The organism is Thiocapsa marina 5811, assembly GCF_000223985.1.
Taxonomy (GTDB): Bacteria; Pseudomonadota; Gammaproteobacteria; order Chromatiales; family Chromatiaceae; genus Thiocapsa; species Thiocapsa marina.
In genome coordinates this window covers 114,057-171,727 of sequence record NZ_AFWV01000007.1, presented here as the reverse complement: position 1 = coordinate 171,727, position 57,671 = coordinate 114,057, and the positions used below count along the sequence as shown (strand labels likewise).

Here is a 57,671-nt window from a genome sequence, read left to right as displayed (position 1 = left end):
GGGGATCGAGATCAAGGAGCGGCGTTGAAGTGCGTCAGGCGGGGCATGTCCAGGTCGGCACCTGCAACATAGGTCCGGCGTACCTACAGAGCTTGGCACTGACGCACTTCAAGTATTTAATTTTTATTATTTTAAACCGCGTCGCGCCAATCGCTCCGTGGAGCGACGAGACCGCAAGCCCCCACTCCACAAAAACGAAAACTCCGGACGCGGTTTAATCAATGAAGATTATTATTCTCGGGGCCGGGCAAGTCGGAACCTCGGTGGCGGCCAATCTGGTCAGCGAGGCCAACGACATTACGGTCGTCGACCACAATCCTGAGTTGCTCAGGGAGCTGCAGGACCGCTTCGATCTGCGCACCATCCTGGGCCACGGCGCCCACCCGGACGTGCTGCGCCGCGCGGGCGCGGAAGACGCCGACATGATCATCGCGGTCACCAACAGCGACGAGACCAATATGGTGGCCTGTCAAGTCGCCTACACGCTGTTTCACACCCCGACCAAGATCGCCCGGGTGCGGGCACAGAGCTTTCTCGATCAACCCAAGCTGTTCGGAACCGATGCCCTGCCGATCGATTACCCGATCAGTCCGGAGGCATTGGTCACGGAATACATCCTGCGCCTGGTCGAAAACCCCGGGACCCTGCAGGTGCTCGACTTCGCGGGAGGACGCATCCGTCTGGTCGCGGTCAAGGCGTATTACGGCGGGCCTTTAGTCGGTCACGAGCTTCGCACCCTGCATGAGCACATGCCCAAGGTCGATGCCAGGGTCGCGGCGATCTACCGTCATGATCGGGCGATCGAGCCGCAGGGCGATACGGTCATCGAGGCCGACGACGAGATCTTCTTCGTCGCCGCCCCCGGACACATCCGCTCGGTCATGAGCGAGCTGCGCCGACTGGATCGTCCCTACAAGCGCCTGATCATCGCCGGCGGCGGCAATATCGGTACGCGGCTCGCCGGGGCGCTGGAGGTCAACTATCGGGTCAAGGTCATCGAACGCGATCTGAAACGCTGCAAACGCATTGCCGAGAGTCTCGAAAAGACCATCGTGCTGCACGGCGACGCGGCGGATCGCGAGCTGCTCCTGGAAGAGAACATCGAGAACACCGACGTCTTCTGCGCCGTCACCGACGACGACGAAGCGAATATCCTCTCGGCAATGCTCGCGAAGCGGCTCGGCGCCCGCAAGGTCATGGCCCTGATCAACCGCCCCTCCTATGTCGAGCTGGTGCAATCCGGGGCCATCGACATCGCCATCTCGCCGCAGCAGGCGACGATCGGAAGCCTGCTCAAGCATATCCGGCGCGGCGACGTCGTCGTCGTGCATTCTCTGCGGCGCGGCGCGGCGGAGGCGATCGAGGCCATCGCCCACGGCGACGAGACCTCGAGCAAGGTCATCGGGCGCAGCATCGAGAACATCAAACTCCCGCGGGGCACCAGTATCGGCGCCATCGTCCGCGGCGACGAGGTGCTCATGGCGCACCACGACACCGTGATCGCACCGGAGGACCACGTCATCCTCTTCCTTCAGGACAAGGCGCGCATCCCGGAGGTCGAGCGTCTGTTCCAGGTCGGGGTCACCTTTCTCTGAGGCGATGCCGATGGCTTGCCGCCCCGGCAAACTTCGGCACGCACATCCGTTTGCAGCGTCATCGCGTGGCGGCCGATCGCCGCGGCAGCTCGACCCGCGGCGAGGACAGGGTCTCCGAGTCCGAGCCTCGGGTTGCCGATTCGCATTGGCCGACCGGTTCCGGGTCCGGAGAATAGGCGGCCATGAACATCCTCATCCGTATTCTCGCCCTCGCGGCGATCGCGATCCTCGTCGCCTTTGCGGCCTTTCATCAATCCGACTCGACCCCGAAAGCGGAGGGTTCGGCCTTGCTCGACCTTGCCGAGCAAGGGGATCTCTCCGCCTTGAACGCCCTCTTGAAGCCGTCGACGACGGTCGATGTCCGCGACAGCTGCGACTGGACACCGCTCATGAAGGCCGCGCTGTACGGGCACATCGATGTCGTCGAGCGGCTCCTCGAGGCCGGTGCCGAGATCGATGCCCAAGACAAGGGCGGTTACACGGCCATGATGCTCGCGGCCTCGAACAATTATGCACCGATCGTGGATCTGCTCTTGCGCAACGGCGCCATGATCGATCATCAAGAGCAGACCGAAGGCTGGACGGCCTTGATCTGGAGCGCCGGCAAGGGTCATGACGAGACGGTCGAGGTCCTGCTGCGCCACGGCGCCGATCGTACATTAAAGGACTTCGCGGGGCGCTCGGCGGCGGACCACGCACGCGAGGCCGGTCACCCGCCCGTCGTCGCGCGTCTCTCGGCAGAGCAAGGGTAGCCTCCGGAAAGCGGTCGAGTCGCCTGCGGACACATCGGCGGCATCCACGCTTGTGTCGGCGAGGAACGGGCCATAGTTCACGAGGACGCGCCCGAACGGGCGATCCGAACCGGAGCCCAGATGAACCGAAAAACCCGCATCGAGGACACCCTGAAGAACACCTTCGAGCCGATGCATCTCGAGGTCGTGGACGAAAGCCACATGCACTCGGTGCCGCCCGGTGCCGAATCCCACTTCAAGATCCTGGTGGTCAGCGAGGTCTTCGCGGAGAAGACCTTGGTCGCGCGGCATCGTCTCCTGAATCGCGCCCTGAGCAGCGAGCTCGAGGGCGGACTCCACGCCATCGCCCTGCACACCTGGACGCCGGAAGAATGGTTCGCCAAAGGCGGGGCGGCCCCGGCGTCACCGCCCTGTCAGGGCGGATCGAAGGCGGCGTCGAATTAAACCGCGTCCCCGCTAAATGCCATAGCTGCATCAAACGGCGAGCTTACGCGTAAGCGAGCATCTCGCGCTGGACGCGGTCTAGGCTCGGCGGTTGATCGGATCCGCGAAATACTCACGCGTCATCCGAAAGACGATCGGGCTGAGCAAGAGCAATGCGACCAGATTGGGAATCGCCATCAGGGCATTGAGTGTATCGGCAACCAGCCAGATGAAATCGAGCTCGAGCGTCGCCCCGACCGGAATGACCGCGACCCAAACCAGCCGGAAGGGAACGATCGCACGAATCCCGAACAGGTATTCCATACAGCGTTCACCGTAGACGCTCCACCCCAAAATGGTCGTGAAGGCAAAGAGGGCGAGCCCGAAGGTGACGATATAACCGCCGACCGACGGCAACCCGGCGCTGAATGCCGCGGACGACAGTCCCGCCCCCGTCTCTCCGCTCGTCCAAACCCCCGTGACCATGATGACCAACCCGGTAATGGTGCAGATAATGATGGTGTCGATGAAGGTGCCGAGCATGGCGACCGTGCCTTGCTGGATCGGATCGTTGCTCTGCGCCGCTGCATGCGCGATCGGAGCGCTGCCCAGGCCCGCCTCGTTGGAGAAGATGCCCCGCGCCACGCCCATCTGGATGCCCATCATCAGCGTGGCGCCCGCGAACCCGCCCGCCGCGGCCGTCGGCGAGAAGGCATGCAGCACGATCTGGTAGACGGCTTGCGGAATCTGCTCGATGTTGAAGGCCAACACCACGAGACCGCCGATGACATAAGCGATTGCCATGAAGGGAACCAGCTTGCCGGCGACCCGGGCGATCCAACGAATACCGCCGATCAGGACCAGGCCGACCACCACGGCCATCGCAATCCCCGACCAGAGCTCCGGGATTGCGAAGCTCCCGCTGAGTGCGTGCGATACCGAATTGGCCTGGACCATGTTGCCGATCCCGAATCCGGCAAGCCCCCCGAAGATCGCGAAGGCGGTGCCGAGCCAGAGCCAGCGGCGACCCAGCCCGTTCTTGATGTAATACATGGGGCCGCCGACATAGTTGCCCTTCTCGTCCACCTCGCGGTATTTCACTGCCAAGACGCCCTCGGCATACTTGGTGGCCATGCCGACGAGCGCCGTGCACCACATCCAAAACAGGGCACCGGGGCCGCCGATCGCAATCGCCGTGGCCACACCCGCGATGTTGCCCGTTCCGACCGTGGCCGCGAGCGACGTCATCAATGCATTGAAGGGCGTGATATTGCCTTCGCCTTGAGAATGCCGTCCGGCCCACAATCTCTTGAAGCCGTATCCGAGCTTGAGGATCGGCATCAAGCGCAGGCCGACCATCAGGAAGAGCCCGGTTCCCAGGATGAGAACCAGCATGGGCGGGCCCCACACGAGCCCGTTGATCGTACCGACCCAATCCGCGATCACCTCCACCTGAAACCTCCTCTACAGTCAGTTGCGAGCCCGCCGGAGCCGCCGGACAACCGACGGTTCGACGGGAGTCGAATCCGGAAACCCGATGCAACTATACACGTCAACCGGATGGATTCGCTCGAGAATATCGGCGTCTGCGATCGCTACACGGGTGCTGTCTCACGCGCTGCGCGCGCCCGCGGCTCGGAACCCGGACGAGCGATGACCGGCGATCCCGCCGAGCAGCGCTCGACACCTGGATCGGGCGGCGGACAATGGGCCCGTCCGGGAAGGATGCCGAGCGCCGAACGGCTTTGCCCTACCCGCTCGATCACCGTATGCTTGACCGTTTACCGAGTTTGATTTCCCTGCACACGTCGATCGCCTTCAGTCCGGACGGTTTGCCGCCGTCGCGAATGCCTGAATGGCGAGGAGCCGCCTCGGGCGGCGGCGCAAGCATGGTTCCCCAACAGTGTTGAACCCGCCGATTCGGCGACCCGAGCCTCATGAAACTTCTCGTCGACTTCTTTCCCATCCTGCTCTTTTTTGCCGCCTACAAGCTCGAGGGCATCTATGTCGCGACCGGGGTCGCGATCGCCGCCTCCGCGGTGCTGGTGGGCTGGTCGTGGATCCGTCGGCGGCAGGTCGAGACCATGCCGCTGATCACGCTCGGACTGCTCGTGCTGTTCGGCGGGCTGACGCTCGCCCTGCGGGATCCGATCTTCGTCATGTGGAAACCGACGATCGTGAACTGGCTGTTCGCGGCCGTCTTTCTGGGCAGCCAATTCATCGGAGAGCGGCCCTTGATCGAGCGGATGATGGGCAAGGCCATCGAGATCCCTCCAGCCGTCTGGCTACGCCTGAACATGCTGTGGATCGGATTCTTCTTCGTGACCGGACTCGTCAATCTCTTCGTCGTCTATGTCGGCAGCGGATTCTTCGGCGCCCGGGAAGCCTTGATCCTTGCCTCGGGTCTTCAGGATATCGACCTCTCGACCTGCGCCGAGCGCTTCGGCGGAGACCTTCTCGCGCTCTGCGACAACGCCCATGCGCGCGAAGACGTTTGGGTCAATTTCAAGCTCTTCGGTATGATGGGCATGACGATCGTGTTCGTGATCGCTCAGGCCATTTATCTGTCCCGACACATGAAGGACGAACCCTCGACCCTGGAGGCCGACTGACGTGCTTTACGCCATCATCGCCGTCGATAAAGCGGACAGTCTCGGGGCGCGTCTCGGTGCAAGACCGGCCCACCTCGCGCGCTTGGAGGCGTTGCAGAACGAAGGGCGTCTGGTCCTCGCAGGGCCTCACCCCGCGATCGACAGCCCGGACCCCGGCACGGCCGGCTTTTCCGGTTCGCTCATCGTGGCGGAATTCCCGAGTCTGTCCGCGGCCAAGCAATGGGCCGACGCGGACCCCTATCTGGACGCCGGAGTCTACCGAGAGGTGCAGGTCAAGCCCTTTAAACGGGTCTTTCCAACCTGAGGGCCGAGCGCTTCCATCGTCGCAAAACCACGGACGACTCCCGTTGGAGCGCCCCGTCCCCTTGTACGCCCCGGAATCCCGGATGCCACTGAATCTGACACACGGAAATCATCACCATGAAAACAAGTCGCTTTACGCTCATGCTCTGCGCCCTGATGGCCGCCGGGACAGTCCTCGCCGAGGATGCCAAAGAGCCGGAAACCGGTGAGGACGTCATCATCGCAACGGTGAACGGGACCCCGTACGACCTGGACCTGTTTCGACTCTTCTTCATGGAGCGCCTGCAACAGAATCAGGGAGAGAATTCCCCGGCCCTGCAAGAGCAGGCCTTCAACGAGTTCATGAGTCTGGTCGTCGCCTCGCAGGAGGCCACGCGACGCAAGCTCGAGGAGGATCCCGAGGTGTCCGTCGCCATCGATCTGCAGCGGATGAAGATCCTCTCCAACGCCGCCCTGGCCGCGATGGCCGAGGAGATCGAGCCGACCGAAGAGGATCTGAAGAAGGCCTACGAGGATGTAAAGAAGAACGCCACCCGGACGGAGTACAAGGCGCGCCACATCCTCGTGAAGGACGAGGAAGAAGCCAAAAAGGTCATCGAGGAGCTCGAGGGCGGCGCCGACTTCGGCGATCTCGCGCGCGAGCACTCGCTCGGACCGACCGGCAAGAACGGTGGCGAGCTTGACTGGTTCGACGCCAACCAGATGGTTGCGCCCTTCTCCGAGGCGGTCGCCGGGATGGAGGTCGGCAGCTTCACCAAGTCACCGGTTCAAACCCAGTTCGGATGGCATGTGATCGAGCTGCAGGACTCCCGCAAGGCCGAGCCCCCGAGCTTCGAAGATGCCGAGCCGCAGCTCGCCCTCTTGATCAAGCGCCAAACGATCGCCGAGAAGCTCGCCGAGATGCGCGACGGCGCCATGGTCGAGCTCAACGAAGATGTCGTGAAGCTCAAGCCGACCGACGAGGCCGCGGCGGAAGGGTCCGAGTAACGCATTGCCGGCCCGGCGAACGGGCCGGATCGTCCTTAGACTGAAGACGCATAAGGGGGGTTAAGGGGCGACTGAAGTCGGCCCTACACTCCCCGACAGCCCCTACGCGCCCCTGCGCAGTCTCCAACGCCCCTCGCTCCGCCGCCGGAGCACATACCGCCTCCCCGCCTCGACGAATCGGCAGATTCCTCGGATGCGACCGGAATCACGGTTCGCCGTCCCCCGCAGCGTTGCATCCTGCGATTTTTGTATTAGAATTTGCTTATGTTATGAATGATGGAGAGATCCGATGATCTCCTGCACCACGTTGCGCTCTACCGTCGTCGTGTCCGCCGGGCTACTCCTCTCCGGCGTCCTGCTGCTGGTGATCGCGGAGACCGCCGGGCTGCCGGTGCCGACCGCCCACCTCGCACTGCTCGCGGTCCTCGGCGGTGCCGTGACGCTGGGCCTCGGCTTTGCGCTCGCGGTTTCACCCTGGTCACGGCACCATTTCGACAACTGCGAGCACTGATTCGACACCTGCGAGCACCGACGGAGTTGTCTCACCGACTCAGTGCTCACCCATCAGCCGCTCGGCCGTTCCCGGCTCCAGAGCGAATTCCTCCTCGATCATTCGATTCCAGGCATCGCGCTTGAAGGTGCTCTCGTCCGGTACCTTGCGGTGAACCAGGTTGTAGTGGCAGTCGATACAGGACTTACCGTCCGTCTCCTCGCGATGGATCGCCGCGGTATCGGCGCGCTTGCCTTGGATCGCCTCCAACGTATGACAACGCTTGCAGGTGGCCGAGTCGCGCGCTCGAAACCATCTGCGTGCGGCGAAGGCGGCCTCGGGTAGATGCAGGGCGTTGATCACCGGATCATCGTAGTCCGGCCCGAACAGCTGTTTGAAGAGATCCTTGGATCCGACCGCATGGTCCCAGGTCGCCGCGAAGACGCCTTCGGAGACATGGCAGTCACCGCAGGAGGCGCGCACCCCAGAGGCCGAGTTGTAGTGGACCGTCTGTCGAAAGTCTTGATCGGCATAGGTCATCGAGTGGCAGGTCGTACAGAACGCATCGCTGCTCGTGTAGTGGTCGAACTCGATCAGAAAGGCCATAAAGAGCACCCCGCCGACACCGCCGACCACCAGCGCGATCAGGACATGGCGGGTGATGAACAAAGGTGCGCGCAACCCGCCCATCACTCGACCTCCTGCGGGGGAAAGCCGAGAATGGCGCTCATCTGGCCGGGCTGATCCAGCCACTCATGCTGCCCGTTTGCACGCAGCACGGCGTCGACCACCTCGTCCGCGTGCCCGCCGGCCGCGGCGCGCGCCTCGGGCAGAAAACGCGCGTAGAAATTGCGGCCGACCAGATACATGCCCTCCCACCAGGCATGATTCGGACTCATCATGGAGGCGCCGTGACGACCGCGCGCGCCTTCGTCGTGCCACAGCTCCCAGTAGGTGAACTCGATCGGCTCGTCGAACGCGGTCGGGGTGAGGAGGCCGCGTTCGTAGAGCCCGGCCATGATCGCGCGGGCCGGCTCGCCGAACTTGGTGTTGTAGAGCTCGACGACGGCGTCGAACTGGCGCATGAAACCCTCGGTGAAGCCTTTCCCGTGGCACTCGACACAGACCAGGGTCATGGCTTGGCGGCGCCGCTCGGGTGTGGCGACCGCCTTGACGACCCCGACCGTACCGTCCGCACGGGCCATCTCGGTGCCGCGGCGCGGCGCGGCCTCGTCCCCGGGCAGCTCCATCTTGGCACCGTCTTCGAAGATGACGAGAAACTGGCGCTTGGACACCGGCGTGTTGAGGCTCCAGACGTTGCGTAGACCGACGTCGTGTGTCGAGGGCAGCTTCCCGGCGGCACCCATGTGGCAGCTCACGCAGGTCGGCGCGGCCGTGTAGTCGCGCCCGGCAACCCACTCGGCGGCATCCAGATTCATCTCCTCGCGATGGGCCGCATAGACCATCCCGTGTTTGGACGCCTCGAAGATCTCCTTGTCCGGCGAATCGGGGCCGGAGTGACAGCGCACGCACGCCTCGGGCTCGCGCGCCTGCGCCTTCGAGAAGCGGTGCCGACCGTGACAGGAGGAGCATGACCCCTTGGATCCGTCCGGATTGATCCGACCGATGCCCGAATTGGGCCAGGTCGCCGGATCCAGCGTGCCGTCTCCGCGCACCTTCACCCTGGAGCCGTGGCACTGATCGCAGGAGGCGGCCTGCATGGCGGAGCCGCCGACGTTTTGGGCCAGCGCCGGAAGGCGGTCTTCGATGATCGAGTAGGCCTCGGCATGGACCGAGCCCTGCTGCTCTTCGAATTCCTTCGTGTGACAGCGCCCGCAATCCTTCGGCGAGACGATCGTTGCAATCACCTGACCCTCGTGCTCGATGGCGTCCGCGTCCTCGCGTTCGGCCCGATGGCAATCCATGCAGTTCACGCCCGCAGCGGCATGAGCGCTGTCGCGCCATTGCTGCGCGAGACCGCTCGACGACTTGGTGTGACAACTGACACAGGCATCGCCTGCTTCGTGTCCCCACTGGCTCGCGTCGAGCTTCACCTTTTCGGCAGCGGCCGGAAAGGCAAGCACGAAAATCGAAAGGAAAAGCACACGACGGAATGAAGCGGAGAGCAAAACAGGTGGCATCGCGACGACCTCTTGACCTGCTGAAAGAGGAAAGCAGGCCGAATTATAGAGCGCAAATCGGACGCAAATCTAATTCAGTAGTTTATGCTTATTTTATTACTTACCTTTCTGTCTCCACGCGAGTGGCATTTCATTGATCGGGCGCACTTTAATGATGCGCTCGAATGACGAACAATCCTCGGCGGTTGGACAACCATTCGGATCAAACCGTCCGTATCACAATAGATGAGGAGCGACATCATCATGCGACGCTTGTTTGCGGGACTTTCGATTCCACTCGGTCTAGCACTCGGTCTCGCCGGCATCGCCGGCCCGGCTGCGGCTGGCGACGAGGCATCCGAACCGATGCATCTCATTTCCGCCGAGGTCTGCCAAACCTGCCACGAGGAGATCTATCGGCAGTGGAAAGGCTCCATGCACGCCAACAGCACCGCCTTGAAGGATCCGATCCACGGCGCCTTCTACGGGATGGAGGTCGGCGACCCCACGGCCGAAGGACAGATACACAAGAAATCCGGCACCTACCCGGTCTGTCTGCAATGTCATGCCCCGAACGCCGCGCGCGACAAGACCACCAAGCTCGATGCGAACGTCGCCTACAGCGAAGGCGTGAACTGCGTCGCCTGCCATACGCTGAAGAGTTACAAGGGGATTCAGGGCGAGGACGGGAAACTGCGTCTCGGGCTGAAGGCGTACGAGGTCTCGGACCAGCTCCAAGGTCCCGCGGCCTTCCCGCGCGGCGTACAGAAACTTGCCGCGGCCGGTGACGACCTGTTCGGCGGAGCGGTCGACGATGCGGAGGACTCGCAGAAACCGAACCCGCATCTCGGCGAGCCGGTCGAGATGGACGGTATCGAAATCCCTGCGCTCCCCATGGATGCCAGTCCCGTCCTGATGAAGACCTCGGACGCCTGCATGGGCTGCCATGACCGGCGCAACAACCCGAACAACGTCGCCTTGTGCGCAACCGGCGACGAGTTCATCGCCAGCGGCAGCAAGGCCGCATGCCAATCCTGCCACATGCCGATCTCGGGCGGGCTCGTCGATCACTCCATGGGCGGTGGACACGACCACGGCATGCTCAAACGCTCGGTCGTCTTCGACGTACAAAGCGCTCTCGACGGCGATGTGCTCAAGACGAAGGTCCTGTTGCAGAACTCGCAACCCCATTCCGTACCGACCGGAGCACCCTTCCGCAACATGTACTTCAAGCTGACCGCCTACAACGATCAGGGCGAGGTGGTCTGGCAGAACGCCGAGGGCCATCCATCCAAGGACGATCCGAAGGCGTATCTGTACTACGGCCTCGCGGACGACAAAGGGATGCCCGCGCCCCCGCCGACAGCCACGCAGCCCGGCGAGGACACGCGGCTGAAGGCGCACGAAACGCGCGAGATTGCCTACGAGATCCCCTCGGAAGGTGTCGTGCTCGTGCGCGGCGAGCTGTACTACAACCTCATGTGGCCGTCGTTGGTTGAAAAATTCAGCCAGCTCCCGACCGAGTTGACGGATCCGGTCCTCGTTGCCGAGGTCGAGCAGTCCATCGTGGCACCCTAAACCACGCCCGGCGCGGCATGTGATGTATTCGGATGGGGTCGGCCCCGGCAGACTCGATGATTGTTGTAGCTGGCGCGGTTTAAGGTGCTAAAAAACAACCTCTTAAATCGCGCGCGCTCCAACGGCCGCGAGGTCCGCCGAGGCCGATCCCAGCCAAAAAGAACGCATACCGCGAGGGGCGCGGTTCAATAGCGGAACAGCGAGAAGACGGGACGGCCGTTGAGCGGTTGGATCGGTCGGGCGTTGGCACCGGTGGCCCTTGCGATGAGCTGGATCTGCTCGGCGCTCACCTCGAGCGGCTCGCGAAAGACAAACCAGAGTACCGGCTCGGTACAGGGCGGTGCGACAAGCGAGCCGGTATACCTGTAGTAGCTGCGATCGACGGGCAGCAGGAAGAGCGGATTGATCCCCACCTGACGTTGTCGTACACGCTCGCCCGGTTGTGTCGGAAGATACTCCAGGATCCGATTGAGAATCCGATTCTCGCGCTCGCCGGCCCGCAACGGCACGGCGACGATGGCATAGCCACCCTGCCCGTCACGATGCAGCATGTGAATCTCGGCCTCCGCGGCGACCCCCTGGAAGGCATGGAGGCCCGGAACGTGGAAGCTGAACTCGACGAGATCGTAGGCCTGCCCCCTGACCACGAGCGCGCTGCCGGGGGGCGAGATCAAACGGACCCCGCGCCCGGTGTTCTCGGCCTCGAGCAGCTGCGAGCGATAGCGAAAGAGTAAGGGCGTATAGGTCACGCGCTGGGTCTCGACGATATTGATCGGCGATTGCAGCTCGCCCCGTGCACAAGACTCGAAGGCCCCGCCGAGATCGCCCCATTGATCCGGACCCGCCACGCCCGAGTAAGACCACTCGGGTTCCCGCGGCGTCGCAGGATCCCGCGCAATCGCATCTCGGCACAGACCGGCCGCCGCCAGACAGAGGGTCAGACGCAGATAACGGCGCCGTCGGGCAGCACCCTGGTGGATCAGGCGGGAATCTATCATCAAGTCACTCCGTGCGCTTTTTGATGCCTGCAATCGGTACGACCCGGGCATCCGGTGGCTCGTCGACATAGTAGGGGCGCTCCCCTCCGCGACCTTGCGCGTCCGCCAGCTCCTTCTCGCGTGCTGCGATCAACCCCAAGCACTGACGCACGTCCTCGATGGTCGGCTCCGACAGGGGGTGACGCATCCCGGGCGGCGGGGTCACGTCTCGAATGATCGCTGACAGGGTCTTGCGCATCGCGATCAAGACCTGTTGTTCTTTGCTCAATTCATGCATTGCAGGATCCGTAAGGTCTGGGGAGTCGGTGCGCTCACGGCAAGCAGGCGACCGCGTTCGACGCGGCTCTGAAGACCGCTTGCTCTTGTCCGACTCGTCGATATGGGGACGACGCCGGAAGAATCCGGCACCGCGCGGATCAGGGGCGATCGAGCAACGCCGTCAGCATCGCCTCGTCGAGGATCGCAACACCGAGTGATTGCGCCTTCTCGAGCTTCGAGCCCGCTGCCTCGCCCGCGATCAAATAGTCCGTCTTCTTCGAGACGTTGTTCGTCACCTTCGCACCGGCGTCCTGCAACCGGGCTGCGATCTCCTCGCGCGGTCGGCTCAGTGTGCCTGTGATCACGATCGTCTTGCCCGCGAGCGGCAGCGCTTCCGCGGTCCGTGCGGGAGCAGGCACATCCGACCAGTGGATCCCCGCCGCGAGCAGCCGCTCGATCGCCTCCCGATTGTGCGCCTGAGCGAAGAAGCCCGCAATCTCCGCGGCCACCACCGGGCCGACGCCTTCCACCAGGCGAGCGCTGTTGAGATAGAGGTCTTCGAACTCGGCCCCGCGAAGCGCCGCAAGGTCCTCGAAGCGCCCCGCCAACGCCTGAGCTCGCGCAGCCGTCAGACCGGGCAGCTTCAGTCCCGCCAGCCAGTCCGCAAGATCGCCCTGTGACTCGATCTGCGGATGCTCGACCAGGAAGCGATGCAACGCGGTCGCCGTCTCCTGCCCGACCCCTTTTACTCCGCGTTCACGGACAAAATCCGACTCGCGGGCGCACTCCAGCTCGGCGATCCCGCCGAAGCGAGCGGCCAACGCCTGCGCAGTCGTCTCGCCGACGTCCGGAATCCCGAGTGCGAAGATAAAGCGCGCGAAACGCGTGGACTTGCTGCGCTCGAGGGCCTCGATCAGGTTGGCCGCGGATCTCTCGCCCATCCGGTCCAGGCCGGCGAGCTGCTCCGCGGTCAGCCGATACAGGTCGGCCGGCTCGCGCACCAAACCCGAATCGACAAGCTGCTCGACGAGCTTCTCGCCGAGACCCTCGATATCCATGGCACGTCGCGAGGCGAAATGCCGGATCGCCTGCTTGCGCTGCGCCGGACAATAGAGACCGCCGGTACAGCGCGCCACCACCTCGCCCGGCGGCCGGAGCACGTCGGAACCGCACACCGGACAGTGCACCGGCATCTCGACCGGCACCGCATCGGCAGGTCGGCGTTCGACCAAGACACTCACGACCTCGGGGATCACGTCGCCGGCACGTCGGATGACGACGGTATCGCCGACCCGAACGTCCTTGCGGGTCACCTCGTCCATGTTGTGCAGCGTGGCGTTGGCGACCGTGACGCCGCCCACCTGCACGGGCCGCAACCGGGCGACCGGGGTCACGGCGCCCGTGCGCCCGACCTGAAATTCGACCGACTCGACGACCGTCAGGGCCTCCTGCGCGGGGAACTTGCGCGCGATCGCCCACTTCGGATGCCGGGCGGTCGCGCCCAGCCGCGCCTGATCGGCGATGCGGTCGACCTTGAAGACCACGCCGTCGATCTCGTAGGGCAACGTATCGCGCCGGCGACCCAGATCCTCGAAATAGGCCCGACAGCCGTCGGGCCCCTCGACGGGTCGCAGTTCCCGGGAAATGGGGATCCCCCAACCGGCAAGGCGCTGCAGCATGGCGTATTGACTCTCGTCGGGGTCGGTCGAGATCTCGCCCCAGCCGTAGCAGCAGAAACGTAGGGGCCGCGTGGCGGTCACGCGCGGGTCGAGCTGGCGCAGACTCCCGGCCGCGGCATTGCGCGGATTGGCAAAGACCCGCTCGCCGCGCTCCGCTGCGTCCTTGTTGAGCCGCTCGAACCCCTCGCGAGACATATAGACCTCCCCGCGCACCTCGAGCACGGCGGGCCAGGCCTCGCCGACGAGACGCAGCGGGACGCTCTTCACGGTCCGCACGTTCGCGGTGACATCCTCGCCGGTGGAGCCGTCGCCGCGGGTCGCGGCCTGAACGAGCAGCCCCTCTTCGTAGCGGATGCTCATCGCCAGCCCGTCGAGCTTGGGCTCGGCGGTGTAGATGACGGGATCGCCTCCCGGCAGGGCCGCGGCGACCCGGCGGTCGAACTCGATCAGCTCCTCGTCGCTCATGGCATTGGCGAGCGAGATCATCGGCAGGCGGTGCCGGACCTGGGCGAAGGCGGAAAGCGGCTCGGCGCCGACGCGTTGCGTCGGCGAATCCGGCGTCATCAGCTCCGGATAGCGGGTTTCGAGGGCTTGAAGCTCGGAGAACAGGCAATCGTACTCGGCGTCCGGGATCTCCGGATCGTCGAGGACGTAGTAACGGTAATTGTGGCGAGCGATCTCCGTGCGCAGCCAGGCGGCACGCTCGCGGTCGGCATCCGAGCCGATCAACGCTCCGCTGTTCTCGACCATCGGCGCTCGTTCTCGAGCACGGCCCGGCGCAGATCCTCTTCCTTGCGGACGGTCAGCGGGCGACGCGTCTCGTCAAGGACGTCGCCGTCGAGCTCGCTGGCGAGCTTACGTGCCGTGGCGATCATCTCCTCGAGGACCGTGATGTCCTCCGGGCGCCCGTCGAGCTGTGCGAACAGCATCAAACCCGGGGTCGCGAAGTCATCCATCGCGTCGAACGGAAAGGTCCCCGGCTTGACCATGTTGGCCATGCTGAAGTAGATGCGCGTGTCGTCGTCGAACTCGTCGAGGCAGTGAAAGATGTCCATCCGGCCGGGACGAAGGCCGCACGCACCGGCGGCCTCCATCAATTCCGGGCCGGCGAACGGCTCGCGGCGCGCGCCGACGCTGAGCTGGATCAACAGGGGCTCGACCTCGTCGGCCATTTCGGGCTCGAGATCGTCCTCCGCATCCGCATCCGGCTCGGATGCCCACTCGGATGTGCTCCGGGACCACTGCTCGGCACGACGCGATCCCGCAACAGCGGATGCGTCCCCGAGCGCCGGTGCCGAGGCGCGGGTCTTCTCGCCGTCGGACGCGCGATCGATGCCGAGACCAGGCTCGCGTTTGCCGGACGACAGACCGTAGGGGGCGTCGGCCTCCTCGTAGTCGTCATCGTCGTCCGCGTCGTCGGCATGACGGCTGCGCTCCCACAGGAAAAGGGCGAGGATGAGCAAGGCACCCACGACGATCAGGATAAGACGGATGATATTGGCGTCCATTCAAGCGTTCGTGTCGGTCTGACGTTCAGGACTAGGTGGAGTATATCAATGCGCGAGCAACCTGTATCCCCGGTCGGGCGGGTTTAAGACACGCCGACGGCGCAACCCGATAGCCACGCCGCGAATCGCACCCTGATCGACGAGCAATCAGGATACGGCGGCAAGCCGCACCGCCTCGTCGACGTCCACCGAGACGAGCCGCGAGACGCCGGGCTCGTGCATGGTCACGCCGAGCAGGTGATCGGCAATCTCCATCGTGACCTTGTTGTGGCTGATGAAGACGAACTGGACCCGGTCGGACATGGAGCGCACCAGCTCGCAGAAGCGCCCGACATTGGCATCGTCGAGCGGCGCGTCGACCTCGTCGAGCATGCAGAAGGGCGCCGGGTTGAGCTCGAAGATGGCAAACACCAAGGCCACCGCCGTGAGTGCCTTCTCCCCGCCCGAGAGCAGATGGATGCTCGAATTACGCTTGCCCGGCGGGCGTGCCATGACGCTGACACCGGTCTCGAGCAGGTCCTCGTCGGTGAGATCCAAGCTCGCATGACCGCCTCCGAAGAGGCGCGGAAACAGGAGCTGAAACCCCTGATTGACCTGATCGTAAGTCTCGCGGAAACGGCTGCGTGTTTCCCGGTCGATCTTACGGATCGCCTGCTCCAGGGTCTCGAGCGAGCGGCTGATGTCCTCGTGCTGTGCGTCCAGATAGGCCTTGCGCTCGGCCTGTTGGCGGAATTCGTCCACGGCAGCCAGGTTCACCGGCCCGAGCCGCTGGAGACGCGCCGCGGTCTTGGCAAGCGCCTCCTGCCACTGCGACTCGTTCGCTGCGGGGTCCAGCGCTGCGAGCACCTCGGCCGGGGTCCGCGCGGCCCCGTCCATCTGCCCGTCCACCTGTCCGGCGATCGGCTCGGCAATCTGCTCGGCGAGGGTCTGGCGACGGACCAGGCGCTCCTGGTGCTCCAAACGCTGGCGATCCAGGTCGCCCCGACCGAGTCGCCCCTCCTGCTCCAAGCGCTGACGCGCCTGCTCCAACTCGCGCACCTCCGCATCCAGCGCCTCGAGCCTGGTGCGTGCCGCAGCCAATGCCTGCTCGACCTCGACACGGAGCACCAGCTGTTCGTCGAGCCGCGCCCGCTGCTCGGCCAAGGGCTCGACACTCTCCTCGAGCGCCTCCAACAGCTCGGAGCGGCGCTCGTGCAGCACCGCGCGGCGTTCCTGAAGGCGCACCAAGCTCTGCTGGGTGGCCGCGCGTGCGGCGCGGTTCGACTCGACGCTGACCCGCAACCCCTGCATGCGCTCGCGGCAACGGCGCTCCTCATCGCGCACTGCGGCGAGGCCGGCACGCAGCGCTTCGCGCTCGGCCAGCATCGCCTCGCGTCGCTCCGCCAGTGTTTCGACCAGCGACAGGTGCTCGTGCAGACGCTCGCGTGCCTCTTCCATCTCCTCCAAGGCATCCGCCATCTGCTCCTGCAGCTCGCCTCGCTCGGCGGCCAGCGCCTGGAGCCGATCCTGACGATGCTCGCGTTTGGCCCGAAGGGTCGCAAGCTCGGCCTTGAGCAGCGAGAGCTCGCGACCGAGCGCCGTCAGCTGTCGCCCTGCATCGGCCCGCTCCTCTCGAGCCTGCGTGCTGGCGGCGCGCGCACGCTCCTGCTCGGCGCACAGCTCGGACTCTTTGGTCTGATGGTCGGCGATCTCCACGCCGAGCGCCTTGATTGCCTCCGCCCGCGCGATCACGCCGCCCTGCGCCTGATCCGGCGGCGTGCTCAACCAATCGCGACCGACCCGCGCGCCCTCGGGCGTCACCCATTGCTCGGCCGGGCCCAATGCGTCCCGCATCGCGACGGCGTCGTCGAGCCGATCGACGGTACGGACCCCACCGAGCAGGCCGTCGAGCAACCAGGGTGCGCGGACGTGGGCCAGAATCGACCGAGCCTGCGGTCCGCCGTCCCCGTACACCGGCGCACCGGCCCGACCCTCGGCATCGCCGCGCGTCTCCAGAAGCACCAAGCCCGGAGGCGGATCGCCGCCGGCCAGCGCACGCTCGAGAGCCGGGGTGCCGATCGCGCGGACGGCATCACCGAGCAGGACCTCGACCGCACGCTGCCAGCGCGCGTCGACCTCGAGCCGATCGATCAGGCGCGAGGCATCGGCAAGTCCCGCGGCGGCAAGCCAACCGGCGCGTCCGCCGTCGGCATCCGTGTCCGCCAGCGCCTCGTCCTGCAGCGCACCGAGCGAGGCCAACCGGCCTCGAGACTGCTGCAACAGGGTGCGGACCGAATCGATCTCGGAGGCAAGCGCGCCGATCGTCTCGTCCCGCTCGGCCAGGTCGGCGCCCAGAGACTCCTGCCGCTCCTCCATCTCGGCAAGCTCGACCTCCAAGCGGGTTTCTCGCTCGACGAGCTGCAGGAATCGATCCTCCAGATCCACACCCTGCAGACGCGCCAGATCCTCGTCCAAGCGCCGCAGTCGATCGCGATCGCGATCGCCACGCTGCTCCAAGGCATTGATCCGCGCACGTTCGGCCTGCGCCTGCTCCGAAGGCCCGGCGGCCTCCCGACTGAAGTCGTCCCAGAGACGCTCCCAGTGCTTGAGCCGATCCTCGGCGAGCGTCACCCCCTCGAGCACCCCGGACAAGGCGTGCTCCGCGCGCGTCAACTCGGGCTCGTCACGGGCCAGATTCCGGTCGATCTCGGCAAGCCGTTCGCGGTCGCGCTCCAAGTGGTCCTCGGCCTCGCCGATCTCCTGATCGAGCCGCACCAGCTCGCCCTCGCGTCGCCCGCGGGCCTCGTTGGCGAATTGGATCGCCTGCTCTGCCCGCGCGATCTCCGAGCCGACGGCGTAAAAGCGGCCCTGTACCCCGTTGAAGGTCTCCGAAGCGCTCTGATAGTCGGCACGCCGCGCCTCGATATCCGCCTCGATCCGGCGCTGCTGCGCAAGGCCCGCTTCGGTCCGGGTCTCGGTCTCGGCCAGACGCTGCTCGCGGGTGCGGATCTCCGCGTCGAGCGCCTGCCAGCGCAGCGCCTTGAGCTCCAGATCCAGACGCCGCTCCTCGGCCTTGAGCTGGGTATAGCGCTCGGCGGAGGCCGCTTGGCGCTCCAGATGCTGGATCTGTTTGTTGACCTCGTCGCGCAGATCGTCCAGCCGATCGAGGTTCTCGCGGGTCTGGCGCATCCGGCTCTCGGTCTCGCGGCGACGCTCCTTGTACTTGGAGATCCCCGCAGCCTCCTCGAGGAAGAGCCGCAGATCCTCCGGGCGCGCCTCGATGATGCGCGAGATCATCCCCTGCTCGATGATGGCGTAGGAGCGCGGACCGAGCCCCGTCCCCAGGAAGAGATCCTGGATATCGCGCCGTCGACAGCGCGTCCCGTTCAGAAAGTAGGCCGACTGACCGTCGCGCGAGACCTGGCGCTTGACCGAGATCTGATTGAAGGCGGCGTAAGCACCGCCCGCACCGCCGTCGGCATTGTCGAACACCAGCTCGATGCTGGCTGTTCCGACCGGCTTGCGGCCGGTGCTGCCGTTGAAGATGACGTCCGCCATGGACTCGCCGCGCAGCATCTTCGCCGAGCTCTCGCCCATGACCCAACGCACCGCGTCGATCACGTTGGACTTGCCGCAGCCGTTGGGACCGACGACACCGACCAGATTGCCGGGAAAGAGCACCGTCGTGGGATCCACGAAGGATTTGAAGCCGGCAAGTCGGATCTTTTCAAGACGCATCCAAGAACCATACCGGAAGGAGAATCAACGGCACAAGCGGACCGAGCGTCTGGCATGGCACAGGGCTTTCGGGCTGGTAGACTTGAGGATCTCGACGCGGCGATGCGCCCGAGCGCGGAGCACGACGGGCGTCATGGCAAGCGCATCCGTCCGGCTTAAGCCGCGCAAGCTCCAGCGGTCATCAAGCCTGCTTGGGCCGATCCCATCCAAGAACTTCACATACCGCGCTGGGCGCGGCTTAATCCACGGTGATCGACATCATGACACCTCCCCGACAGCTTCCCTCGGTCCTCGCGCCCCGGCCTCGTTTTACCCGGGACGCCCTTTTTTGGATTCCTTTGCTTTGCCTCGCGACGCCTTTAACCGCCGCGGAGAACGCGTTCGTGAACGACCCCGAGCCCCCCGTACCCTCGAGCGTCCAGGCGGGCACGCCCTGGAAGGAGGCGGACACCAGGCTCCCGCCTTGGCCCCAGGACGCGGATCTGGTCGAGCTGGCCCCGGATGGACCGGATAGCGCCTTGCGGTATTTCATCGACACCCGCAACCTGCAGGTCGGCTCGGACGATGTGGTGCGTTTCACGCTCGTGGCGGAGGGCCGCAACGGGACCCGCAACCTTTCGGTGGAGGGCATCCGCTGCACGCCGAAGGGTGCGTACAAGACCTATGCCTACGGGGCCGGCGAACGGTTCGTTCCGATCGCGTCGGAAGACTGGTTGCCGATCCCCGCCCACGGCGGGGATCGCTGGCGGCACGACCTGTGGAGCTTTCATTTCTGTATCCCGCAGGCCTTCGCACCGCGCCCGAAGATCGATATGGTCCGCTCGCTCGAGGGCCGGATCTCACCGCGCCAGAACATGGGTTTTCTGCCGGACTGACCGGGGTGGGCGCGTCCGTGTGCCCACCCCGACCCGATCGACTGGAAACTCCGCCGTGCAGCCCGCATGATCTCGTGCGCGGCAAGGCCGTGCATGCGCCGAGACGCCGGGAATCCCGGCGTCTTCGCGCGAGCGGCCGCCGAGCGCAAGCCTACGACCACTTTGACCCGCGAACCCGATCAGGCCATACCCATGACCAACCCCTTGCTCGAGACCACCGGCCTCCCGGCTTTCTCCCGGATCCGTCCCGAACACGTCGAGCCCGCCATCGATGTCTGTCTCGCCGACTGCCGCGCCGAGATCGAGCGCCTGACCCGCGAGGTCTCGGTGCCGACCTGGGAGAGCTTCGTGGAGCCGCTGGACGAGATCGACGACCGCTTGAGTCGCGCCTGGTCGCCGGTCGGACATCTCAACGGCGTGCTCAACAGCGATGCGCTGCGCGCCGCCTACAACGCCTGCCTGCCTAAGCTCAGCGATTACGGGACCGAGGTCGGGCAGAACGAGGACCTCTTCCGCGGCTACCAGGCGGTGGCCGCGCAAGAGCATCTCAACCCGGCACAGCGCAAGCTGCTCGAGAACGCGCTGCGCGACTTCCATCTCTCGGGTGTCGATCTTCCGGCCGAAAAGAAGGCCCGCTACAGAGCCATCAGTCAGGAGCTCTCGCAGCTCACCACCAAATATTCGGAGAACGTGCTCGACGCCACCAACGCCTGGAGCACGCTGATCGAGGACGAGACGCAGCTTGCGGGTCTGCCCGAATCCGCGCTCGGGCTGGCGCGCCAGAACGCCGCGCAGCGCGGCCAGACCGGCTGGCTCTTCACGCTCGACCTGCCCTCCTACATGCCGGTCATGACCTACGCGGACAATCGCGAGCTGCGCTTCGAGCTCTACCAGGCCTACGGTACACGCGCCTCCGATCAAGGGCCGCATGCCGGACAGTGGGACAACGGCGAGATCATGGAGCGCATCCTCGCGCTGCGTCACGAGCTGGCCGGGCTGCTCGGCTTCGCGAACTATGCCGAGCGCTCGCTCGCGACCAAGATGGCACGCTCGCCGGAGGACGTGCTGGCCTTCCTGAACGACTTGGCCGACCGCTCCGTCACTCAGGCGCGCAAAGAACTTGCCGAGCTCGAAGCTTTCGCGCGCGAGCAGCACGGCGTGGAGACACTGGAGCCGTGGGACGTCGGTTACTACGCCGAGAAGCTGCGCCTGCACCGGTATCAAATCAGCCAGGAAGAGCTGCGGCCCTACTTCCCGATCTCGCGGGTTCTGTCGGGTCTGTTCGGCGTCGTCGAGCGCCTCTTCGGGGTCAAGATCCGGGAGGCCGAATCCTTCGACACCTATCACCCGGACGTGCGCTTCTTCGAGATCCGCGACGGTGTATCCGGGGCGCTGCGCGGTCAGTTCTATCTCGACCCCTTCGCGCGCCAGAACAAGCGCGGCGGGGCCTGGATGGATGTCTGTACCAACAGGATGCACACCAGTCGCTGCGACCAGCTCCCGGTCGCCTACCTGGTGTGCAACTTCACCCCGCCGGTCGGCGACAAGCCCTCGCTGCTGACCCACAACGAGGTCGAGACGCTCTTCCACGAGTTCGGCCACGGCCTGCACCACATGCTGACCAAGGTCGACTATCCGGGGGTTGCCGGCATCAACGGTGTGCCCTGGGACGCGGTCGAGCTGCCCAGCCAATTCATGGAGAACTGGTGCTGGGAGCGCGAATCGCTCGATCTCTTCGCCGCCCATTGGGAGACGGGCGCATCCATTCCGCAGGATCTCTACGCGCGCATGACTGCGGCGAAGAACTTCCAGTCGGCCATGCAGATGGTGCGGCAACTGGAGTTCGCGCTGTTTGATTTCCGCCTGCATCTGGAATACGACCCGGCGCGCGGCGGGCGCGTCTACGAGATCATCGAAGAGGTGCGTGACCGGGTTGCCGTGATTCGCCCGCCCGCCTTCAACCGCTTCGCCCACGCCTTCTCGCACATCTTCGCGGGCGGCTACGCCGCGGGCTATTACAGCTACAAGTGGGCCGAGGTCCTGTCGGCGGATGCCTTCTCGTTATTCGAAGAGAAAGGCGTCTTCGACGCGGACACGGGCCGGTCCTTCCGCGAGAACATCCTGGAGAAGGGTGGATCGGAAGACGCCATGATCCTCTATGTGCGGTTCCGGGGGCGCGAGCCGAATACGGACGCGCTGTTGCGGCATTCCGGTATCGCGGCTTAAACCGCGCTCGGAGCGTGAACGCCGATGTCGGGGCGTGTCGTCATGCCGAGGCCCCCATTACCAATGGCGCAGGGCGGTTTAAGTATGGACTTTCAGCGGGCCCTGCAGGCCGGGTATCCGGGCCCGTAGGGTGGACGAGCTTTATCGAAGTCCACCGAGACTGCGCCGGCGTTGGTGGACTGCGCTGCGCTTGTCCACCCTACGGCGCTTGTCCACCCTACGGCGTTTGCCCGCCCTGCGGATCCGATCGGCGACGTGGCCGGGCATCGATGCCCCGGGTTACGGGTGACGACGGCCCCATTCGAAAAATAAGGCGAACCCCATGAAAAAAATGTCTTTTTTATCCCGGATACGGGATAAAAAATGAAGTATCGAGACCTGCGTGATTTTATCGATCAGCTCGAGCAGCGCGGCGAGCTGAAACGTATCCGGGTGGAGGTCGATCCTTATCTCGAGGTGACCGAGATCTGTGACCGGACGCTTCGGGCCGGTGGACCTGCCCTGCTGTTCGAACGACCGAAGGGGTCGAAAATTCCCCTGCTGGGCAACCTGTTCGGAACGACCCGACGGGTCGCGCTCGGCATGGGTGAAGAATCGGTCGAGGCGCTGCGCGAGGTCGGCAAGCTGCTGGCCTTTCTCAAGGAACCGGATCCGCCGAAGGGGATGAAGGAGGCGTGGCAATCGCTGCCGATCTTCAAGAAGGTGCTGGACATGGCCCCGAAGGTTCGGCGCAATGCACCCTGTCAGGAGATCGAATTCAGCGGGGATCAAGTCGATCTGGCGCGTCTGCCGATACAGCATTGCTGGCCGGGCGATGCCGCGCGCCTGATCACCTGGGGCCTGGTCATCACCAAGGGGCCGGAGAAGGCGCGCCACAACCTCGGCATCTATCGGATGCAGGTGCTCGGCCGCAACCGGGTCATCATGCGCTGGCTCGCCCACCGTGGCGGCGCCCTCGACTTCCGTGACTGGAAACGCGCCCACCCCGGCAAGCCATTCCCGGTGACGGTCGCGCTCGGCGCCGACCCGGCAACCATCCTGGGCGCGGTCACGCCGGTTCCGGATACCCTGTCCGAATATGCCTTCGCAGGACTGTTGCGCGGCAGCCGCACCGAGCTGGCCGACTGCAAGGAGTCCGATCTGCAAGTCCCGGCCAGTGCCGAAATCGTCCTCGAGGGCCATATTCACCCGGACGACATGGCGCCTGAAGGGCCTTTCGGCGATCACACCGGCTACTACAACGAGGTCGGCGAGTTTCCGGTCTTTACCATCGAGCGCATCACCCAGCGCCGAGAACCGATCTATCACAGCACCTACACGGGGCGTCCGCCCGACGAGCCGGCGATCCTGGGGGTGGCCCTGAACGAGGTCTTCGTCCCCATCCTGCAAAAGCAGTTTCCCGAGATCCAGGACTTCTATCTGCCGCCCGAGGGCTGCTCGTATCGCCTGGCGGTCGTCAGCATCAAGAAGCAATATCCGGGGCACGCCAAGCGGGTCATGATGGGCGTCTGGTCCTTCCTGCGCCAGTTCATGTACACCAAGTTCGTGATTGTCGTGGACGACGACGTCTGTACGCGCGACTGGACCGATGTGATCTGGGCGATGACGACCCGCATGGATCCGGCGCGCGACACGGTGATGATCGAGAACACGCCGATCGACTATCTCGATTTCGCCTCGCCGGTCTCGGGACTGGGGTCGAAGATCGGTTTCGATGCGACGAACAAGTGGCCGGGCGAGACGACGCGCGAGTGGGGTAGCCCCATCGTAATGGACGAGGCGGTGCGAGAACGGGTCGATGCGATTTGGGAAAGCCTCGGAGTCATGGGGCCCGGGGGCGCAACCACCGACCGAGAGGCGGGTAAGGGACGTCGTGGGTAGGAATCGACGCCGGCGGCGCAGCGCGCCCCGACGGCGATAGGTTACAGCAGAACAGTCGAGCGACGGGCTCAGTAGCGACCCCCGCCTCCGCGTGGACGTTCGGCACGCGGACGTGCCTCGTTGACGGTGAGCTTGCGCCCTTTGAAGTCGGTTTCGTTCAGCGCCTTGATGGCCGCGTCCGCCTCCGAGTTATTGGGCATATCGACGAATCCGAAGCCTTTGGACTGACCGGAAAACTTATCCTTGATCACCTCCGCGGCCGCAAGCTCGCCGTACTGTCCGAAGACGTCCCGAAGGTCGTCGTCGGTCACGCTATAGGTCAGGTTTCCTACGTAGATCCTCATCGCTGTCTCTCATGCTGGTGTGCGTTGGTCGAGCCAAGACTGCCGAGTTGCCAACACACAAGCCGACTCGACAGCGGGTAACGCAAACCCGAACCCGCGCGGATCACCACGGCACGGGAGAGGGGATCTATGCAGTGAGCCCGGATCCGGCACGGCAAGCAGCCCGGCGAACACCCGAGCCGGGCCCGAGGAGACGACGCCGCTACCGTCGTGCGTGGGGCCAAGCTCCTACGCCTTCTGACTGCTCCAGGTCGTGCACCGAAAACCCGTACGCGCCACAGTTGATTCCTGATGAAAGCTAGTGGATCGTGTGCGAAGCGTCAACTCCGTTTGCTTGACGAAATCGTGACGATCCGTTGCGCGGGAACCCGATGCCCGGTGATGACCCACCGGGAAAGCCGGCCTGGCCAATCGTCGCGGCAAACCCCGGAACAGCAAGCCGATTGCTGCGGATGCGCGCCGATCCAGGCGACGAACCCAGCACGGATCGCTTGATGCCCCCGATCACCCTTCGGGGTTGCCCGTATCGGGGCGTTGAACCATCCGGTTCTCAGCCGGCTGCACACGCACGGTGAAGCCGGCGGAACGCCGACCGAACCGACGAACGGCTCGGTCGATCGGGTCTTCGGATCAATTGTTGCTGAAACTTCCGCGCTGATGCTCGTCGACCAGCACCCCGCCCAAGGCGCCTACGCCGGCACCGATGAGCGCGCCGCGACCGGCGTTGCCGCTGAAGGATCCGATGGCCGCTCCTGTGGCTGCGCCCATACCGGTCCCCGTCGCGACACGGGAGGTGGTTGTGCTGCCGCATCCGGCGAGCAGAACAACACAGGCGAACGCGGCCGTAACTGTGGTGATTTTCATCGTTGGACTCTCCGAAACTGCGGGGGCATCGAGCCGACGGCCGACGCCCGATCGATTGAAGACCTACTTCTTACCCTTGCAAGGATACTTGGCTGCAAGCGCGCGGACCACGCCCTTCACGGGCTGCTCGCCCATCAACTCGGCGTTCCCGGAATTGGCCTTCGCCCAGGCAACGAACGCCTCGCGGGCATCTGCGATCGTGGCGCCTTGGGGATAACAGATCAAGCGCTTCAACCCGTTGCGGGCCGTCACACCGTCGTGATACTGGACGGTTGCCTCGAGGAAGGCACGGCACGCCAAAGAAGCACTCGCATACCCGTCGGCATCCGCTGCAACCGAGCAGATCTGATACAGGTCCTCGGTCGACTCGTAGTTGAAGTCCGCCTCCTGCAAGGCGCTGGCGGGGGATGCGAAGACTGCGGTTGCAAGCAGGGCGGCGAGCATTGCGGGCACTTGTCGATTTGAACGCGTCATCGATGGCTCCTTATGGATTGTCGGGTCGGATCGTGCCGGGGCTCGAGATCGAACCGAGCACCGGATAGCCGAGCGGGCGGCACGAACGAAGATCGTCCGAGCGACTCGCCCGACCGGGATGCACCGCCGCCAGGGCGGCGTGCGATGCAGGGCCAAATCATAGCCGCCAAAGGCGTTTGAGGATACGCACACGCCGATCGCTCAGAAGAGCCCTCTCAGCCCCTCGGCCAGCGACGGGTAGCGGAAGACCAGGCCCAATTCGTCGCGGAGTCGATCGTTGCGCAGGCGACGCGACTCGCTCAAATAGGAGAGCATGCCCTCGGAGAGACGATCGGCGGCCTCCTCGAGGCTGATCAAGGGCGGGCTCGGCAGGCCGGTCGCCGCAGCAACATCGAGAAAGTAGTCCGTCATGGTGCTCGGGTGACCGTCGCAGGCGTTGTAGAGCCCACCCGACGGCGCCCGCTCCATCGCCGCGATACAGGCCGTGACCAGATCGTCGACATGGATCCGGTTGGTGTAGGGCGCATCCTGAGGCCTCACCATGGGCGTACCCGCCCGGATCCGCTCCAGCGGCAATCGGTCGGGGCCGTAGATCCCGGCCACGCGCAGGATGACCAGATCCCGGCCGCTCGCCGCGCTCCAGCTACGCAGCGTCTCCTCGGCATCCAGGCGACGTTGCGAGCGCGCGGCAACAGGTGCGACAGGATGCGTCTCGTCGATCCAGGCGCCCGCGCAGTCACCGTAGACGCCCGTCGTGCTGATATAGACGACACGACGCGGATGCCCGTAGCGCTCGAAGACCTCGACGAGATGCCGGGTATGGGGATCTTGAACCCCGCTCCCCGGCGGCGGCGCGAAATGAAAGACCCGCGCCTCGGCAAGACCGAGATCACCGAGATCCTCGGCCGCGAGATCGCAGCGTCTGCCCTTGATGCCGAGCTGCTCCAACCGAGCAACCCCGGCCTCGGATCGCACGATGCCGGTGACGGCCTCGCCCTGCTCCCGATAGTGGCGCGCGAGCCGGGTGCCCACATATCCGCACCCGACGACGATCTGCTCGTTCATCATCCGACCTGCCTCCTATTTGCGAAAGCGGGGTGAAATACCCGAAGATCTTTGGATCGCGTCCGAGGTGCGGATCCGTGTCGGACCTGGCACCGCGGAATCGAAAACACCCGACACACCGGGATAGACGCGATTCAAATCATTGAAAATTTTATTATTAAACCGCGTCTCCACTGCGGCCGCAGTTGTAGATGAGGCCCAGCAAACCCAAAACCATCGCCTAATCACTCCGGACGCGGTTTAATGACGAGATGAGCTTCAAGATTCGAACCCTCCCCGCGGAGCATCGCTTCGATGTCGAGCCGGGCGAAAACATCCTCGCCGCCGCGATGCGCCAAGGCGTCGGTCTGCCTTACGGATGTCGCGACGGCAAGTGCGGATCCTGCGCGGTCCACCTGCTCGAGGGAAGGGTCGACTACCCGAGCGGGCAGACCGAAGCGCTCGAAGGCCAGCCCGCGGACAGCTGCCTGACCTGCCAGGCCGTGCCGACCTCGGATCTGCTGTTGCGCGTGCGCGAGGTCCCCTCGGTCGCGCACATCGAAGTCCGCACGCTACCGTGCCGCGTCTCGCGCAAGGAGCGTCTCAATCACGACGTCATGCGCCTCTTCCTGAAGCTGCCGGAGAACCAACGGCTGCGATTCCTCGCCGGCCAGTATCTGGACTTCATCCTCCGGGACGGCCGCAGGCGCGCCTTCTCCATCGCCAACGCGCCCCACGACGATGCCGAGATCGAGCTGCATGTCCGTCATGTTCCGGGCGGCGAGTTCACCGCCTATGTCTTCGACAGCATGCCCGAGAAGAGCATCCTTCGCATCCAGGGACCGATGGGAACATTCGTCCTTCGCGAGGACTCGGATCGCCCGATCATCATGATGGGTGGAGGAACCGGGTTCGCGCCGCTGAAAGGGATGATCGAGCATGCGATCCATATCGGGCTCGACCGCCCGATCGCGCTCTACTGGGGGGTGCGCACGCAGCGCGACCTCTACCTGACCGATCTGCCGGCAACCTGGGCACGGCAGCTGCCCGGGTTCCGTTTCGTCCCCGTGCTCTCGGAGCCGGACCCACACTGGCAGGGACGCACCGGATTCGTTCACATGGCCGTCCTCGAGGATCACCCGGACCCGAGCGGGTTCGATCTCTACATGAGCGGACCGCCCGTCATGGTCGAGGCCGGACGTGTCGCCTTCGAGGACGCGGGACTGGACCGAGACCGCATGTTTTCAGACGCTTTCGAGTACGCCGCCGACACCAAGGCAACCAAGTCGAACGATGGCGGGGGGATCTGAGCAGGACGAGCCGAGCTTGTCCTGCGGCCCCGAGCGGGGCACACTTCCGCGCCCGATGGACCTTTTCGCGATCTCGGAGCTACCGTTTATGCGTTCTTTCCGGCTTGCCGTCGCGATCGGCCTTGCCGCCCTTCTGACGCTCGGCTGTGCGCCGGGCCCCCTGAGTACGACCTGGATCGCGCCCGGCACACCCCCGACCCCGTATCGCGACCTGATCGTCTTCGGCATCTCGACCAACCCGGTCGTACGTCGCGCCTACGAGGACAATTTCGTCGAGGTGCTCAAAGGCGCCGGCGTCCAAGCACGCGCGGCCCATACCCTGCTGTCCGACCGCGACGTCGGCCGCTCGCGAGCGGTGCAGGAGGCGGTGGGACGCTCCGGAGCCGACGGCGTCATCGTCACCTACCTCGCCGGCGAGAACCCGGATGCCGCATCGAGCGGCGGACGCACCCATGTCGTTCCGAGTCTTTACGGGCGCCTTTACCCGTATTATGGTCACATCTTGAGCGAGGTCACCGCGCCGGGGTATTACGCCGATTACCGCGCTCTTCGGCTGGAGACCAATCTCTACGACGCGGGACGCGCAACCCTGGTCTGGTCCGGTCGCTCCGACCCCCTGGATCCGAGCTCCGAGCAGACCATGATCAGCGAGGTCATCGCCGCCATGATCGGAAAACTCAAGGCCGACGGTTTTCTGCCGACGTCCTAGCGCCGCGCCGTCCGCCCCGACCAAGCACGCCCGTCGTCACGGGATGCGAGGCCCGGAGCAAGGCGGTCCGTACCGCGACGGAACCGCCGATATCGAACGGATCGGTTGCGTCGACAGGATGCCGCTCGCACCAATGGCTGGGAGGCCCGGCTGTGTTGTCCTCGAGAACGCCTCGTCAATCACTCGCACCGCACGGCTGCGCCGCCTGGATGCTGGTCATGATCCTTGCTGCCGCCGACACGGCCGGCGCCCGATCGACGTCTGAATCCCCGGACGCCCCGCTCGGCGATCTGCTGAGTCTCCTCGACCAGGAAACCGAGCTGGCGACCCGCAGCGGAATGAACGCGGACTTTGTCCCCGGCATGGCGACGATCCTGTCCGGATCCGACATGCTCGCCCGCGGGGCGCGCACCGTCTGGGAGGCGCTCTCGCTGGTTCCCGGCATCAGCCAGGGGCTCGAGATGACGGGCGAGCGTCAGGTCCTCAGCCGCGGGGTCGGTTTCGGCTATGCCTCGGGGAACATCAAGTTCCTGCTCGACGGCGTGTCGATGAACTCGACACTCTTCGCCACCGCAAACCCGGTCCTGAACATCCCCATCGAGCAGATCGAGCGCATCGAGGTCATCCGCGGACCCGGCTCCTCGGTGCACGGCGAGTATGCCTTTGCCGGCGTGGTGAACATCATCACCCGGCGAGATGACCGGACCCTTTATGCCCGGGCCGACGAGCGCGCCGCTGCAGGCGCAGGCGGCATCTGGCACTGGAGCGACCCGCAACGCGATCTGACCGGATCGATCAATCTGACCGGCCTTTCCGGCAACGGCGGCGTACCCGTCTCCGAGGATGCCCTTTTCGCGATCGGCGAGGCCGAGCTCTCCAACGCACCCGGCCCGTCGAACGAGGCGAGCCGCTATCTCGGGGCCTTTGCCGATCTGCGCTGGCGCAACACCTTCGTAGCGATCAAGATCCTGGACGACGACTACGGCGATCATTTCGGCATCAATCACTTCCTGCCGCCATCGGACGACCGGCTCGTCTCCGGGCAGCGCTATCTCTCGGCTCAGATCGGCCAAGACCTGGTGCTGTCGGATGCGCTGGATGCCCGCATCCGATTTGAATCGCTGCAGTACGAGCGCACACGCGATGGGCTATACGTCTTCCCGCCGAGCTATTTCGACGCGCAGCCGGTCTATATGGATCAGGACTACCGCGAGACGCGCTACCTCGGGGCCGCGGATCTGCACTGGCGCGGTTGGGACCGGCAGCTCATCCTGCTGGGCGTGGAGGCAAGTCAGGTGCAGGTCGACCGTGCGAGCTGGAGCTGGGCCAACCTGCCGTTCGAGGTTCCGCAGAGCTGGCTGGATACGGAGCTCGACCGACACATCCTCAGCCTGATCGCCCAGGACGAGATCCGCGCGAGCGAGCGCGTCACGGTCACCGCCGCCCTGCGCCTGGACGACTACAGCGACCTCGGCGCCTTCCTGACCCCGCGCCTGGCCGCCGTCTGGCGTATCGACGAGGCCAACATCCTCAAGCTCCAATACGCCCAAGCGTTTCGACCGCCGACCTTCTACGAGCGCGAGTATCCGGGCAGAGAGTCCATCTCCTCCGGTGAGATCGCCACCTACGAGCTTGGCTATATCCTCAAGCAATCCCGTTGGGAAGGGCGCCTGATCCTGTTTCAGTCCGACCTCGCCGACCCGATCGTCTTCGGGGACGACGACGACGGGTTCATCAACAGCGGCGATGCGCGTCTGCGCGGTATCGAGCTGGAATACGCCGTGCGCCTGGGATCCCGCGTGAAGGTCGACGCGAATCTTTCCTACGTGGATGCGGTCTCGCTCGACACCGACCGACCGCTGCCCGGCGGCACCGACACCCTGGCCAATCTGGCCGTCCTTTGGCGCCCTCTCGATGCCTGGACCGCGGCCTTGCAGCTACGCTACGTCGGGGATCGAAGTCGCCCGGAATCCGATCCGCGCGATTCGGTCTCGGGGTACGCCATGGCGGACCTCACTCTGAGCTATCAGCAACCGGGACCGGGCTTTTTCGCACATCTCGGGGTCAAGAATCTGACCGACGAGGCCGTGCACTATCCCGATCTGCCCACCGGTTTCGGCGGTGTCGACCTGCCCTACCCGGAAGGCTATCCGCGTCCCGGGCGGCGCTGGTGGCTGTCCGTCGGCTACCGCTTCTGACGGGCACCGAGACCTCATGCCGCCGATCGAAGGGATCAGCCGCCGGTGCCTCCTCGCGACGCTGGCGCTGTGTCTCGGGCTCGTCGCGACAGGCGCCCGGGCGCAGACCCTGTGGCAGGAGGAAGAGCAGCGGTTTCGTGTCGGACTCAAGCTCTTCCCGGCCGTTCTCGGCGCCGTCGAGGACCTCGAAGAGAAGCGCGGGACCGGCGGAAAGCTGGAGATCCGTGTCGCCTACGAAGGGTCCGACAGGGTCGCTCGCGAGGCCGCCTCGGCGCTTCGCGGCATCGGGCGGATCCGCGAGATTCCCTTGAATGTGCAGATAATGAGCGCGGAGGCATTGGACGCGGACGATTCGATGCTTGCCGGGATCTTCGTCGCCAGCGTGGACATCGGGGGCAAGCGGCTTCGCCTCTGGTCGGAGCGTCATCGCGCCCTGGTCTTCTCGCCCTTCGCGGGCGACGTGGAGGCCGGCGCCGTGGCGGGAATCCACGTTGCCGATCGAATCTTGCCCTTCGTCAATCTGTCCCGGGCGAAACGCGCCGAGCTGCGGTTCAAGCCATTTTTCCTCAAGGTGGCACGCCGCTATGAGTAGCCCGACATGAACGAGAGGGCCTTCGCCACCCGCCGTCGCTTTTCGCTGACCCTCGAGCGCAACCTCGCGTTGATCTTCGCCCTGCTCGGGATCCTGCTCACGACCCTGATCGCGCTGCACTGGGTCATCGCCATCGAGCCGACCCTGCGCGCCGACGCCGAGAGCCGCTCGCGCGCGTTCGCCCAAGCCCAGACCAGCGGGATCGAGACGCTTCTGCGCGACGGACAGCCACCCGAGCAGCTCGCCGAAGCGATCCGAACCCAGCTCGACGGCGTTCTGCTCCTGAAGGATCAGTCGACCGGCAGTCCGTTCATCCGGCGCATCGCACTGACGCTGGACGAGGATCTCCTCGACCTTCCCGCCGAGAGTCTGGCGATCACCCGCGGGGCAAGCGAGTGCGCGGACTGCTTCATCACGCAGATCCCACTCTACGATCCGGACGATCATTTGCTGGTCGGGATCGTCACCTTCTATTCCAGTCCTCAGTTCCTGAACGATCTGATCGACAGCGTACGCGGCAAGCTCGTGTGGGTCGGCGGCGCCATGCTCCTGGTCATCGGTCTTGCTTGGTTCGGGGCGAGCCGAGTCCTGCACAGGCTCGGCGAGAGCGAGTCCAACCTGCGCACCCTGTTCGAGGCGGCCCCCTTCCCCATGATCCTGGCCGAGCGTGGTCTGAGCGAGGTGACTCAAGCCAACCAAGCGGCCAAGTCGTATCTCGCCTTGGAGCCCGACAACACCGGGCGGCTGAACAGCTCGGCCTGGCAGGCACTAGCCGCCGATGGGCTCCCCGACGGGATCGGCGAGCAACGCGAAACCCGGATCCTGACCCGTGACCGCAGTCGACGTTGGGCCGTCGTTTCGGCGATACCGATTCGTTTTTCAGGCGTCTGGGCTCGCCTCGTCTCCTTGGTCGACATCTCCGAGCTGAAGGCGATCCAGGACGACCTGCGGCTGGCCTCCTTGACCGACGGGCTGACCGGGGCCTACAACCGACGCTATCTCCTTCAGAAGCTCGGCGAGGAGATCGATCGCGCCAAACGCTACGGCGACGAGCTCTCGGTCATCCTGCTCGACCTGGATTCCTTCAAGGCGATCAACGATACCTTCGGGCATCGCGTGGGCGACGAGGTCCTGATCAAGGTCGCCGCGACATTGCGAACATGCACGCGCGACATCGATATCAGCGGCCGTTACGGGGGCGAAGAGTTTCTCGTCATCCTGCCGCACACCTGCGCCGCCTCGGCGATGGATGTCGCCGAGCGCATCCGCAGCGCCGTAAAGGCGCAGACCTGGACCCAGCAGGGGCTTCGTGTCACGGTCAGCGGCGGCGTATGCGAATATGCGGGGATGGATGTCGACGACCTTGTCGAGATCGCGGATCAACGGCTCTATCAAGCCAAAGAAGGAGGCAGGGATCGTGTGGTGGGTCCAACCTGATCGGCAGAACACGGAGCGGCGGGCGATGGTGCCCACGCCGGCTCGTCGCGCGGACTCGGCGATCGCCTTCCAGACGCCGCGCCGCCCCATGACCTGCCCCGGACCGACACCCTCTTGACCCGCAGGATGCTCCGTCAAGCGATCGCCGCCCCGGACCCGGGGTCGCCTCGCCTGTTGATACGCGCGGCGATCGCCTTGGCCGTCCTGGTGCTGATCGGCGGGTCACTCGGAGCCTGGTGGTCCGTCGGGCTGGCGGATCGCGAGATGAAGGACAGCCTGCTGTTGGACACGCGGCTGTTGGCACAATCGCTCAACGTCGAGCGGGTTGCGGCCCTGACGGGCGGCCCGGCAGACCTGGAGAAGCCGGAATACGAGCGACTCAAGAGCCAGCTTGCCATCGTGGCGAAGACCGATCCGCGCTACCGCTTCGTCTATCTGATGGGGCGTCGCGCGGACGGGCAGTTGTTCATCTTCGTCGACAACGAGCCACCCGACTCCGATGACTACTCGCCGCCCGGCGATCCCTACGACGAGGCATCGGAGGGCGAGCGGCGTGTCTTCGCCACCGGCGACGAGCATGTGGAAGGACCGCTCGTCGACCGTTGGGGAACCTGGGTCTCGGCCCAGGTCCCGATCTTCGAGCCGAGCAAGGCCGTTGGAGGCAGTGCACTTCCGGCCGAGGCCCGCGCCCTGGTGCAGAACGCCGCGGCCTATGCGGAGCAGCATGGCCGAGAGGCTCTGCTGGAGGCCTTGCGCGAGCCGAACGGCCCCTTCCATCGAGGCGACCTCTACGCCTTCGCCTACGATCTGGACATGACCTTCCTGGCCCACCCGGCGAAGCCCGATCTGGTGGGGAAAAATTTGATCGACAGGCCGGACCGTGTCGGCGGCACTCTGTTCCGCAGGGAGATTCAACGCATCGCCCTGTCGCAGGGCAGTGGTTGGGTAGCCTATGAATACGAGAACCCGATCAACGACCGGGTCGAACCCAAGACCACCTTCGTGCAGCGCGTCGGCGACATGATCGTCTGCGCCGGCGCCTATCGCGTCCAAGGGGGCGTCGTCGCCGTACTCGGTATCGACGTGGAGGCGGTCACCTGGAAGGTCGCACTCGCGAAGACCGCCGTGCCGACACTCGTCCTGACGGGCGTGCTGCTCCTGATCATTCTCGCGGGCACGGCCTTGCTGGTCAGACGCACCCGCCTCGAGCCGCATGCCGCCCAACGGTGGCGCCATCTCGAGCCGATGCTGGTCATGGCCGCGGGCCTCGCCTTAACCCTCTTTGCCGCTTGGATGGCCCATCAGCGCGAGGGTCATGCCCGCGATTGGTCATTCGCCCAATTGGCGAGCGCGCGCACCGAGGCAATCGCCGAAACCCTCCAAAACCTGCGCGATACCGAGCTTCAGGGTTTGGCGAGCTTCGTGGAAAGCTCGGCGGAGATCACCGCAGCGGACTTCGAGCGCTACACGACCTATCTGACCCGCAATCCGGCCGTGCGCGCATGGGGTTGGGCGCCGAGGGTCGACGCAACGGACCTGGATGACTTCGGCGCACGGGCCAAGGCAGCCGGCATCGAGGACGCGCAGATTTGGCAGGAGGACGCACGGACCGGGCGGGTGCCGGCGGCGGCGCGGGAGAGTCACTATCCGGTCCTCTTCGCGGCGCCGTCCACGCGGGCCAACTTACAGGCATTGGGCTTCGACCTTGCATCGGATCCACAACGCCGTGCGGCCATCGATGCGGCGACGCTCGGCGACCTGCCCACCGCGACGGGTCCCATCACCTTCGTGCTGGAACCGGGGAGTCCGAAGGGTATCCGCGTCGTCCAACCGGTCCGGGGCGATTCGCGCGATGTACGCGGCGTCGTCGCCGCCGCGCTGCGCATGGATACCCTTCTGCTGGGCGACGGGCCGGACAAGGCCACGCGCTTGCAGGTCGCTTATCTGCACCCTTCGGGGCACTTCGAGCCGCTCGCATCGAATTGGAATCCGAACGGCGAGCAGCCCGGCGGGCCGTCTCTGACCCGCCTCCTTCCGATCTTCGGCAAGGTCTTTGCCGTGACCGCCTCCGCGGGTCCGGAGTTCCTGAGCCGGCATCCCGCGCGGGCAGGATGGATCACGGCGCTCACGGGGTTTGCCTTGACCGTCGCGTGCGTGCTCGTGGCGACCCTGCTGGCGCGTCGCCACGCAGGATTGGTCGGTCTGGTCAACGCCCGAACCGAGGAGCTCAACCGGTTCTTCACGACGGGACTCGATATGTTCTGCATCGTGAACGCCGAGGGCGTGTTCTTGCGCGTAAACCCGGAGTGGGAGCGTACCCTCGGCTATCCGCCCGAGGAATTGGAAGGGCAAGCGTTCATTGATTTCGTGCATCCGCAGGATCGGGAGGCGACGCGCGAGGCGACCCGGCGCCTCGACGCGCACGGTGCGATCCTGGATTTCGAGAATCGCTATCGGTGTCGCGACGGCAGCTATCGGTGGATCGAGTGGCGCTCCTTCCCCAGCGGGGAGCTGATCTATGCCGCTGCACGCGACGTGACCGAACGCAAGCGTGCGCAGGCCGAGACCGCACGACGGCTGGAGCTCGAAAGCGCCGCCGCCGCGATTTCCGCGCGTTTCGCGAGGGCACGCCCGGACAACTTCGACGCCATTCTCGATCAGGCACTCCAAAAGCTCGGCGAGCTCCTCGAGGTCGAGAGGGCCTACCTGTTCCGTGTCTCGGAGGACGGCTCGCGGATGACCAATACCCATGAATGGTGCGCCCCCGGCACACCGTCTCGGATGGAACGCTCGCAAGACCAGCCGGTCGACCAGTTGCCTTGGTGGAAGGCTCGGATGGCAACCGGAGAGCCGCTCCTGATCCCCGGCGTAGCCGCCCTCCCGGACGATGCGGGCGCCGAAAAGGCGGAGTTTCTTACCCGAGGCATCGGGTCGCTCCTCTGCCTGCCGATGGTCGCCAGCGGCGGCACGCTCGGCGGCTTCGTCGGCTTCGACGCCCTGCACCCCCGGCATGCGTGGGCAAAAAGCGACATCGGCTTATTGCAGCTTCTCGTGCAGGTGATCGGCAGCACCATCAAGCGACTGGACACCTTCGCCCATCTTCAGGACAGCGAAAAGGCGCTGCAGAGAGAGACCCGCCTGCAGGGTCTCTTGATGGAGATCTCCTCGACCTACATCAGCCTGCCGCTGGACCGGGTCGATTCGGTGATCGAGACCTCGCTGGGGCATCTTGGGGACTTCGTCGGTGCGGATCGGGCCTACATCTTCGACTACGTTTTCGAGCGGCAGATCGTCACCAATACACACGAGTGGTGTGGTTCCGGGATCGAGCCTCAGATCGATACCCTGCAGGCCGTTCCGATGGAGATGATCCCGGATTGGATCGCAACCCATCGAGAAGGAGGCACCGTCTACGTCCCCGATGTGCTCTCGCTCGCGCCCGAGAGCAGCGTCAGACAGGTGCTCGAGCCTCAAGGGATAAAGAGCGCGATCGCCGTGCCGATGATCGACGGACCGCGCTGCCGAGGGTTCGTCGGTTTCGATTCGGTGCGCAGGCATCATCGTTATTCCGATACCGAGCAGCGGCTGCTGACGGTGTTTGCACAGATGCTCGTCAACGTTCAGAAACGACGCGAAACGGAGGACTCGCTGCGACTCAGTCGCGAGCAAGCGGAGGCCGCCAGCCGGTCCAAGAGCGAGTTCCTGGCCAATATGAGTCACGAGATCCGCACGCCGATGAACGCCGTGATCGGGCTGAGCCAGATCCTGTTGGGAACCGATCTGAACGACGAGCAGCGCGACTATCTAGGCAAGATTCACGGCTCATCGCGCCTGCTGCTCGGGATCATCAACGACATCCTGGATTATTCCAAGATCGAGGCGGGCAAGCTGGACCTGGAGTCGCGTCCGTTTCGAATGGACGAGCTCCTCGACCAAATGGCGACGCTCTTCGGCTCCGCCGCCGGTGAGAAGGGCCTCGAGCTTGTTTTCCGCGTGTCCCCCGATGTCCCCCGAACGCTGCTCGGCGACGCGCTGCGCCTCGGCCAGGTCTTGACCAACCTGCTCGCCAATGCACTGAAATTCACCGAACAGGGGACCGTCGAGATTCGCATCGCCCGACTGGGCGGAGACACCGCTCAGGTCAAGCTGCGCTTCGAGGTGGCGGACACCGGGATCGGCATGGACACCGAACAGATCGATCGCCTCTTCCAAGCCTTCTCGCAGGCGGACAGCTCCACGACACGCAAGTACGGCGGCACCGGGTTGGGATTGGTGATCAGCCGAAAACTGGTCGAGCGCATGGGCGGCCGCCTTACGGTCGCCTCCGCGCCCGAAGCAGGCAGTGTCTTTTCGTTCGATCTGCTGCTGCCCGTCTCGCGCGAGGACAGCGAACCGCGCGATCTCCGAAAGATCGCCGGCGCTCGAGTCCTGGTCGTCGACGATCACGCCGTTTCCAGAACCGTGCTCCGCGAGATCCTTCAGAGTTGGCGATGCCGAGTGGACGAGGCCGCGAGCGGTGCCGCTGCGGTGCAGGCCGTCATCGAGGCCGAACGGGCCGGCCGGCCCTTCGACTTCATCCTCATGGACTGGAAGATGCCCGGTGATCTCGACGGTCTGGAGGCCACCCGGCAGCTGTTCAGATTGCGCAAAGAAGGCCGCCTGACCGGCGCCGAAACACCGGCGATCATCGTCAGCGGCTATAACCGCGACGATCTGCCGAAAGAACGCTCGGGGCTCAGCGGTTTCCTGGGTAAACCGGTCACCGCGTCGGCCCTGCTCGACACCCTGCTCGAAGCCCATGGAGAAAAGCCGCATCCCGGCAGGACCGCGCCGACGGCCCGTGCGCCGATACCCTCGTTTACAGGTGCGGCGATTCTGCTGGTCGAAGACAATGCACTGAACCAGGAGGTCGCGAAACGCATGCTTCAGCGTACCGGCGCTGTCGTGACCCTGGCCGAAAACGGCATCGAGGCGGTCGCGCTGGCAACGACGCAAGACTTCGATCTCGTCCTCATGGACCTGCAGATGCCGATGATGGACGGCTTCGAGGCCACCCGACGGATTCGTCCGCAGCGTCCCGATCTACCGATCATCGCCCTGTCGGCTGCCGTGATGGAAATCGATCGCAACGGCGCGCGAGAGGCCGGCATGAACGGGCACCTGGCCAAGCCGATCGACACCGTCGAGCTCTACCGGACCCTGGCACTCTGGCTGCCCGGCCATGACGACGGTGAACCGCAAGGCACCGGAGCGCGGAGAACCGATCAGGCTTCCGACTGAACGCGGTTTAGGCTCAATCGGCGGCAGCCGGGCAGAGCGCGCACAAGGCGCGGACGATCGCCGCATCCTCGGCACGCTCGGCGACCTCCACACGGGCGAACCCCAACCCTCGGGCCTTCTCGGCGGTGCGCTCCGCCACGACCACCAAGGGCGTGGCGAGCAAGGGAGCACGGCCCGCGGGGCCGAGCATCTCCATCAGATTCAGCATGATCTCGTCGCTGGTCACGGTGACCATGACCACGTCGTCGGTCCAACGCGAGAGCAGCGGTGCGGGATCGAATGCCGGGCGCAGACGACGGTAGACCTCGGCAAAAAGCACCTCGGCACCGCGGGCGCGGAGCGTATCGGCGAACAAGGCACGCCCGCCTTCGCCGCGGACGATCAGCACCCGGCGGCCGCGCATGTCGGCCAGCTCGGGCATCGCGAGCAGTGTCTCGCTGTCGAAGCGCTGCTCCGGGACCAGCTCCGGCGCACGCCCCGCGTCGGTCAACGCCTGTGCTGTCGCTCGCCCGACGGCAGCGACGGTCTCGACCCCCGGCCACGCACCGTCCGGCACCAAGGCGAGCGCCTGCTCGACCGCATTCGGGCTGACGAAATAGAGCATGTCCCATGACTGCGCCAGCAGTGCGGCCGCCTCGCCCGGATCGGCGACCGGCGCGATCTCGATGGTGGGCAGACGGATCGGGCGGCCGTGGGCCGCCTCGATCAGACGGCAGAGCCCATCCGCCTGGGCTGCGGGCCGGGTCACCAGGACGCCGCGCCCGCCGAGATCACAGGGGGCTGCCATTACGGCTCCTGGAGTGCACTCAGGATCTCGCCGGCGCCCTGCGCGAGCAGATCGTCGGCGACCCGCGTCCCGATCGCCTCCCAGTCCTCGCGCGGGCCCGTGGATTCGGCCCGGAGGATCCGTGATCCGTCCGGCGTCCCGACCAGCCCCTTAAGGACGAGTCGGTCGCCCTCGATCAGAGCGTGCCCGGCGATCGGGACCTGACAGCCACCGTGCAGACGCGCGTTCATCGCGCGCTCGGCGAGCACCCGGTCCGCGGTGTCGCGGTGATGCAGCGGCGCGATCAGATCATTGACGCGCGGGTCCGCGCTGCGACACTCGATCCCGATGGCGCCTTGGCCGATCGCCGGCAGACTGTCCTGCGGTGCGATCCGGCTGCGGATGCGCGACTCGAAGCCCAGGCGCATCAGACCGGCGGCGGCCAGGATGATGGCGTCGTACTCACCCGCGTCGAGCTTGGCGAGACGGGTGTTGACGTTGCCGCGCAGGGGCTCGATGCGCAGGTCGGGACGCCGGTCGGCGAGCTGACATTGGCGACGCAGGCTAGAGGTGCCGACACAGGCACCTTGCGGAAGATCATCGAGGCCCTCGTAGCGGTTCGACACGAAGGCATCGCGCGGGTCCTCGCGATCCATGATCACGGCCAGATGAAGGCCCTCCGGAAACTCCACGGGGACGTCCTTCATGGAGTGCACGGCAATGTCCGCCACGCCTTCCAACATCCCCTGCTCCAGCTCCTTCACGAAGAGCCCCTTTCCACCGACCTTCGCCAAGGGCGCATCGAGGATCTTGTCGCCCTTGGTGGTCATCCCGACGATCTGGATCTCGAGCCCCGGATGGAGCTTGGTCAACAGTGCGGAGACATGCTCGGCCTGCCACATGGCCAAGGGAGATTTACGGGTGGCGATACGCATGATGTTCGACATGGTGGATCCTAAAGGGGCTCTGGTTCGGAGCCAGGGTCTGAGACAGGGACGTACGATCACGCCCGCGCGGACGAGACCGTTGGACCACGTAGGCGGCGAAAGGGTGAGATTGTGGCACAGCCGACGCGGGGTTTCGAACCGGCTAAACTGCGTCTCGCAGCGACATGGCGACTCAAGCGACGTTTTCACGCCGCAGGCACCAGCGAACGACGCAGCGGATGCAGTTTAACGAATTGTTTCTATTATCCTAAACCGCATCCAGGCCGGAACCCGAGCGATCTGCAGGACGCCGCCGCAAGCCGAGCCATCCCGCCCCGCTCCGGACGCGGTTAAAGGAGGACTCGGAGGAACTGGGTTTGATCCGGCCTCCCCTGCGCATGCAGCCAGATCGGCCCGCGGCCGTAACCGGGATAGAGGGGGATGGCGATCAGCGCTGCGGAACGCGTGCCGAACCCGTCGGAGCGCTCGAACGTCATGGCGGCCTCGGGATCCACGTCGGGACCGGACCGATTCGATGCCAGCAGATCCCGCCAGGCCGTCCACTCGTCGGCGTCGGGATCCGGGGGCTGCGCCTCGGCGAACCTCGGATGATACGCTGCAATGCGCGGGTGGCCGGGATCGTCCAGCTCGCTCGCGCTCAACATGTGCAGACCGGCGGCGATCGGATGAACGCGGATGTCGCCGTCGCCTCCGTGACGCAGCCAATAGGCCGAGCGCGGATCCGCCACCACCAGATTGAAGGGGCGATAGGCGGCCGGATCGAGATCCGCCAACGCCCCGGCCGCCTCGGAGGCTTCGGCATGGTCGAGTGCCTCCAAGACCAGCTCGCCGCGACTGCGCTTGCCGGGCAAAGGTCCGAGCGTACCCTGACGGTTCATGACCGCGGCGACGAGGCCATGATCGTTGACCCCGAGCCAACTCCCGCCGGACTCCAGATCGAGTCCGCCACGCACCTCCGCGCGGTCCGGCCAGTGCCTTCCCGGCGCAAGACTCGGCCGGGTACGCATCTCGTCACGATTGGCCGCGATCAGCACCGGCCAGGCATGACCGGGACGCCTCAGAATGACGAAGGTACACATGAATTGAACCCCTCGAGCAGGAGATCGCCCTGCACTGCTCTGTCGTAATACACAATCGGGATCGTATCGAAAACGATCGGGGCGAGACGCGCTTCGGATCGAAGAGAAATCATTAAATTCTTACATTCGAATTCGGCTCGATCCGCGACGGCGGACGCGATTCAGATGCGATGATGCGCAGCGCGTCGATTCCGTCGGTTGCGACTCAACCCGGCCGCTCGCGCTGGACCTTCGCGACCTTGGTCGAGACTGTCTTGAGCAAGAGCGCGAACGCCTTGCGCTGGGTCAGTTGATTCGCGCTCCTCGGCTCGCCGATCATCTCCAAGCGCGCCTGAAAATAGGCGACGTCGGCCTCGAGCCGAGCCAGGCGGATCCGACGACGCTTGCGCTCGCTCAGCTCGGCCGCGGAAGATTGCGGTTCCATCTTTGAGTCCCGACCGCGTCGGCTAAGGACCGGGAGACGACACACCGCAAGATCGGCGATGATGCTTGCCCGATCCTTGCCACGCGACGACGGTCGCCCTGAACCCGCTTGCCAAGCGCTTCGGGACTTGTGTTATAAACATCGATTATCCATGTATAAAATCAACTCAGAGAAACAACAACGAGCATGAGCGCAATCCTCGAGCTGTTTCGCAGTTCCGGCGCCCTTTACGGCGGCAATGCAGCCTTTATTGAAGACCTCTATGAACGCTATTTAAAGGACCCGGAGAGCGTCGATTTAGCTTGGCGAGAACGCTTCCACATCATGCACCAGGAAGCGGCCAACGAGGTCGCGCACGGACCGGTACGCGAGAATTTCCTGCGGCTCGCTCAAGAGAGTCGTACGCGCGCACGCACGCGCTCGACCGAGCGGCTCGAGCCCGCCGCCGCGGAGAAGCAAGCCGCCGTGCTCTCACTCATCAACGGCTACCGCTATCGCGGACATCAGGTCGCCAACCTCGACCCGATCAAGCTTCGCGACACGCCCAAGATCGCAGATCTGGATCCGGCCTTCCACAATCTGGCCGCCGAGGACATGGACCAGGTCTTCCATACGGGCTCCTTGTACGCCCCCGACCGCATGCCGCTGCGCGACATCATCACGATGGTGGAGCAGATCTATTGCGGCACGGTCGGCTCCGAGTATATGCACATCACCGATACGCAGGAGAAACGCTGGATCCAAAAGCGCCTCGAGGGCTATCGCGCGATACCCGAGCTCGACACCGCCGACCGGCGCTGGCTCTTGACGCTCCTGACCGCCGCCGAGGGCTTCGAGAAGTATCTTCACCAACGCTATGTCGGTCAGAAGCGCTTCTCGCTCGAAGGCAGCGACGCCCTCATCCCGCTGCTGGACGAGCTGATCCAGCGCGCCGGCCGCAAGGGCCAGAAGGAGCTGGTCATCGGCATGGCCCACCGCGGGCGTCTCAGCGTGCTGACCAACATCTTCGGAAAACCGCCTCAGGATATCTTCGACGAGTTCGAGGGGCGGGTCCAGATGGATTGGCGTCAGATGGCCGGCGACGTGAAGTATCACATGGGCTTCGCGACCGACATCGACACCCCCGGCGGCATCGTCCATCTGGTGCTGGGCTTTAACCCGTCGCATCTCGAGATCATCAATCCGGTGATCGAGGGCTCGGTGCGCGCACGCCAGCGGCGCCGCCACGACCGCAGCGGCGATCAGGTCCTGCCCGTGCTCATCCACGGCGATGCGGCCTTTGCCGGCCAAGGCGTCGTCATGGAGACGCTCCAGCTCTCGCAGACGCGCAGCTATGCCACCGGCGGCACGGTCCACATCGTCATCAACAACCAGATCGGCTTTACGACCAGCAACCCGCTCGACACACGCTCCACGCTCTACTGCACCGATGTCGCCAAGATGGTGCAGGCGCCGGTCTTTCACGTGAACGGCGACGACCCGGAGTCCGTCATCTTCGTCACCCGCATGGCGCTGGATTTCCGCAACCAGTTCCACAAGGACGTCATCATCGACCTGGTCTGCTATCGGCGTCTCGGGCACAACGAGGCGGACGAGCCCGCGGTCACCCAGCCGATGATGTACAAGAAGATCCGCCGGCATCCGACCCCGCGTGCCGTCTATGCCGATCGCCTCGTCTCCGACGGTCTCGTCTCCAAAGATGAGGCCGACGCGATGGTTGCGGATTATCGCGACTCCATCGAGCAGGGTGTGGTGGTCGCGCGCCCGGTCCTGTGCGGGCTCGACCATGCCTACCGTGTCGACTGGGGCTTCTGCCGCTCCACGGCCTGGGATCAAAGCGTCGATACGGGCGTCCCTGTCGAGAAGCTCCGCGAGCTGAGCGATGCCATGCTGCGCGTGCCCGATGGCTTCGAGCTCCATCCACGGGTCGAGAAGCTGTGGGAGGAGCGGCGCAAGATGGCTCAAGGCGATCAGCTCCTGAACTGGGGCTTCGCCGAGAATCTGGCCTACGCAACCCTCCTCGACGCGGGTACGCCGGTGCGCCTGTCCGGACAGGATGCCGGCCGCGGGACCTTCTTCCATCGTCATGCCAAGATCCACGACCAAGTGACCGGCAACGCCTATACGCCGTTGCAGCACATCGGCGAGCATCAGGGCGCCTTCATCGCGATCGACTCGCTCCTCTCCGAAGAGGCGGTACTGGCCTACGAATACGGATTCGCGACCGCGGAGCCGAACGCGCTGACGCTTTGGGAGGCTCAGTTCGGGGACTTCGCCAACGGTGCCCAGGTGGTGATCGATCAATTCATCAGCTCGGCGGGAACCAAATGGGGGCTGTGCTGCGGGCTCGTGATGCTGCTTCCCCACGGACTCGAGGGCCAGGGCGCCGAGCATTCCTCCGCCCGTCTGGAGCGCTTCCTGCAGCTCTGCGCCGAGCACAACCTCCAAGTCTGCGTGCCGACCACGCCGGCACAGATGTATCATCTCCTGCGCCGTCAGATCGTCCGCGACTACCGCAAACCGCTCATCGTCATGACCCCGAAGAGCCTGCTGCGCCATCGCCTCGCGGTCTCGGCGCTCGACGAGCTGACCAGCGGTCATTTCCAGACGGTCATCCCGGAGATCGACCCGATCGACCCCGCCCAGACCGAGCGCGTGGTCTTCTGCTGCGGCAAGGTCTACTTCGATCTGCTCGAGGCGCGGCGTGCGCGTGGTCTGACGAATGTCGCCATCATCCGCATCGAACAGCTTTATCCCTTTCCCAAGGACTACTTCGACCGCGCGCTCGAGCCCTACGCCGCGACCGAGGAGATCGTCTGGTGCCAGGAGGAGCCTCAAAACCAAGGCGCTTGGGACCAGATCAAACACCGCTTCCATAACCTGATGCAGGACGGGAAACGGCCTTATTATGTCGGCCGCCCATCCTCCGCCGCACCGGCCGTCGGCCACCGTGCCGCGCATGTCGAGCAGCAGGAGCGGTTGATCGACGAGGCACTGACCGGGCATTTCAACCCCAGCATGAATAAAAGGATCCCGCCACAATGAGCAGCGAAGTCCGCGTCCCCGCCCTTCCCGAGTCGGTTGCCGACGCCACCGTCGCAACCTGGCACAAACGCCCGGGCGATCCGGTCAAGCGCGAAGAGAATCTGGTCGATCTGGAAACCGACAAGGTCGTGCTCGAGGTCCCCTCTCCGATCGACGGCATCCTCGGGGAGATCATGGCCAACGAGGGCGATGTCGTTCAATCCGATGCCGTTCTGGGGTTCATCGAGGCGAGCGCTGCCGGGGCGACGCCGCCGGCGCGGGAGCCATCGCCGCCGCGCGCCGAGCCAGCACCGGCCAAAGCCGCCGCGCCGAGCCCCGCTGCGAAGGCTGTACCCGCCGGCCAGGAGCCGCAAGTGGCACCCGCCGCCCGCCGCCTGCTGAAGGAGCTGAATCTCGACCCCGGCGCGATTGCGGGCACGGGGCGCGAGGGTCGTATCCACAAGGCCGATGTCATCGCCTATCTCGACGAGCGCGAGCAGGCCGCTCAGGGGAAAGATCCCGAGCTGCCCTCCGCGGCGCCTGCACCCAGCCCGAGCCTCACCGGCGAGGCCGGCCGCCCCGAGCAGCGTGTGCCCATGACGCGCCTGCGTGCCCGCGTCGCCGAGCGTCTGGTCCAGGCTCAGCAGAACGCGGCCATGTTGACTACCTTCAACGAGGTCGATCTCCAGGCCGTCCTCGCGCTGCGCAGCCGTTACAAAGACCAGTTCGAGAAGACCCACGGGGTACGGCTCGGCTTCATGTCCTTCTTCGTGAAGGCCGCGGTGGAGGCCCTGCAACGCTTCCCGGTGATCAACGCATCGGTGGACGGGGACGACATCATCTACCACGGCTACTACGACATCGGCATCGCGGTCAGCTCCCCGCGCGGTCTGGTCGTGCCGATCCTGCGCAACTGCGATCAGCTCAGCATGGCCGACGTCGAGCAGGGCATCGTCGCCTTCGGAGAAAAGGCGCAGAACGGAAACCTCAGCTACGAGGAGCTCACGGGCGGCACCTTCTCGATCACCAACGGCGGGGTCTTCGGCTCGCTGCTCTCCACGCCCATCCTCAACCCGCCGCAAAGCGCCATCCTGGGGATGCACAAGATCCAGGAGCGTCCGATCGCCGATAACGGCGAGATCAAGATCGCACCCATGATGTATCTGGCCCTGACCTACGACCACCGGATCATCGACGGACGCGAGGCGGTGCAGTTCCTCGTCTCCATCAAGGAGACCCTGGAGGATCCGGCGCGGTTGCTGCTGAGGATCTAAACCGAAACAGCCTGCTGACCGAGCTATGCCGCCCTGCAAGCTCGTAGCGCCGACGCGGCGCTACTCGCCCCAACGGGCCATCAGACGATGCGGAACGCCCAGGTGATCCAGAATCCGGGCGACCATGAAATCGACGATCTGCTCGACGCGCGTCGGCTTGAAGTAGAACCCCGGATTGGCCGGCATGATGACCGCACCGGCGCGCGCAAGACGCAGCATGTTTTCGAGATGGATGGCCGTGAAGGGCGTCTCGCGGATCACCAGGATCAGCTTGCGCGACTCCTTCATGGTCACATCCGCCGCGCGGTCGATCAGCGAGGTCGAGACACCCGCGGCGATGCTCGCGAGCGTGCCCGTGGTGCAGGGACAGATGACCATGGCGTCGGGCGGGTTGCTGCCGCTCGCGACCGGTGCCGTCCACTGCTGGCGACCGAAGACACGCAGCTGTCCCGGTGGCGCCTTGAAGTAATCCAGGAAGAAGGCCTCCGCCTCGGCGGGCCGGGCCGGCACCTCCAGATCGGCTTCCATCTTCAGCACGACCTGCCCGGCTTGGGAGATCAGCAGATAGACCCGCATCCCGGCGGCGAGCAGACACTCGACCAGACGCAGCCCGTATTGGGACCCGGAGGCCCCGGTCACGGCGACCGTGATCGTCTTTGGCCAGTCTCGAAGCGGCTCGGACATGCGCGATCCCTCTTCCCTAGCGCGCCTGCGCCAGACCGTCCAGGAGCTTCTGGTGGATCCCGCCGAAGCCGCCGTTGCTCATGACCAAGACCTGATCGCCCTCACGGCACTCGGCCACTACAGCAGCGGCAAGCGCATCGAGATCCGCATGCACCGCCGCACGCTGCGCAAGCCCCGCGAAGACGGCCTCGGCATCCCACCCCAGATCGGCAGGCGCGAAGACAAACACCCGATCGGCCGCATCGAGCGAGGCGGCGAGCTCGCGATTGTGCACACCCAGACGCATGGTGTTGGAGCGTGGCTCGAGCACCGCGAGGATGCGCTGCTCGCCGACACGACGACGCAAGCCTCCCAGCGTGGTCTCGATCGCCGTCGGGTGATGGGCGAAGTCGTCATAGACACGCACGCCCGCGATCTCGCCGCGCAGCTCCATGCGACGCTTCACCCCCTTGAACCGACCCAAAGCGGCGATCCCGGCGGCGACCGGGACACCCGCGTGCCGGGCCGCGGCCAAGACGGCGAGCGCGTTGTGCACGTTGTGCAGTCCGGTTTGCCCCCAGTCGACCTCGCCCAGCGGGTGCTCATCGAGCATCACCTCAAAGCGGGATCCGTCCGGGACGAGCAGCCGAGCGGTCCACCGCCCCGCTTCGCCGAAGGACTCGCGCGGGGTCCAACAGCCCATCGCCAGCACCTGATCGAGCGCCGGCTCGGCGCCCGGATGGAGGATCAGACCGCGACCCGGGACGGTGCGTACCAGATGATGAAACTGGCGCTGGATCTGGCCGAGGTCGTCGAAGATGTCGGCGTGGTCGAACTCCAGGTTGTTGAGAATCAGGGTACTGGGGCGATAGTGGACGAACTTGGAGCGCTTATCGAAGAAGGCGGTGTCGTACTCGTCCGCCTCGACCACGAAAAAGGGTGCGGAGCCCAGCCGCGCGGACAGCCCGAAATCCAGCGGCACGCCGCCGATCAGGAAGCCGGGCGCGAGACCGGCGTCCTCCAGGACCCAGGCGAGCATGCTCGCGGTGGTGGTCTTGCCGTGCGTACCGGCCACCGCCAGCACCCAGCGATCGGTCAACAGATTCTCGCGCAGCCACTCCGGGCCCGAGCAATAGCGCAGACCGCGATCCAGCATGGCCTCGACGGCAGGGATGCCCCGCTTCATGGCGTTGCCGACGACCACCACATCCGGCGCCGGCTCGAGGTGGCTCGGATCATAGTCTTCCATCAAGCCGATACCGGCCGCCTCGAGCTGGGTGCTCATCGGCGGATAGACGTTGGCGTCCGAGCCCGTGACCCGGTGACCGAGCGCGCGCGCCAGCAAGGCGATGCCGCCCATGAAGGTACCGCAGATGCCCAGGATATGCAGATGCATGCGTATTGGAGCTCCTCAGGCGCCGCCGAAGGCGATGCCCATCAACAGGACCACGCCGACCTTAAAGGCCACGGCGATCGCCGCGCCCTGACCGAGCGAGATCTGAAAGGTGTGGCGCAGGATGTGACCGGTCACCACCACGCTCCACACGAAAACCACCAGAAGCAGGAGCGCGCCGAGTGCGGCCAGATCGGTCTCTTGCGAGCCGGTCGGGTTGAAGCTGAGCGGAATCAGGGCGATCGCACCGATCACGACACCGCTGCCGAGAAGTGCCGTTGCAGACTGCATGAAGCGCGCATCCAGGCGCATGAGGCGCAAGGCGACAAAGAGTGCGCCGAGCGTCGTCGCAAGCTCGAACAGGGTCTGCGCAAGGCTCGCGCCGATCGACAGATGGGCGACGAGGCCGATCATCACACCGACGAAGAGACTCGCGACCGCCACGACGGCGAGAAGGATCTCGGAGGCGGGGAGATCCTGCGGGTTTCTGCGCAATGCACACAGCTCAACGAAAAATAAGATCAACGCCTGCACGGTCACATCCTTCGGCGAAACCTGACTCAATCATACCCGCCCGAGTCGCTGCTGCGGCAACCTTCGTCGCGATCAAGCCTCGCGGGCCCCGGCGGACACGCGGCGAATAAAGCCCGCACCGAGCAACACCATCACCGTCGCGAGTCCGATCGTCGGGACATTGCCGAACCGCACATAGGGTGTTGCGCCCGCATAGGGTCGCACCCGGGCTGCGAAGTCCCCGCGCACGAACGCCGGAACCGTCCCGAGCACCCGTCCGCGCTGATCGATGATCGCCGAGATCCCGGTGTTGGTGGCACGCAGAAGATAGCGCGCGTTTTCGAGCGCCCGCATCCGCGCCATCTCGAGATGCTGATGGGGCGCCAGCGAATCGCCGAACCAGGCGTCGTTGCTGACGTTGATCAGGAATTCGGCTTCCGGCAACGCCTGCGAAACCTCCGTCGGGAAGGCGTCCTCGTAGCAGATGGAGACACCCGCCACTCGATCGCCCACCGCGAGCAAGGGACGCTCGGCGCTCCCGCGGCTGAAGTCGGACATGGGGACCTCGAAGAGATCCACCAACGGTCCGAGCCACGCCTTGAATGGCATGAACTCGCCGAATGGCACCAGATGGCGCTTGGCGTAGAGATCCTCCCGGCTGCCCACACTCAACAAGGCGTTGAAGTGGCGCCCGGTGTCCGACTCCATCACCGGGATGCCGAGGACGATCTCGGTTCCCTCCTCCCGTGCACGCGCGGCCATAGGCTCGATCAGAACCTCGCGGACATGATGCAGAAAATCGGGGATTGCGGTTTCGGGCCAAACCACCAGATCCGCATCCAGATTCCGCTCGGTCAGGTCCCAGTAGATCTCCATGGTCGAGACGAGCAGATCCGGATCCCACTTCATCGCCTGCGGGATACTCGCTTGCACCACCGCGGCACGAAAGCTCGGCCCGGACGGTGCCCCCCAGGACACCTCCTTCAGGAGCATGCCCCCGCCCCAGATCAGAACCAGCGCGGCGGCAGCCGCGACGCGCCCCGGCCCTGACCCGCGCCCGGACCAGGGCAAGAGCACCCAAAGCAAACCCGCCGAGAGCAGGATCAGCAGACCGACGCCGTAGACGCCGAGGATCGGGGCAAAACCGCCGAGCGGTCCGTCGATCTGGGAATAGCCCAAGCTCAGCCAGGGAAACCCGGTAAACAACCAGCCACGCAGCCACTCGACCAGGAGATAGAGGCCGGGGAACAGCAGGACCGGGACCGCCCGGGCCGAGCCCCGATCCAGGCGCCGAACCAGCCAACCCACGAGCCCGAAAAAGAGCGCCATCGTCGCGACGAAGACCCCGGTCAGCAGATGGGCGACCCAGGTGTCCATATTGCCGAACTCGTTCAAGCTGATCCGGATCCAGAAGACGCCGAAGCCCATCAGACCGACGCCGAAGAGCCAACCCCTGAAAAAACCGAGCCGAGGCGAGGCGCCGTTCAGCGCGGCCAAGAATCCTAGAAGTCCGATCAGGACAAACCAATACCAGCCGAAGGGGGCAAATCCGAGCACCAGGAGGGCACCGCTCGCGCAGGCAAGCAAGGATCGCAAATGGGGGACGAGACGTGGCGAGGGCGAGACCATCGAGGGACCAGTGGATTAGGGAAACGCGCGGCGGTTCTAACAGTCGCGGCTATCCTGGTCAACACGCAGCGGCTCTGACGGTGCACCCGGCGCGTGGCGGGAACGCGCCTCGGAAGCTCTCGCCCGCGGCGAGGGCTGACCCGCCGGGGGAAACGGAATTGCGGACGGTCGCAAGCACCTCCTCGACACGGCTTTCAAATTCCCGGCGATTCACCAGTCCCGTCAGCGCATCGTGGGGTCGCCGCCCGGGGCAAACGCTGCGCCACGCCGCGCGCGACCGTCACGCCGTGAAACACCGGCACGCCTCCGAGCACCCGGGCGTGCCGGTCACGACTGGTCCGTCTGATCACGGCTAATCGTAGTGATCGTCCTTCCACTGCCGCAACGCCTTGAAGACCTCGCGCGGCGAGCCGAGCGGGCGTCCCGCGGCACGCTCGGCGGCCCGGACGACCTCCGGCACGCGGGTGCGCAGGAAGGGGTTGGTCGCCAGCTCGAGCTCCAGACGCGACGGAACCGTGGGCAGATCCATCTCCCGTCGTCTGCGGTCGGAATCCATCCGCGCGCTCAAGGTCGGGCTGCCGGGCTCGACCCAGTCGGCAAAACCGAGATTGGCGAGCGTGTATTCGTGCGCGCAGTAGACGAGGGTCTCGGGCGGCAGCGCGGCGATGCGATCCAAGGAATCCGAGAGCTGCTCGAAGGTGCCGTCGAAGACGCGCCCGCAGCCGCCGGCAAACAGCGTATCGCCGCAGAACAGGCTGCCGGCGCCCAGGTAGGCGATGTGTGCGGAGGTGTGACCGGGCACCTCCATCACTCTAAAATCGATGCTCAGGCCCTGCGGGCGCACGACCGCACCCTCGCCCGTCGGATCGGTCAGGTCGCGGATTCGCCGATCGACGGGGCCATAGATGCGCACCTCGGGAAAGACCGAGCGCAGCTCGCTCAATCCGCCGATATGATCGCCGTGGTGGTGGGTGACCAGGATGGCGGTGAGGATGCGATCCTCGGCGCGTAGACGATCGAGAACCGGATCGGCATCGCCCGGGTCCACGACCACGGCTGTTCCCGGCGTCTCGGTCAGCAGCCAGATGTAATTGTCCTCGAAGGCAGGGATGGGGCGGATCTCGAGCATGGACGGCTCCGGGGATTCGATCGTCTAGAGGGCTGCGCCGAGCACCATCGTGCTCGGCGTCTCGGTGCGAGGACTCAGCGAGTGGCGATCTTCGCGAGGCGACGCGCACGGCGGTCTCGGCAACCCGCCTATGATCCCACGAACCGGGTCCGGGCGCGCCTGAACAGGTGTCGACCGGGAGTGCGGATCTAGACCGCGCCAGTCCAACAAACGACGCATACCCCACCGGGCGCGGTTTAGGATAACCGGATAATTGTTGATGTTGCGCAAGGATATCCGGACGTTACAGTTGGGGTTCGGACGCGCGGCTCGATGCGGACGCGGCGACGTCCCGGACTCACCCATCCGTTTCCGGCGAGGACTGCTTATGAGCTCGCACCCATTGACGCATCACGAGATCTTCACCCTGGTCGAGCCCTTCACGCGGCGCTCGCGGCATGTCGATCTCGCCGCGAGCGACCGTCTCGAGCGACGCCTCCTCTTCAAGCCGTTCGATCACGGCGAGGACGCAGCAGAGCTGAGCGGCGTGCGCGAGACCCTGCTGCTCGAGAACCCCAAACCCGACCGATTCCGGCTCACCCGCACCCTTCGCCGTCCCGATGGCTTGGAGGCGGATCTGGTTGTCGAAGGCAGCAACCCCGTCGACCTTCTCGATCACCTCGAGTCGGTTGATCCAAGGCGTCATTTCCGCGAGAAACGCACCTACCGAATCGCCCGAAGCTACCGTTTGGAATCCAGCACGGGAGGGGCCGTCGACGCCGTGTCACCAACCCGTCTGATCCTGACGCGCGGGGCGGCGCAGGTCGAGGGTCTGACCCTGACGATGAAGGCGCAAACCGGGCGCGGCATGCCGGCCGAGCTTGAGCTGCATGCCGAGGACGGCGATACGATCGCGTTGCCCGAAGACATGCTGGCGGTGATCGGATGGGATTGGCGTCGTCTGAATCGTCTCAAGGCCTGTTGGAAGAGTACCTTGCGCTTGCGCGGGAAGGAGCCCGACCGCAGCCGCGACGCCGAGGTGAAGCTGACCCGGACCGTCGAGCATCTGGCCGAGACGCTCCGCGAGCCCCCGGCACGCTACCATGAGCGACTGGTTGCGGCACGTTGGAATGTCGTTTTTCGGCGCGCGCTTCCCTTGCTGATCGGTCTGGGTCTGATCTTCGGCGCACCCGCGATCCAGTTTCTGGAGCTCTCGGACGAATCCCTGATCCGCATGCTGATCTTCCACTCCCCGCCCCTGCTCATGGTCCTCTTCTTCTCGATGAAGGAAATGCCGCGCATCGAGATCCCGCCCTTCCCGAAACCTTTGAGCGCATCCGCATGGCGAGACGTGCCGTCGAGCCCGCCCGGCGAGATGCCGAAGACATCGACGCAGGACGCATGACGGCGCCCTTCACCGACCAACTGACTTACAATCACGAGCCACCTCATACGGGTGCGTGTCTAACGGGACGCGGTTTAACTTTGGGAGATCAGCAGTCACGATGCTCGGCAATCCGATGAACATTCCCCCCGTCTCGATCGCCGCAGCCAAGGCCGCGCTGGTGGAGCAGTATTCCGATCCGACCCTGCGCCGGCGCGCATCCATGCTCTGGGGAACCCGGGGTGTCGGCAAGTCCTCGATCGTGCGACAGGTGGCCGACCACTTCGGGGTCCCCTTGGTGGATCTGCGCCTGACCACGATCGAGCCGGTCGATATCCGCGGCGCCATCTATGCCGACGACGCCCTGGCCAAGACGGTCTGGTTCCCGCCCGAGTTCCTGCCCTCGCCCGACCAGCCGGACGGCATCCTCTTTCTCGACGAGCTCACGGCTGCGGATCAGCGCCTTCAGATCTCGGCCTACTCGCTGATCCTCGACCGTCGGGTCGGTCACTATCGGTTGCCCGACGGCTGGCAGGTGGTGGCCGCGGGCAACGCCAGCTTCCACGGCGCGGTCTGTCACGATATGGGCACGGCCCTCGCCGATCGTATGTTTCATTTCAACGTGCAGACCGTGATCGATTCCTTCCTGGCGCATGCGTTGGCCATGGATTTCGCGCCCGAGGTGATGGCCTATCTCAAGGTCCGTCCGGACAAGCTCGACGACACCCAGTCGCAGCTTGCCAACGACCACCTGATCGGCGCCAGTCCGCGCGGGTGGGAGGACATCTCCAACGTCCTGAAGTCCAACCTCTCCGAGAACGCAAAACGGGTCTTCGTGCAGGGACGCATCGGGGCCGCCAACGCGGCGGAGTTCTTCGGAGTGCTGCGCGAGATCCAGGCCGGCACCGACGTGATGCAGCTCTTGGCGAGCCGGCCGGGTCCGGAAACCGCCGCCCTGCTTCCCCGGACCCTCGACGGGCTCTACGGCATGATCTACGGCCTGCTGGCCGCCAGCACCGACGCCGACACCATGGCGCGAGCGCTCGAGATCGTCGAGCAGTTTCCGGACATCCGAAGCGAGGTGGCACTGCCGATTCGAGAGTCACAGACACTCGCGATGGAGCTTCTGATGCAGAAGGCGTTGGAGGTCGGGTTGGAGGCGACGGTTTTGGACAGCGCAAGCTACCGGCATTATCTGGAGGAGCGTCGGAGCGAGGGGTGAGTGGAGAGCGGTGAAGGGTGAAGGGTGAAGGGTGAGTTGAATCCTGATGAGCTTAAAGAGAGAAATTGAGCCGCAAAGAAGACAAGGCACGCAAAGGCGTTCAATGAATTGCCTCAATGGCGCTATTCACTCAAGGGGTGAACGTTGTTCGCATTGCAGTTCTTTGTTTTCCCTCGCGTCCTTTGCGCCTTTGCGGTTCCGAATGCCGGATTTAGGATGAATGATCTTTTCAGGCACCGCGGGACGCGCGCGATTCAGCAGATGGTGGAATTCGCGCCGTCCACCGGCGGGCTGGCGCTCTGGGTCAAGCATCGCGATTTGCCGCCCGAGATCGATCCGGGTCCGGTTGCGACCGACGGGGACACCGTCTACTACGGCGCTTCGTTCGAGCGGCTTTCGCTGCACGCGCAGGTCGGTCTCGTCGCGCACGAGGTGCTGCATATCGCATTGCGGCATCCGCAGCGCTATCTGGATCTGCAACAGCTCCTGGGCGATGTCGATCTCGAGCTGTTCAACATCTGTGCGGACGCTATCGTCAACAGCGCCTTGAGTCACTTGAGCTGGCTTGAGCTGCCGGTCTCGTCGGTGTTTCTGGAGACGCTTCTGCTCGCCACGCTCGGTATCGATGTCGGTGTCGACAAGGCCCTGCTCGAATGGGACGTCGAGCGCCTCTATCGCGCCATCGACGACCGCAGGGCAGCAGACAATGGCCGATCCCGAATGACCCGCCGGCGTCGCCGCGGCGGCATCGGCGACAGCCAACCGGGTGCGGAGGGCCGCGCGTCGCGGGAGGAGATCGACGCGTCGTCCCAAGCCGAAGTCCGCGAGGACGGCCCGATGTCCGCGCGCGTCAGGTCACTCGGCGCCGAGACCCACGCCGACCTCTTCCCGCAACCCGATGCACGGAAGCAACCCGAATCGGAGGCGGAGCAGGCGCGCGAGTGGAGCGAGCGCATCCTGCGCGCGCATGCCGGAGACGGTGCGCATTCCATGCTGCGCGCCCTGATCGCCGATCTGCCCAAGATCCGCACGCCTTGGGAGCAGATCCTGCGCACCCAGCTGGCACGCGGTCTCTCGACCCGACCCAATCTCTCCTGGTCCAGACCGGCCCGATCCTACATCGCGAATCAGGGTCGGCTCGGGTCGGGGAGACGCCTGCCGTGGGAACCGGGCATCAGCGCGGCGAAGTCAGTGCCGCGACTGGTGGTGATCGTCGACGTGTCGGGATCGGTCGAGGACGACCTGATGGAACGCTTCGCCGGCGAGATCGAAGCGATCACGCGACGCTTGGAGGCCGCACTGGTCCTCGTAATCGGCGACTGTCGGGTGCAACGGGTCGCGCATTTCAAGCCCGGACGATCGGATCTGCGAGACATCGAGTTCAACGGCGGCGGCGGGACCGACTTCACGCCCCTGCTCGAAGAGGCCGACAAGTACGGACCGGATATCGGCGTGGTCCTGACGGACCTGGACGGTCCCGCTCGATTTCGCCCGGGCTGGCCGGTGATCTGGGCCGTACCCGAGTCCTGCGCGACACCGGATCAGCCGTTCGGCCGCAAGCTGCTGTTGAGTTGAATGTCGGTCTCGGCGGACGCGATGATCCGATCATCGCGCGCGAATGCGCACAACGAAAAAGGCCAGGCTGACGCCTGGCCTTCCATATGCCGGTGAGCCGGAGGCTCACCGGCAGTCAAGCAAAGGATCTTACTTGACTTGGGGCTGAGCCGGAGCGACGGGCGCCATCGGGGCGGCCGGCGCTGCGTAGGGGTAGGCGTAAGGGTAGCCGCCACCGTAGTAAGGCGCGCCATAGCCGTAGTAGGGGTTGTTGTAGCCGTAGCCGTTGCCGTAGCCGCGACCCAGACCGCGGCCGTAACCACGACCGCTGCCGCCGCCGCTCATGCCGAAGTTGAAGTCGCCGTAGCCGTCGCCGAACATGTCGCCCATGGCATCGCCGAGACCGGAGCCGTAGCCCGGGCCGTACCCGCCGGCACCCGGACCCCACCAAGCGGACGCGGAAGCGGAAGCACCGAGGAGGGCGGCGATGGCGGCAGCAGTAGCAAGCTTGTTCATTCTATTCTCCGAATCGATTTTATGTTGTTGGCAGCAAGCATGGAGTCCGTCTCGGCCTCCACTGACGAGCAGTATATTAGAAATATCTAAATTAGCAAGCGCTAATTTATGTTCGGATTGCGGTTTGTCGAGCGTCTCACTCTGGCCGCGGTTTAGATGCGGTAGGCTCCCGTGCGCTCTCGGACGATGCCGGGCCGGCGCGCCACAAACGCCAACGCAGACCGGGCTGGGTCGCGATCCCGACGACGGCATCGCGGATCCGCCCCGAAGGATCGACGACGAAGGTAGCCGGCACACCGACGACGCCCCACCGATGCGCAATCTGCCCGGTCGGGTCGGCGATGACCGGGAAAGCGTGCCCCGTCTCCGCCATGTAGCGGCGCAGCTCCTGCGGACCACCTGATTGCATCGCGACGGTCACCACGGCGTAATCCTCGGCGATCGCGGCAACGGCACCGTCCATCAGGCCGCAGACCGGGCACCAGCTCGCCCAGAAGTGCACCAGCACCGGCCGTCCGGCAAGCGCGGCGAGATCGAACGCCTGTCCATCCAGGGTGACACCGACGAGCGGCGGCGCCGTGCCGGTGACCAAGGGTCGCGCCTTCCACCATTGAACGGCGCCGACAATCGCCAGGATCAGCGCGATGTTGACGACCCACTCGCGCACGTGTTTGGCGCGCCGAGCGGAGACGCTCGGGGTCCGATCACCGGACATGCGCCGGACCTTCGAAGATGTCCGCAAACCGGGGTTCGGGGTCGAGGTCCGCGAGCCCCGCGATGCGCAGGACGTCCGCCGGACCCTGCATGTCTCGGCGAATCCCGCAGATCGGCGGTCGGCCCGCCCAGATCTGAACCGAGCACATGGGGCCGGATAAGGGCCGGAAGATCTCCGCACCCATCGGCGGCAATCCCAGCAGACCGAGTGTGGCGGCATCCAACACGCCGCCGGTTTTACGCAGACCATTGCGCCATTGGAAGGCGTCGAGCGCGGCGAGCGTCGCGGTGTCGACCTTGCCCGCGAACGGCATCGTCTTGTAGGACACGCGCTTCTTCTTTTTCTTGTCGCGCCAAACGGATTTCCGTGTCGGCTGTTTCAGAAGCTCGCGCTCGGCCAAGGCCGTTTGCAGCTGAACCAGGTGCGGCGCAGCCAATCGCTGCAACCCGCTCGGCAGTGTCTTGATCCGACTCAGATCCGGCGCGTCGGCCAAGGACACCTGCTGGCCGACCTGCAGCGCGGCATAGCGCGCGATGCGCCGATCGTAGATCTCGAGCGCGACCCGCTCGGCCGGCATGAGCCGATGTCGATGCTGCGGATCGTCCGGCTCGGCCTTGCCGACCGCTTCTCTGAAGTCGCGCAGCGCCTCGTGTACCGCGGGATCGCCCGTATCGGTCCCCGAGACATTCGCGGGCAAGAATCCGAGGTGACGCAGTGCCGCGGCTGCACGCGGCGGCAGCGTCTCCGCCGGCAGGTCCTCACCTCGGTCCACCAGTGCGGCAAGGAGTGCCTTGTAGTGGCGGGTTTCGTCTCGATCGAGCGGCCCTGTCACCAACGCCGCGGGCACCGTCACGCGCCGGCGGGGCCCGTGACTGAAGGTTTCCGGCTCGACCGGTTTCGTCGGATCGAAGGCCCACTGCGGCATGTCGCCGCCGGTCAAAGCAAAGCCGACACCGTACTTGGCCCGCACCATCGACGGCTGGCTCTCGGCCCGTACGCGTCTAGCCAGATGATCCATGAACTCGCCCCAGGTATAGGGCTGCGTCTGCCCGCGTCCGTCGCGATAAAACATCCCGAGGTTGCCCGTGACCGTCGGCGAGTCGGCGGGCAGGCCCCACTGCGACGACACCGCCGGCAGCACGTTGAAGACAGACGCGGCGTCGGGCGCAGGTGCATAGGCCGCCGCCATGAGCGGGGGACTGGACA

The 57,671-nt window shown here is 65.2% G+C and carries 47 protein-coding genes (2 of these 47 cut by a window edge); 23 read left to right on the top strand and 24 right to left on the bottom strand.

Annotation, left to right across the window (positions count from 1 at the left end; genetic code table 11):
• From THIMADRAFT_RS11650 to THIMADRAFT_RS11635, 4 genes are all read left to right on the top strand, one after another.
• Nucleotides 1–28, top strand: the 3' portion of a protein-coding gene (locus THIMADRAFT_RS11650) for a sigma-54-dependent transcriptional regulator (RefSeq protein ID WP_007193238.1). Its footprint begins 1,343 nt before the window's first position; 28 of the gene's 1,371 nt are visible here — the last part of the coding sequence; the start codon falls outside the window, past its left edge; the stop codon is at nt 26–28.
• A gap of 193 nt (nt 29–221) precedes the next feature.
• A complete protein-coding gene (trkA, locus tag THIMADRAFT_RS11645; RefSeq protein WP_007193236.1) occupies nt 222–1,595 on the top strand; it encodes a Trk system potassium transporter TrkA in 1,374 nt (457 codons plus the stop codon).
• A 182-nt stretch (nt 1,596–1,777) separates the two neighbouring features.
• On the top strand, nt 1,778–2,347 hold the full coding sequence (locus tag THIMADRAFT_RS11640; protein WP_007193235.1) for an ankyrin repeat domain-containing protein: 570 nt from the start codon (nt 1,778–1,780) through the stop codon (nt 2,345–2,347).
• Between the two features lie 120 nt (nt 2,348–2,467).
• Nucleotides 2,468–2,791, top strand: a complete 324-nt coding sequence (locus THIMADRAFT_RS11635; RefSeq protein WP_007193234.1) for a BolA family protein — start codon at nt 2,468–2,470, stop codon at nt 2,789–2,791.
• 78 nt (nt 2,792–2,869) lie between these two features.
• Here THIMADRAFT_RS11635 and THIMADRAFT_RS11630 read toward each other — a convergent pair whose 3' ends face one another.
• Complete coding sequence (locus tag THIMADRAFT_RS11630) at nt 2,870–4,222, bottom strand: alanine/glycine:cation symporter family protein (protein ID WP_007193233.1); 1,353 nt, start codon at nt 4,220–4,222, stop codon at nt 2,870–2,872.
• A 485-nt stretch (nt 4,223–4,707) separates the two neighbouring features.
• Between THIMADRAFT_RS11630 and THIMADRAFT_RS11625 the strand changes: the two genes are divergently transcribed.
• From THIMADRAFT_RS11625 to THIMADRAFT_RS11610, 4 genes are all read left to right on the top strand, one after another.
• Nucleotides 4,708–5,382, top strand: coding sequence for an inner membrane-spanning protein YciB (locus THIMADRAFT_RS11625; protein ID WP_007193232.1), 675 nt, complete (start codon nt 4,708–4,710; stop codon nt 5,380–5,382).
• 1 nt (nt 5,383) lies between these two features.
• Entirely contained in the window at nt 5,384–5,686 is a 303-nt protein-coding gene (locus THIMADRAFT_RS11620) for a YciI family protein (RefSeq protein WP_007193231.1), read from the top strand.
• A gap of 116 nt (nt 5,687–5,802) precedes the next feature.
• Nucleotides 5,803–6,672, top strand: coding sequence for a peptidylprolyl isomerase (locus THIMADRAFT_RS11615; protein WP_007193230.1), 870 nt, complete (start codon nt 5,803–5,805; stop codon nt 6,670–6,672).
• A 289-nt stretch (nt 6,673–6,961) separates the two neighbouring features.
• Nucleotides 6,962–7,183, top strand: coding sequence for a hypothetical protein (locus tag THIMADRAFT_RS11610; RefSeq protein WP_007193229.1), 222 nt, complete (start codon nt 6,962–6,964; stop codon nt 7,181–7,183).
• Between the two features lie 39 nt (nt 7,184–7,222).
• Here the strand turns inward: THIMADRAFT_RS11610 and THIMADRAFT_RS11605 are convergent, their stop codons facing one another.
• Nucleotides 7,223–7,852 carry a NapC/NirT family cytochrome c gene (locus THIMADRAFT_RS11605; protein WP_007193228.1) on the bottom strand — a complete coding sequence of 210 codons (630 nt, stop codon included), beginning with the start codon at nt 7,850–7,852 and terminating at the stop codon, nt 7,223–7,225.
• Entirely contained in the window at nt 7,852–9,303 is a 1,452-nt protein-coding gene (locus THIMADRAFT_RS11600; RefSeq protein WP_007193227.1) for a multiheme c-type cytochrome, read from the bottom strand. The genes THIMADRAFT_RS11605 and THIMADRAFT_RS11600 overlap by 1 nt, the downstream gene beginning before the upstream one ends.
• A 243-nt stretch (nt 9,304–9,546) precedes the next feature.
• On the opposite strand from THIMADRAFT_RS11600, the gene THIMADRAFT_RS11595 reads away from it, so the two are divergent.
• Entirely contained in the window at nt 9,547–10,860 is a 1,314-nt protein-coding gene (locus THIMADRAFT_RS11595) for a cytochrome c family protein (protein WP_007193226.1), read from the top strand.
• 185 nt (nt 10,861–11,045) lie between these two features.
• Here THIMADRAFT_RS11595 and THIMADRAFT_RS11590 read toward each other — a convergent pair whose 3' ends face one another.
• From THIMADRAFT_RS11590 to smc, 5 genes are all read right to left on the bottom strand, one after another.
• Nucleotides 11,046–11,858 carry a carbonic anhydrase gene (locus THIMADRAFT_RS11590; RefSeq protein ID WP_007193225.1) on the bottom strand — a complete coding sequence of 271 codons (813 nt, stop codon included), beginning with the start codon at nt 11,856–11,858 and terminating at the stop codon, nt 11,046–11,048.
• A gap of 4 nt (nt 11,859–11,862) precedes the next feature.
• The gene (locus THIMADRAFT_RS11585; RefSeq protein WP_007193224.1) at nt 11,863–12,135 is read right to left on the bottom strand and encodes a hypothetical protein; all 273 of its coding nucleotides are present in this window, start codon (nt 12,133–12,135) and stop codon (nt 11,863–11,865) included.
• Nucleotides 12,136–12,274: 139 nt separating this feature from the next.
• The gene (gene ligA / locus THIMADRAFT_RS11580) at nt 12,275–14,545 is read right to left on the bottom strand and encodes an NAD-dependent DNA ligase LigA (RefSeq protein WP_007193223.1); all 2,271 of its coding nucleotides are present in this window, start codon (nt 14,543–14,545) and stop codon (nt 12,275–12,277) included.
• Complete coding sequence (locus THIMADRAFT_RS11575) at nt 14,521–15,303, bottom strand: cell division protein ZipA (RefSeq protein ID WP_007193222.1); 783 nt, start codon at nt 15,301–15,303, stop codon at nt 14,521–14,523. Before THIMADRAFT_RS11575 ends, ligA begins: the two co-directional genes overlap by 25 nt.
• 147 nt (nt 15,304–15,450) lie before the next feature.
• A complete protein-coding gene (smc, locus tag THIMADRAFT_RS11570; protein WP_007193221.1) occupies nt 15,451–19,020 on the bottom strand; it encodes a chromosome segregation protein SMC in 3,570 nt (1,189 codons plus the stop codon).
• 383 nt (nt 19,021–19,403) lie between these two features.
• Between smc and THIMADRAFT_RS11565 the strand changes: the two genes are divergently transcribed.
• The 3 genes from THIMADRAFT_RS11565 (at nt 19,404) to ubiD (ending at nt 24,002) form a co-directional block, all read left to right on the top strand.
• On the top strand, nt 19,404–19,895 hold the full coding sequence (locus tag THIMADRAFT_RS11565; protein WP_007193220.1) for a CNP1-like family protein: 492 nt from the start codon (nt 19,404–19,406) through the stop codon (nt 19,893–19,895).
• A gap of 192 nt (nt 19,896–20,087) precedes the next feature.
• Nucleotides 20,088–22,121 (top strand): oligopeptidase A, encoded by a 2,034-nt coding sequence (gene prlC / locus THIMADRAFT_RS11560; protein ID WP_040731213.1) that lies wholly within the window; start codon nt 20,088–20,090, stop codon nt 22,119–22,121.
• Between the two features lie 363 nt (nt 22,122–22,484).
• Nucleotides 22,485–24,002: a 4-hydroxy-3-polyprenylbenzoate decarboxylase gene (gene ubiD, locus THIMADRAFT_RS11555; RefSeq protein ID WP_007193218.1), complete on the top strand. Its 1,518-nt coding sequence runs from the start codon at nt 22,485–22,487 to the stop codon at nt 24,000–24,002.
• Between the two features lie 68 nt (nt 24,003–24,070).
• Here the strand turns inward: ubiD and THIMADRAFT_RS11550 are convergent, their stop codons facing one another.
• The 4 genes from THIMADRAFT_RS11550 to THIMADRAFT_RS11535 all read right to left on the bottom strand — a co-directional run bounded on the left by THIMADRAFT_RS11550 (nt 24,071) and on the right by THIMADRAFT_RS11535 (nt 26,752).
• The gene (locus THIMADRAFT_RS11550; RefSeq protein WP_007193217.1) at nt 24,071–24,346 is read right to left on the bottom strand and encodes an RNA recognition motif domain-containing protein; all 276 of its coding nucleotides are present in this window, start codon (nt 24,344–24,346) and stop codon (nt 24,071–24,073) included.
• A 630-nt stretch (nt 24,347–24,976) separates the two neighbouring features.
• Nucleotides 24,977–25,210 (bottom strand): glycine zipper family protein, encoded by a 234-nt coding sequence (locus THIMADRAFT_RS11545; RefSeq protein ID WP_007193216.1) that lies wholly within the window; start codon nt 25,208–25,210, stop codon nt 24,977–24,979.
• A gap of 63 nt (nt 25,211–25,273) precedes the next feature.
• Nucleotides 25,274–25,684 (bottom strand): Rap1a/Tai family immunity protein, encoded by a 411-nt coding sequence (locus THIMADRAFT_RS11540; protein ID WP_007193215.1) that lies wholly within the window; start codon nt 25,682–25,684, stop codon nt 25,274–25,276.
• 201 nt (nt 25,685–25,885) lie between these two features.
• Entirely contained in the window at nt 25,886–26,752 is an 867-nt protein-coding gene (locus THIMADRAFT_RS11535; RefSeq protein ID WP_007193214.1) for an SDR family oxidoreductase, read from the bottom strand.
• Between the two features lie 248 nt (nt 26,753–27,000).
• Between THIMADRAFT_RS11535 and THIMADRAFT_RS11530 the strand changes: the two genes are divergently transcribed.
• The 6 genes from THIMADRAFT_RS11530 to THIMADRAFT_RS24730 all read left to right on the top strand — a co-directional run bounded on the left by THIMADRAFT_RS11530 (nt 27,001) and on the right by THIMADRAFT_RS24730 (nt 38,254).
• Nucleotides 27,001–28,038, top strand: coding sequence for a CDP-6-deoxy-delta-3,4-glucoseen reductase (locus THIMADRAFT_RS11530; protein WP_007193213.1), 1,038 nt, complete (start codon nt 27,001–27,003; stop codon nt 28,036–28,038).
• A gap of 88 nt (nt 28,039–28,126) precedes the next feature.
• A complete protein-coding gene (locus tag THIMADRAFT_RS11525; RefSeq protein WP_007193212.1) occupies nt 28,127–28,747 on the top strand; it encodes a hypothetical protein in 621 nt (206 codons plus the stop codon).
• A gap of 218 nt (nt 28,748–28,965) precedes the next feature.
• Entirely contained in the window at nt 28,966–30,945 is a 1,980-nt protein-coding gene (locus THIMADRAFT_RS11520) for a TonB-dependent receptor plug domain-containing protein (protein WP_139052805.1), read from the top strand.
• A 16-nt stretch (nt 30,946–30,961) separates the two neighbouring features.
• A complete protein-coding gene (locus THIMADRAFT_RS11515; protein ID WP_007193210.1) occupies nt 30,962–31,537 on the top strand; it encodes a hypothetical protein in 576 nt (191 codons plus the stop codon).
• Nucleotides 31,538–31,543: 6 nt separating this feature from the next.
• Nucleotides 31,544–32,974: a GGDEF domain-containing protein gene (locus tag THIMADRAFT_RS11510; RefSeq protein ID WP_007193209.1), complete on the top strand. Its 1,431-nt coding sequence runs from the start codon at nt 31,544–31,546 to the stop codon at nt 32,972–32,974.
• A gap of 126 nt (nt 32,975–33,100) precedes the next feature.
• On the top strand, nt 33,101–38,254 hold the full coding sequence (locus THIMADRAFT_RS24730) for a response regulator (RefSeq protein WP_007193208.1): 5,154 nt from the start codon (nt 33,101–33,103) through the stop codon (nt 38,252–38,254).
• A gap of 13 nt (nt 38,255–38,267) precedes the next feature.
• Here the strand turns inward: THIMADRAFT_RS24730 and THIMADRAFT_RS11500 are convergent, their stop codons facing one another.
• The 4 genes from THIMADRAFT_RS11500 to THIMADRAFT_RS11485 form a co-directional block, all read right to left on the bottom strand.
• A complete protein-coding gene (locus THIMADRAFT_RS11500) occupies nt 38,268–39,041 on the bottom strand; it encodes a uroporphyrinogen-III synthase (RefSeq protein WP_007193207.1) in 774 nt (257 codons plus the stop codon).
• Nucleotides 39,041–39,967: a hydroxymethylbilane synthase gene (hemC, locus tag THIMADRAFT_RS11495; protein WP_007193206.1), complete on the bottom strand. Its 927-nt coding sequence runs from the start codon at nt 39,965–39,967 to the stop codon at nt 39,041–39,043. Before hemC ends, THIMADRAFT_RS11500 begins: the two co-directional genes overlap by 1 nt.
• Before the next feature lie 329 nt (nt 39,968–40,296).
• Nucleotides 40,297–41,046 carry an NRDE family protein gene (locus THIMADRAFT_RS11490; RefSeq protein WP_007193205.1) on the bottom strand — a complete coding sequence of 250 codons (750 nt, stop codon included), beginning with the start codon at nt 41,044–41,046 and terminating at the stop codon, nt 40,297–40,299.
• A 205-nt stretch (nt 41,047–41,251) separates the two neighbouring features.
• Nucleotides 41,252–41,470 (bottom strand): hypothetical protein, encoded by a 219-nt coding sequence (locus THIMADRAFT_RS11485; protein ID WP_007193204.1) that lies wholly within the window; start codon nt 41,468–41,470, stop codon nt 41,252–41,254.
• A 186-nt stretch (nt 41,471–41,656) separates the two neighbouring features.
• Between THIMADRAFT_RS11485 and THIMADRAFT_RS11480 the strand changes: the two genes are divergently transcribed.
• Nucleotides 41,657–44,515, top strand: coding sequence for a 2-oxoglutarate dehydrogenase E1 component (locus THIMADRAFT_RS11480; protein WP_007193203.1), 2,859 nt, complete (start codon nt 41,657–41,659; stop codon nt 44,513–44,515).
• On the top strand, nt 44,512–45,768 hold the full coding sequence (gene odhB / locus THIMADRAFT_RS11475; protein ID WP_007193202.1) for a 2-oxoglutarate dehydrogenase complex dihydrolipoyllysine-residue succinyltransferase: 1,257 nt from the start codon (nt 44,512–44,514) through the stop codon (nt 45,766–45,768). The genes THIMADRAFT_RS11480 and odhB overlap by 4 nt, the downstream gene beginning before the upstream one ends.
• 60 nt (nt 45,769–45,828) lie before the next feature.
• On the opposite strand, the gene THIMADRAFT_RS11470 is transcribed toward odhB, so the two are convergent.
• The 5 genes from THIMADRAFT_RS11470 to gloB form a co-directional block, all read right to left on the bottom strand.
• A complete protein-coding gene (locus tag THIMADRAFT_RS11470) occupies nt 45,829–46,452 on the bottom strand; it encodes a flavin prenyltransferase UbiX (protein WP_007193201.1) in 624 nt (207 codons plus the stop codon).
• A gap of 16 nt (nt 46,453–46,468) precedes the next feature.
• Nucleotides 46,469–47,827, bottom strand: coding sequence for a UDP-N-acetylmuramate:L-alanyl-gamma-D-glutamyl-meso-diaminopimelate ligase (mpl, locus tag THIMADRAFT_RS11465; protein WP_007193200.1), 1,359 nt, complete (start codon nt 47,825–47,827; stop codon nt 46,469–46,471).
• A 15-nt stretch (nt 47,828–47,842) separates the two neighbouring features.
• A complete protein-coding gene (locus THIMADRAFT_RS11460; RefSeq protein WP_233490240.1) occupies nt 47,843–48,388 on the bottom strand; it encodes a hypothetical protein in 546 nt (181 codons plus the stop codon).
• A gap of 42 nt (nt 48,389–48,430) precedes the next feature.
• On the bottom strand, nt 48,431–49,966 hold the full coding sequence (lnt, locus tag THIMADRAFT_RS11455; RefSeq protein ID WP_007193198.1) for an apolipoprotein N-acyltransferase: 1,536 nt from the start codon (nt 49,964–49,966) through the stop codon (nt 48,431–48,433).
• A 352-nt stretch (nt 49,967–50,318) separates the two neighbouring features.
• On the bottom strand, nt 50,319–51,095 hold the full coding sequence (gloB, locus tag THIMADRAFT_RS11450; protein ID WP_007193197.1) for a hydroxyacylglutathione hydrolase: 777 nt from the start codon (nt 51,093–51,095) through the stop codon (nt 50,319–50,321).
• 367 nt (nt 51,096–51,462) lie between these two features.
• Here gloB and THIMADRAFT_RS11445 point away from each other — a divergent pair, with 367 nt between their 5' ends.
• The 3 genes from THIMADRAFT_RS11445 to THIMADRAFT_RS11435 all read left to right on the top strand — a co-directional run bounded on the left by THIMADRAFT_RS11445 (nt 51,463) and on the right by THIMADRAFT_RS11435 (nt 55,255).
• Nucleotides 51,463–52,479: a hypothetical protein gene (locus THIMADRAFT_RS11445; RefSeq protein ID WP_007193196.1), complete on the top strand. Its 1,017-nt coding sequence runs from the start codon at nt 51,463–51,465 to the stop codon at nt 52,477–52,479.
• Nucleotides 52,480–52,594: 115 nt separating this feature from the next.
• Nucleotides 52,595–53,680: an AAA family ATPase gene (locus THIMADRAFT_RS11440; RefSeq protein WP_199484234.1), complete on the top strand. Its 1,086-nt coding sequence runs from the start codon at nt 52,595–52,597 to the stop codon at nt 53,678–53,680.
• 216 nt (nt 53,681–53,896) lie between these two features.
• Nucleotides 53,897–55,255 carry a vWA domain-containing protein gene (locus tag THIMADRAFT_RS11435; protein ID WP_007193194.1) on the top strand — a complete coding sequence of 453 codons (1,359 nt, stop codon included), beginning with the start codon at nt 53,897–53,899 and terminating at the stop codon, nt 55,253–55,255.
• 129 nt (nt 55,256–55,384) lie between these two features.
• Here the strand turns inward: THIMADRAFT_RS11435 and THIMADRAFT_RS11430 are convergent, their stop codons facing one another.
• The 3 genes from THIMADRAFT_RS11430 to THIMADRAFT_RS11420 all read right to left on the bottom strand — a co-directional run.
• A complete protein-coding gene (locus THIMADRAFT_RS11430; RefSeq protein ID WP_007193193.1) occupies nt 55,385–55,750 on the bottom strand; it encodes a sulfur globule family protein in 366 nt (121 codons plus the stop codon).
• Nucleotides 55,751–55,886: 136 nt separating this feature from the next.
• Complete coding sequence (locus THIMADRAFT_RS11425; protein WP_007193192.1) at nt 55,887–56,465, bottom strand: protein disulfide oxidoreductase; 579 nt, start codon at nt 56,463–56,465, stop codon at nt 55,887–55,889.
• A protein-coding gene (locus THIMADRAFT_RS11420) for a peptidoglycan-binding protein (protein WP_007193191.1) crosses the window boundary here: on the bottom strand, nt 56,455–57,671 show its 3' portion. The gene runs 1,012 nt beyond the window's last position; the window shows 1,217 of its 2,229 coding nt (coding positions 1,013–2,229); its start codon lies off the right edge, out of view — the gene reads right to left on this strand; its stop codon occupies nt 56,455–56,457. The genes THIMADRAFT_RS11425 and THIMADRAFT_RS11420 overlap by 11 nt, the downstream gene beginning before the upstream one ends.

Bases quoted from the DNA above. Each gene is read 5' to 3' on its own strand.
- trkA (WP_007193236.1), top strand. From the start codon at position 222: ATGAAGATTATTATTCTCGGGGCCGGGCAAGTCGGAACCTCGGTGGCG.
- THIMADRAFT_RS11640 (WP_007193235.1), top strand. From the start codon at position 1,778: ATGAACATCCTCATCCGTATTCTCGCCCTCGCGGCGATCGCGATCCTC.
- THIMADRAFT_RS11635 (WP_007193234.1), top strand. From the start codon at position 2,468: ATGAACCGAAAAACCCGCATCGAGGACACCCTGAAGAACACCTTCGAG.
- THIMADRAFT_RS11625 (WP_007193232.1), top strand. From the start codon at position 4,708: ATGAAACTTCTCGTCGACTTCTTTCCCATCCTGCTCTTTTTTGCCGCC.
- THIMADRAFT_RS11615 (WP_007193230.1), top strand. From the start codon at position 5,803: ATGAAAACAAGTCGCTTTACGCTCATGCTCTGCGCCCTGATGGCCGCC.
- THIMADRAFT_RS11610 (WP_007193229.1), top strand. From the start codon at position 6,962: ATGATCTCCTGCACCACGTTGCGCTCTACCGTCGTCGTGTCCGCCGGG.
- THIMADRAFT_RS11605 (WP_007193228.1), bottom strand. From the start codon at position 7,852: ATGGGCGGGTTGCGCGCACCTTTGTTCATCACCCGCCATGTCCTGATC.
- THIMADRAFT_RS11600 (WP_007193227.1), bottom strand. From the start codon at position 9,303: ATGCCACCTGTTTTGCTCTCCGCTTCATTCCGTCGTGTGCTTTTCCTT.
- THIMADRAFT_RS11595 (WP_007193226.1), top strand. From the start codon at position 9,547: ATGCGACGCTTGTTTGCGGGACTTTCGATTCCACTCGGTCTAGCACTC.
- THIMADRAFT_RS11590 (WP_007193225.1), bottom strand. From the start codon at position 11,858: ATGATAGATTCCCGCCTGATCCACCAGGGTGCTGCCCGACGGCGCCGT.
- THIMADRAFT_RS11585 (WP_007193224.1), bottom strand. From the start codon at position 12,135: ATGCATGAATTGAGCAAAGAACAACAGGTCTTGATCGCGATGCGCAAG.
- ligA (WP_007193223.1), bottom strand. From the start codon at position 14,545: ATGGTCGAGAACAGCGGAGCGTTGATCGGCTCGGATGCCGACCGCGAG.
- THIMADRAFT_RS11575 (WP_007193222.1), bottom strand. From the start codon at position 15,303: ATGGACGCCAATATCATCCGTCTTATCCTGATCGTCGTGGGTGCCTTG.
- smc (WP_007193221.1), bottom strand. From the start codon at position 19,020: ATGCGTCTTGAAAAGATCCGACTTGCCGGCTTCAAATCCTTCGTGGAT.
- prlC (WP_040731213.1), top strand. From the start codon at position 20,088: ATGACCAACCCCTTGCTCGAGACCACCGGCCTCCCGGCTTTCTCCCGG.
- ubiD (WP_007193218.1), top strand. From the start codon at position 22,485: ATGAAGTATCGAGACCTGCGTGATTTTATCGATCAGCTCGAGCAGCGC.
- THIMADRAFT_RS11550 (WP_007193217.1), bottom strand. From the start codon at position 24,346: ATGAGGATCTACGTAGGAAACCTGACCTATAGCGTGACCGACGACGAC.
- THIMADRAFT_RS11545 (WP_007193216.1), bottom strand. From the start codon at position 25,210: ATGAAAATCACCACAGTTACGGCCGCGTTCGCCTGTGTTGTTCTGCTC.
- THIMADRAFT_RS11540 (WP_007193215.1), bottom strand. From the start codon at position 25,684: ATGACGCGTTCAAATCGACAAGTGCCCGCAATGCTCGCCGCCCTGCTT.
- THIMADRAFT_RS11535 (WP_007193214.1), bottom strand. From the start codon at position 26,752: ATGATGAACGAGCAGATCGTCGTCGGGTGCGGATATGTGGGCACCCGG.
- THIMADRAFT_RS11530 (WP_007193213.1), top strand. From the start codon at position 27,001: ATGAGCTTCAAGATTCGAACCCTCCCCGCGGAGCATCGCTTCGATGTC.
- THIMADRAFT_RS11525 (WP_007193212.1), top strand. From the start codon at position 28,127: ATGCGTTCTTTCCGGCTTGCCGTCGCGATCGGCCTTGCCGCCCTTCTG.
- THIMADRAFT_RS11520 (WP_139052805.1), top strand. From the start codon at position 28,966: ATGATCCTTGCTGCCGCCGACACGGCCGGCGCCCGATCGACGTCTGAA.
- THIMADRAFT_RS11515 (WP_007193210.1), top strand. From the start codon at position 30,962: ATGCCGCCGATCGAAGGGATCAGCCGCCGGTGCCTCCTCGCGACGCTG.
- THIMADRAFT_RS11510 (WP_007193209.1), top strand. From the start codon at position 31,544: ATGAACGAGAGGGCCTTCGCCACCCGCCGTCGCTTTTCGCTGACCCTC.
- THIMADRAFT_RS24730 (WP_007193208.1), top strand. From the start codon at position 33,101: ATGCTCCGTCAAGCGATCGCCGCCCCGGACCCGGGGTCGCCTCGCCTG.
- THIMADRAFT_RS11500 (WP_007193207.1), bottom strand. From the start codon at position 39,041: ATGGCAGCCCCCTGTGATCTCGGCGGGCGCGGCGTCCTGGTGACCCGG.
- hemC (WP_007193206.1), bottom strand. From the start codon at position 39,967: ATGTCGAACATCATGCGTATCGCCACCCGTAAATCTCCCTTGGCCATG.
- THIMADRAFT_RS11490 (WP_007193205.1), bottom strand. From the start codon at position 41,046: ATGTGTACCTTCGTCATTCTGAGGCGTCCCGGTCATGCCTGGCCGGTG.
- THIMADRAFT_RS11485 (WP_007193204.1), bottom strand. From the start codon at position 41,470: ATGGAACCGCAATCTTCCGCGGCCGAGCTGAGCGAGCGCAAGCGTCGT.
- THIMADRAFT_RS11480 (WP_007193203.1), top strand. From the start codon at position 41,657: ATGAGCGCAATCCTCGAGCTGTTTCGCAGTTCCGGCGCCCTTTACGGC.
- odhB (WP_007193202.1), top strand. From the start codon at position 44,512: ATGAGCAGCGAAGTCCGCGTCCCCGCCCTTCCCGAGTCGGTTGCCGAC.
- THIMADRAFT_RS11470 (WP_007193201.1), bottom strand. From the start codon at position 46,452: ATGTCCGAGCCGCTTCGAGACTGGCCAAAGACGATCACGGTCGCCGTG.
- mpl (WP_007193200.1), bottom strand. From the start codon at position 47,827: ATGCATCTGCATATCCTGGGCATCTGCGGTACCTTCATGGGCGGCATC.
- lnt (WP_007193198.1), bottom strand. From the start codon at position 49,966: ATGGTCTCGCCCTCGCCACGTCTCGTCCCCCATTTGCGATCCTTGCTT.
- gloB (WP_007193197.1), bottom strand. From the start codon at position 51,095: ATGCTCGAGATCCGCCCCATCCCTGCCTTCGAGGACAATTACATCTGG.
- THIMADRAFT_RS11445 (WP_007193196.1), top strand. From the start codon at position 51,463: ATGAGCTCGCACCCATTGACGCATCACGAGATCTTCACCCTGGTCGAG.
- THIMADRAFT_RS11440 (WP_199484234.1), top strand. From the start codon at position 52,595: ATGAACATTCCCCCCGTCTCGATCGCCGCAGCCAAGGCCGCGCTGGTG.
- THIMADRAFT_RS11435 (WP_007193194.1), top strand. From the start codon at position 53,897: ATGAATGATCTTTTCAGGCACCGCGGGACGCGCGCGATTCAGCAGATG.
- THIMADRAFT_RS11430 (WP_007193193.1), bottom strand. From the start codon at position 55,750: ATGAACAAGCTTGCTACTGCTGCCGCCATCGCCGCCCTCCTCGGTGCT.
- THIMADRAFT_RS11425 (WP_007193192.1), bottom strand. From the start codon at position 56,465: ATGTCCGGTGATCGGACCCCGAGCGTCTCCGCTCGGCGCGCCAAACAC.